This window comes from Pseudomonas sp. ok266, from assembly GCF_900110195.1.
In the GTDB taxonomy this organism is placed as follows: Bacteria; Pseudomonadota; Gammaproteobacteria; order Pseudomonadales; family Pseudomonadaceae; genus Aquipseudomonas; species Aquipseudomonas neuropathica.
This window is the reverse complement of the sequence record NZ_FOCU01000004.1, coordinates 57,672-115,342: the sequence shown is the minus strand read 5'-3', so window position 1 is coordinate 115,342 and position 57,671 is coordinate 57,672. Positions and strand designations below refer to the sequence as shown.

Genomic DNA, 57,671 nt, shown 5'->3' with positions numbered 1-57,671 from the left:
GCCGAAGGTTCGGCAGCGCCTGCATTGATCTTCAATGGTCACTTGATCAGGGTGAAGTGGCCTGCCGATACTCGCGTGGCGTAAACCCGGTCGACGCCTTGAACTGGCGCGTGAACGCGCTGTGATCGGTGTAGCCGCATTGCAGCGCCACGTCCGTTATCGGCAGGTCGGTGTGCAGCAATCGATGCGCATGCTCCAGGCGTACTTTCTGGATCATCTGCCGTGGCGTCAGGTGGAATACCCGTTTGCAGTAACGCTCCAGTTGCGCCACGGAAATACCGGCGATGCGGGTCAGTTCACCGAGGGTCACGCGGCGATTGAAATTCGCGCGAATATGCTCATCGACAGCCGCCAGCCGCTCGAATGCCGGGTGGGTTTCACTGGCCGATTGCAGGTCCACCGAAATCCCCGCCAGACCGATAATCACCCCGTCACGGTTATACAGTGGCTGCTTGTGCGTCAGGCACCACCCCGGTTCGCGGCTGCCGTACAGATGCAGTTCGAGCTGATCCTCCAGCACAAAACCCTCCTCCAGCACCTTGCGATCCTGCTCGGTGTAGCCCGGCCCGAGTTGCGCCGGAAACACCTGCGCGCTGGTCTTGCCCAGTAACGGACGCAAATCCTTCAAGCCACAGCGCTGCACCAGCGTGCGGTTGGCAAGCACGTATCGGGCCTGCACATCCTTGATGAAAATCGCCGCATTGGGGATCACATCAAGCATCGGCAACAACAGCGCTGCACCGGCCAAGAGTTCCTCCAGTGTCTGCGGACGCTGGCCATTCATGCCTTGAGCGAGGATCGAAAACGCCTGCTGCATCAAAGATTCCCCTCGTAACGTGGACAGACCAAATGCCCGCCATGCGCCGTTCGCACGCAGATTGCAGCATCGTTCGCGGCGTGTCGAGGGCCATGTTTTATCGGCGTCATTGTGCTGATTTCGTCATCGAAGCCAGCAAAAAACATCAATCGCCGCGAGGTCGATGAGTTCAAAGTCTGGCCGTCCCAGTGACACAACTGCCTATCCAATAACTCACAAGAAGGCGATGCCATGTCAGGCCAAGGCAAGTTCAAAAAACAGCTTTCACTGATCGACCTCACATTTATCGGGCTGGGGGCGATCTTCGGTTCCGGCTGGTTGTTCGCGGCCAGTCATGTGTCCGCCATTGCCGGCCCGGCGGGGATTTTTTCCTGGCTGCTGGGCGGCTTCGCCGTGTTGTTGCTGGGCATCGTCTATTGCGAACTCGGCGCTGCACTGCCGCGTGCCGGCGGCGTGGTGCGTTATCCGGTTTACTCCCACGGGCCGCTGCTCGGCTACTTGATGGGCTTCATCACCCTGATTGCGTTTTCCAGTCTGGTCGCCATCGAAGTGGTCGCTTCGCGCCAATACGCAGCGGCGTGGTTTCCCGGCCTGTCCAAAGCTGGCACCGGCGATCCGACGATTCTCGGCTGGCTGGTGCAGTTCGGGCTGTTGTGCGTGTTCTTCCTGCTCAACTACCGCAGCGTGAAAACCTTCGCCAAGGCCAACAATCTGGTCAGCGTGTTCAAATTCATCGTGCCGTTGCTGGTGATCGGGGTGCTGTTCACCTTCTTCAAACCGGCCAACTTCGAGGTGCAAGGCTTTGCCCCGTTTGGCCTGTCCGGCGTCGAGATGGCCGTGTCGGCGGGTGGCATCATTTTCGCATATCTGGGCCTGACGCCGATCATCTCGGTGGCCAGTGAAGTGAAGAATCCGCAGCGCACCATTCCCATTGCGTTGATCCTCTCGGTGCTGCTGTCGACACTGATTTACGTGCTGCTGCAAATGGCCTTTCTCGGCAGCATCCCGACGGAAATGCTCGCCAACGGCTGGGCCGGAATCAGCAAGGAATTTGCCCTACCGTACCGCGACATTGCGCTGGCGCTGGGCGTGGGCTGGCTGGCGTATCTGGTGGTCGCCGATGCGGTGATCTCGCCGAGCGGCTGCGGCAACATCTACATGAACGCGACCCCGCGAGTGATCTATGGCTGGGCGCAGACCGGGACCTTCTTCAAGGTCTTCACCCACATCGATGAAAAGTCCGGCATCCCGCGCCCGGCGCTGTGGCTGACCTTCGCCCTGTCGGTGTTCTGGACGTTGCCGTTCCCGTCGTGGGAGGCGCTGATCAACGTGGTCTCCGCTGCGCTGGTGTTGAGCTACGCCGTGGCGCCGGTGTCGGTGGCCGCGCTGCGCCGCAATGCGCCGGACATGCCACGGCCGTTCCGGGTCAAGTGCATGGGCGTGCTCGGGCCGGTGTCGTTCATCATCGCCGCGCTGATCGTCTACTGGTCGGGCTGGAGCACCGTGTCGTGGCTGCTCGGCCTGCAGATCCTGATGTTCGTGGTGTATCTGCTGTGCGGTCGATTTGTGCCAACCGCTCACCTGAATCTGGCCAGCCAAGTGCGTTCCTCGGCGTGGCTGATCGCCTTCTACGCGGTGACCATCGTGCTGTCGAAACTCGGCACCTTCGGCGGCCTCGGCATCCTCGCCCATCCATTCGACACCCTTGTCGTCGCGGCGTGTGCCACCGGCATTTACTACTGGGGTGCGGCGACCGGTGTACCGGCGCATCTGCTGCGCCTGGAAGAGGACGACGAGGACAGCGAAATCACTGCCCCCGCCTCGACCGTCTCTGCGCGCCCTGCCGGCGCCTACTGAAATCATCCAACGGGACATGTTCATGAAACGAGTACACGTGATTGATTCCCACACCGGCGGTGAACCGACACGCCTGGTAATGAACGGCTTCCCCGAGCTGCCCGGCAACAGCATGGTCGAGAAGCGCGATGCGCTGCGCACTCAACATGATCAATGGCGCCGTGCCTGCCTGCTGGAACCGCGCGGCAATGATGTGCTGGTCGGCGCGTTGTATTGCGAACCGGTCTCGGCGGACGCCACTTGCGGGGTGATCTTCTTCAACAACGCCGGCTACCTCGGCATGTGCGGCCACGGCACCATCGGCCTGATCAACTCGCTGCAGTACCTGGGGCAAATCGAACCGGGCGAGCACAAAATCGACACCCCGGTCGGCCCGGTCAGCGCCACGTTGCATGACGACGGAACCGTCACCCTGGGCAACGTCCCCGCTTATCGCCATCGCCAACAGGTGCCGGTGGATGTACCGGGTTACGGCCGCGTGTTGGGCGACATCGCCTACGGCGGCAACTGGTTCTTCCTCGTTTCCGAGCACGGCCAGACGCTGACCATGGACAACGTCGAACACCTCACGGCGTACACCTGGGCGATGCTCAAGGCCCTCGAAGACCAAGGCATTTACGGCGAGGACGGCGCGGTGATCGATCACATCGAACTGTTCGCCGATGACGATCAGGCCGACAGCCGCAACTTCGTCATGTGCCCCGGCAAAGCCTACGACCGCTCCCCGTGCGGCACCGGCACCAGCGCCAAACTCGCCTGTCTGGCCGCCGACGACAAGCTGCAACCCGGCGCGACCTGGGTGCAGGCGAGCATCACCGGCAGCCAGTTTGAAGGTCGCTTCGAATGGCAAGGCGAACGCATCCGCCCGTACATCACCGGCCGCGCCTACATGACCGCCGACAGCACCTTGCTGATCGACGAAGCAGACCCGTTCGCGTGGGGCATCTGAACCGCCACGCTGACTTTTCACCTCAATTTGAATGATGTGCCAAGGAGTTAAAACAATGAGCGACAACATCTTCACCGGTTGCATGCCGGCCCTGATGACCCCGTGCACCGCCCAGCGCAAACCGGACTTCGATGCCTTGGTGGCCAAGGGTCGCGAGCTGATCGATATCGGCATGAGCGCCGTGGTGTATTGCGGCTCGATGGGTGACTGGCCGCTGCTGACCGAGGCCGAGCGTCAGGAAGGCGTGGCGCGTCTGGTCGCGGCAGGCATTCCGACGATCGTCGGCACTGGCGCGGTGAACTCACGCGAAGCGGTTTCCCACGCGGCCCATGCGGCGAAAGTCGGTGCGCAGGGTTTGATGGTGATTCCCCGCGTGCTGTCTCGCGGCGCTTCGGTCACCGCGCAAAAGGCCCATTTCGCCGCGATTCTGCAAGCCGCGCCAAATTTGCCGGCGGTGATCTACAACAGCCCTTACTACGGCTTTGCCACCCGCGCTGACCTGTTCTTTGAACTGCGCCGCGAGTACCCGAACCTGATCGGCTTCAAGGAATTCGGCGGTGGCGCCGACCTGCGTTACGCCGCCGAAAACATCACCTCCAAGGACGATGACGTGACCTTGATGGTCGGTGTCGACACGCAAGTGGTACACGGTTTCGTCAACTGCAACGCCACCGGCGCCATCACCGGTATCGGCAACGCCCTGCCCCGCGAGGTGCTGCAACTGGTCGCGCTGAGCAAGCAAGCGGCCAAAGGTGACGCCAAGGCCCGGCGTCAGGCGCGGGAACTGGAATCGGCGCTGGCGGTGCTGTCGTCGTTCGATGAAGGCTGCGACCTGGTGCTGTATTACAAGCACCTGATGGTGCTCAACGGCGACAAGGAATACACCCTGCATTTCAATGAAACCGATGCGTTGAGCGACTCGCAGCGGCGGTATGCCGAGAAGCAGTATTCGCTGTTCTGTCACTGGTACGAGAACTGGTCGGCGGAACAGAACTTCGCCTGATCACGTCCCCCTCACCTGCCGCGAAGCCTTGTGATTCGCGGCAGGCCTCCCTCTTTTTATCAGGAAGACACCATGACTTTGACGGGCCACATGCTGATCGGGCAGCACATGATTGCCGGCAATCGCAGCGCCATTCGCGGGATCAATCCGGCTACGAATGAAACGCTGGAACCGGCGTACGCCGGTGGAGCGGCCGAGCATGTCGAACAGGCCTGTGCGCTGGCCTGGGCAGCGTTCGATGTTTATCGCGAGACAACCCTGAATGTCCGCGCTGAATTCCTGCAATCCATTGCCGAAGAAATCGAAGGCCTCGGCGATGAACTGATCGACCGTGCCCACGCCGAAACCGGCCTGCCGCACGCGCGTCTGCTAGGTGAACGCGGGCGTACTTGCCAACAATTGAGAATGTTCGCTCGCACGGTCCGCGCCGGTGAATGGCTGGATGTGCGTGTCGATAGCGCGCAACCGCAACGTCAGCCGTTGCCGCGCGCCGATCTGCGTCAACGGCAGATCGCGCTGGGGCCGGTCGCGGTGTTTGGCGCGAGCAATTTCCCGCTGGCGTTCTCCGTGGCCGGCGGTGACACCGCATCGGCGCTGGCCGCCGGTTGCCCAGTGATCGTCAAGGCGCACAGTGCGCATCCCGGCACCAGCGAACTGGTCGGCCGCGCCGTCGCTCGGGCGGTAAAAAACTGTGGTTTGCCGGAAGGCGTGTTCTCGTTGCTGTACGGTTCCGGCCGCGAAGTGGGCATTGCGCTGGTCACGGATCCACGGATTAACGCAGTGGGTTTCACCGGCTCGCGTAGCGGTGGTCTGGCGCTGATGCAAGCGGCGCAAGCGCGGCCCGAGCCGATTCCGGTGTACGCGGAAATGAGTTCGATCAATCCGGTGTTGCTGTTTCCGGCGGCGCTGGATAAACGCACGCAAGCATTGGCGGAAGGGTTTGTGGCTTCGCTGACATTAGGCGCGGGCCAGTTTTGCACCAATCCGGGCTTGGTGATTGCCTTGAAAGGACCGGCGTTGGACAAGTTCATCGCCGCCACCGCCGAGGTGATTCAACGCAGCCCCGCGCAGACGATGCTGACACCCGGCATCTTCAGCGCTTACGAGTCTGCCGTGAATGCACTGGCCGAAAATGCCGCTGCACGCATCACTGGCATCGGTCAGACCGGCAACGGCCCGAATCAATGCCAGGCCCATGTATTCGTGACCGAAGCCGCCGACTTTCTCGCCGATCAGCGCCTGCAAGCCGAAGCCTTCGGTGCGGCGGCGCTGATCGTGCAATGCAGCAATGAAGCGGAAATACGCCAGGTCGCCGAACACCTGGAAGGCCAGTTGACCGCGACGTTGCACCTGGATGAGCCAGACCTGCAACAGGCCCGCGCTCTGCTGCCGACGCTGGAACGCAAGGCCGGCCGGTTGCTGGTCAACGGCTGGCCAACCGGCGTCGAGGTGTGTGACGCGATGGTGCATGGCGGGCCTTTCCCGGCCACCTCCGACGCCCGCACGACTTCGGTCGGTACCGCGGCGATCCTGCGGTTCCTGCGCCCGGTGTGCTATCAGGACTTCCCGGACAGCTTGTTGCCTACCGCACTGAAACAGGCCAATCCGCTGCAATTGCGCCGTCTGCTCGATGGCCAAAGGGAAGCGCAGCACCATGGCGAATAACGGCTCCCACGACATCGCCGTGGTCGGCGCCGGCATCATCGGCGTCGCCTGCGCACTGCGTCTGGCTCGCCAAGGGTTGCGCGTGGTCGTGATCGATCAGCAGCAACCCGGCCACGGCGCCTCGTTCGGCAACGCCGGGCATCTGGCGACCGAGCAGGTATTTCCGATTGCCGACGTGTCCATCCTCAAGCGCCTGCCGGCCATGCTGATGGACCCGATGGGGCCGTTGCGACTGGACTGGAAATACCTGCCGCGCGCCCTGCCATGGTTCACCCGCCTGCTGCTGAATCTGCGCCCGGTGTCTTTTCAGAACACCGTGGCGGGTTTGCGCGCGCTCAATGAAAACAGCCTGGACGCCTGGCAGCGCTTGCTCGCCGACATCCAGAGGCCGGACTTGCTGAAGATCGATGGTTCGCTGCTGGTGTTCGAACGCCCCGAATCGCGTCAGGCCATCCAGGCATTACAGGCTCGCCTGCATCAGCAGCAGGTACCGGTCGATTACTGGCAGGCCGGCGCCATCCGCGAAACCGCGCCGCAACTCAGTGAACAGATCCAGGGCGGTTTGTTCTTTCCACGCACCGGGCACTTTATCGATCCCTACCGCGTGGTGTGCGAACTGGTCGAAGCGGCCAAGGCCAGCGGCGTGAGTTTTGTCCAGCAACAGGTTCAGGGCGGCTACGTGCAGGAGCACGGGGTTACGCTGACCACTGGCAATGGCGGCCTGACTGCCAGCCGCGTGCTGATTGCCTGCGGCGCACATTCAGCAAAACTCACCGCCGCCCTCACCGGCAAAAAAGTCCCACTGGACACCGAGCGCGGCTATCACCTGATGCTGCCGCAGGAACACAACCGACTGCCCTTCCCCGTGACCTCGCTGGAGCGCAAATTCATCATGACGCCAATGTCCGAAGGGTTGCGCCTGGCTGGCACGGTTGAATTCGCCGGACTGGAGAAACCACCGAGCATGGAGCGTGCGTGGCAATTGCACCGGTTGAGTCAGGGCTTGTTTCGCCAGGATCTGAATGCTGAAGCGGCGACGCCGTGGATGGGTTTTCGACCGTCATTGCCCGATTCATTACCGGTGATTGATCAGGTGTGCGGGGGCAAGGTGTTGCTTGCTTTTGGGCATCAGCATCTGGGGCTGACGCAGGCGGCGGTGACGGCGGAGATGGTGGTGCGGATGGCGGGCCTGTACGCCTTCCCGGCAACGGCATTGCCGAGTGGCGAGCCCTATAGGTTGGCGCGTTTCTGACGGCACTGATCTGCAAGTTCGACGGTGAGCGAGCGTAGCTGCGTTGCCGCCGTTTTTTTTCAACATCAAGAGCGCCCGATAGGAATAGGCAATGCTCGAAGATAAACCGGCATAGGTGCCCCGTTTGCTGATCGCTACCATGGACTCAGACCTGACCCAATGGGAGCTCGACATGACTCACGCTAAAACCCTGTTCATCACCGGCGTCAGCAGCGGTTTCGGCCATGCTTTGGCCAAAGAAGCTATCGCTACAGGCCACCGCGTCATCGGCACTGTGCGCAACGAAACCGATCTGGAAAACTTCCAGGCACTGTCCCCGGACAACGCTTACGGGGTGGTGCTGGACGTCACTGATTTCGAGCGGATCGACAGCGTCGTTATGCAGGTCGAAGCCACTCACGGTCCCGTCGACGTTTTGGTCAACAACGCCGGATATGGCCACGAAGGCATTTGCGAAGAATCACCGCTGCAAGACATGCGTCATCAATTCGACGTCAACGTGTTCGGCGCGGTGGCGGTGATCAAAGCGTTTCTGCCCTTCTTTCGCCAGCGTCGTGCGGGGCACATCCTCAATATCACCTCCATGGGTGGCACCATTACCATGCCGGGCATCGCTTACTACTGCGGTAGCAAATTTGCGCTCGAAGGGATCTCCGATACCCTGAGCAAGGAGCTGCAGCCGTTCAACATCTTCGTCACTGCCGTCGCACCGGGTTCGTTCCGCACGGATTGGGCGGGCCGTTCGATGCAACGCACCGCGCGCAGCATTGCCGACTATGACGCCAGTTTCGATCCGATCCGCAAAGCCCGCGAAGAGAAAAGCGGCAAGCAACTCGGCGACCCGCAAAAGGCTGCCCAAGCGATGCTGCAGATCATCGCCAGCCCGACACCACCGGCCCATTTGCTATTGGGCAGTGACGCCTTGCGTCTGGTCCGTGACAAACTGAAAAATGCTGCCAGCGAGATTGACCAATGGGAAGCGCTGAGCCGGTCCACCGATCATTGAGAGAGGATGTGATGACGCAGGTCGATGCAGGCACCGCGCGCATGGTGCAGCTCATGAAAGCCCTCGCACCGATCGAGGGCTACAACCTCAGCGCCCTCGAAGGCGTGCGCTTCCTGCGTTCGAATCGCCCCCTGACGCGCACCCCGGTGCTGTATGACCCCGGCATCGTGATTCTCTGCCAGGGCCGCAAACGCGGCTATCTGGGAGAGGACACCTACGTCTATGACGCCCAGCACTATCTGGTGGTCTCGGTGCCGATCCCTTTCACCATGGAGACCGATGCCACTGAGACCGAGCCGATGCTCGCGATCTACATGCACCTCGATTTCCAGTTGGCCAGCGATTTGATGCTGCAAGTGGATGACGTGCATGGCCCAAGCGATGCCCCGCCCAAAGGTATGTATGCCTCGCCGATGGACGCTTCACTGCGGGCAACCACCCTGCGTTTTCTGGAAGCGATGAGCGTTGCCGGCGAAGCGCAAATCCTCGGGCCGGCACTGTTGCGGGAAATCTATTACCGCATCCTTACCGGTGAGCAAGGTGGCTCCATGCGCGCCGCGCTCAACCGACAGGGACATTTCGGCAAAGTGACCCGTGCGATCCGCAAGATCCATAGTTGTTATCAGCAGCGACTCGACGTCGAGCAACTGGCCCATGAAGCGAGCATGAGCGTGCCGAACTTCCACCTGCACTTTCGCAGCGTGACCGACACCTCACCCATGCAGTATTTGAAGTCGACGCGTTTGCATCAGGCGCGCCTGTTGATGTTGCGCCAGGCCATGAGTGCCTCGGCAGCCGCCTTCAACGTTGGCTATGAAAGTGCTTCGCAATTCAGTCGTGAGTTCAAACGCTTCTTCGGCAGAACGCCACAGGCAGAGATCGAATGGATGAAGGCAACGTATGCACTGCCATTGCCAACCACACCGTCGGAGTATGTTTCGTCGCATTGACGGTCACGCCACAGACGAAAAGCCTGCTTTTCAGGGCAGGCTTTTTTCGTTGTGTGTAGCGGTGAGCGCTGAAGGTGCACTAGTCGTAAAACGCCTCAACCAACACCCGACTGCCGACAAAAAAACTGTCCGCCACCAAGCGCAACGGCTGCACATCCAGGTCACTGGCCTTGTCGCCAATCAACTGCTGAAAATGCCGATACACCGCTGCGTACTCACCCTCCTCCGACACCGCTTGGCGCACACCGTCAATGCTCAACAGCGCGCCGCCGTTATCCAGGCGCAACACGCCTTCAGCGCAACGCACCTCGATGCTCCACAGCTCATCATGCCCATGGTCAAAATCAAACTCTGCGCGCACATCGAGGCAGCGCGGGTCGGACATTTTGATCGACGCGGCAATTGGCGACTGGCAGTTGCTCGGTACGCGCAGTTCAGCCGATTCGACAAACAACGGCAGCGCCAGCAAATGAGTGACGATCGACAAGGCATTGATGCCCGGATCGAATACGCCGAGGCCGCCGGGTTGCCAGATCCAGGCCTGACCGGGGTGCCATTTGCGCACGTCTTCTTTCCAATCGATCTGCACGCTTTGCAAGGTGCGCGAGGCGAGCCAGTCGCGGGCGGCTTCGATGCCTGGCGCGTAGCGTGAGTGCCAGGCAAACAAGGCGCTGACGCCCTGCCCGGCAGCCTGATCGACCAGCGCCAGCGCCTCGCCCAAGGTGGCACACGGCGGTTTTTCCACCAGCACGTGTTTGCCGGCGGCCAGTGCTTGCTGCACCAGCGCAAAACGACCTTGCGGCGGCGTGCAGAAGGCAATCGCATCCACCGGCGGACCGTTTTCGAGCAACTCGCTCAAGGACTGGAAGTTCTCCACGCCCGCGCAGGGTTTGCCTTGAGTGGCGACGGAGACCAAGTGGAAAGCGGGATTGGCGTTGATCGCCGGGACGTGTTGATCCTGGGCGATCTTGCCGTAGCCCACCAGACCGAGACGGATTGGTTGCATCAATGACTCCTGTTTTGATTTTGTTGTCGTCAGTGAACCGGGAGATTACCTGCAAACGCCACGAGCGTCTGTCCGCGCAATGTCACAACGACGCACAGGATCAGGCAAGGATTGCACAGGAATGCACTACTGCCCGCAGCGCTGAACAAGCAACAATGCCTTACGACAAACCGATTGAGGATGTTCCCATGCTTGTTCAAGCCTACGGTGCCCACGCTGGCGACAAACCCCTTGAGCCGATGCAGATCAACCGCCGCGCGCCGGCCGCCCATGATGTGCAGATCGACATCGCGTTCTGTGGTATCTGCCATTCCGACCTGCACCAGGTACGGGCGGAATGGGCCGGTACGCAGTTCCCGTGCGTACCGGGGCACGAAATTGTCGGTCGCGTTTCGGCCGTCGGCGCGCATGTCGCGGATTTCAAGGTCGGTGATCTGGTCGGCGTCGGTTGCATCGTCGACAGCTGCAAACATTGCGATGACTGCGAAAGCGGGCTGGAAAACTACTGCGACGGCATGATCGGCACCTACAACTTCCCGACCCCGGATGCACCGGGCTGGACGCTGGGCGGCTACTCGCAAAACATCGTCGTGCATGAACGCTACGTGCTGCGCATCCGTCATCCCGAAGCGCAACTGGCCGCCGTCGCACCGCTGCTGTGTGCCGGCATCACCACCTACTCGCCGTTGCGCCACTGGAACGCTGGCCCGGGCAAAAAAGTCGGTGTGGTCGGCATCGGCGGCCTCGGCCACATGGGCATCAAACTGGCCCATGCCCTGGGCGCCCACGTTGTGGCGTTCACCACCTCCGAATCCAAACGCGAAGCGGCCAAAGCCTTGGGTGCCGATGAAGTAGTGGTATCGCGCAATGCCGAAGAAATGGCCGCCCACGCCAAGAGTTTCGACTTGATCCTCAACACCGTCGCCGCGCCGCACGATCTCGATGCATTCCTCGTGCTGCTCAAGCGAGATGGTGCGTTGACGCTGGTGGGTGCGCCGGCCACCTCGCACCCTTCGCCGAACGTGTTCAATCTGATCATGAAGCGCCGCACGATTGCCGGCTCGATGATCGGCGGCATTCCGGAAACCCAGGAGATGCTGGATTTCTGCGCCGAGCACGGCATCGTTTCCGACATCGAACTGATCCGCGCCGACCAGATCAACGACGCCTACGAGCGCATGCTCAAGGGTGATGTGAAGTATCGTTTCGTGATCGATAACGCCACGTTGGCCGGCTAAGCCTCAGCGCCCATTGGCCATTAAGTGCGGCCAATGGGCCATTGAATTCCGTCGCCGGGATTTGACAGGCCCGACGTTGCTCGCCAGAGTCGCACCCCTTTGCCTGCCATCAAGGGGTTGCCGTTGAACGAACAGACATTGTCCATGCGCCTTGAACGCGTGGCCGCCCACGTGCCGGCCGGTGCGCGACTGGCCGATATCGGCTCGGATCACGGCTATCTGCCGGTGGCGCTGATGCGTCGTGGTTTGATCAGCGCGGCCGTGGCTGGCGAGGTTGCGGCGACGCCGTTCCAAGCGGCGGAACGCACCGTGCGCGAGAACGATCTGCAACAGCACATCAGCGTACGCCGGGCCGATGGTTTGGCAGCAATCAAACCTGACGACGGCATCACCGCCGTCAGCGTCTGCGGCATGGGCGGCGAAACCATCCGCGACATCCTCGACAGCGGCAAGGCTCACCTCAGCGGCCAGGAACGTCTGATCCTGCAACCCAACGGCGGTGAACAACCCCTGCGCCAGTGGCTGATGGAAAACGGCTACCGCATCCTCAGTGAAGAAGTGCTGCGGGAAAACCGCTTCGACTACGAAATCATCGTCGCCGAACGCGCCGAACCGGTGAGCTATTCCGACCAGGAACTGTACTTCGGCCCCTTGCACCTGCAGACCCGCAGCCCCGCATTCCTGACCAAGTGGCAGCACAAACTCCGCCACAAGCAAAAGACCCTGAGCCATCTCGCTCGCGTGCAGCACAATCTGCCTGAGCAAAAGCTGCAGGACATCACCCGACAAGCGCGCTGGATTAAGGAACTGCTGGCCTAAGCGCCAGCGTTTCGCGCCAGGATCACCTGAGTCCTCACGCCCTCATTTGATACACCACATCACAAATGATGTACCTCAAGCCCCATTTATCAATTCCCGCCTACCTCTTAAAGTCCTCTCCAACAGCCGCCCATCACTCCGACGGGCCAGCGACTGGAGATACCCCAAATGCCTTTCATCAGCGTACGTATCACCCGTGACGGCGTGACCCGGGAGCAGAAAGCCCAGGTCATCAAGGAAATCACCGAAACGATGCAGCGGGTGCTGCACAAGGATCCGAAACTCACCCACATCGTGATCGAAGAAGTCGACACCGATAACTGGGGTTATGCCGGCATTACCACCACCGAATATCGCCAGCAGTTGGCGGACTCGCAGTCATGAGCCGGGCCGTGAAAATCGATTTCGTCTCGGATGTCGTTTGCCCCTGGTGTGCGTTGGGCGCCACCGCTCTGGAGCAAGCGATCCGCAACCTGGCAGGCGAAGTCGACGTGGATTTGACCTACAAACCGTTCGAACTGAATCCGGACATGTCCGCCGAAGGTGAACACGCCATCGAACACATGATGCGCAAATACGGACGCAGCGCCGAGCAAGTGGCGGACCGCAACGCGATGATCGTCGAGCGCGGCGAGCAGATCGGTTTTCACTTCGAGCTGGAAAAACGCAGCCATTTCCACAACACCTTCGACGCCCATCGACTGCTGTTCTGGGCCGCCTCACAAGGACGTCAGCGTGAGTTGAAGCAGGCCTTGCTCAAGGCCTACTTCACTGACGGCAAGAACCCGAATGACCACGCCACGCTGGTGACACTGGCAGAAGCAGTCGGACTCGATGGCCAGCGTGCGCAAGCGCTTCTGGCCACCGCTGAGTTCAGCCAGCCAGTGCGCGAACTCGAACGGTTTTATCAGCAACGCGGCATCGATTCGGTTCCGGCCATGGTCATCGATGACAAACAGGTCATCCCCGGTTCCCAGTCCGTCGCTTATTACGAGCAAGCGCTACGTCAGGCAGCACAGGTTGCGGCTCACGCCTGACCTTCGAAATCCGTTTATTCAAACCATCCAGATTGCATGAGGAAACATCATGAGCACGTCCAAGAAAGTTGTTGTGATTACCGGCGCCTCGCAAGGCATTGGCGCAGGCCTGGTCAAGGGATTCCGTGAGCGCGGCTATCAGGTTGTCGCGACCTCGCGCTCGATCAAGCCTTCCTCTGACCCGGACATTCTCGCCGTCGCCGGTGACATCGCCGACCCGCAGACCGCCGAGCGCGTGATCCGCGAAGCCGTTGCACGTTTCGGACGTATCGACACGTTGGTCAACAACGCCGGGATCTTCGTCGCCAAACCCTTCACTGAATACAGCCAGGAAGACTACGCACAAGTGGTGGCGACCAACATGAGCGGCTTCTTCCATATCTCGCAACTGGCGATTGCCGAAATGGAGAAAAACGCCAGCGGCCATATTGTCAGCGTCACCACTAGCTTGGTCGACCACGCGATTGACGGCGTACCGTCGGTGCTCGCTTCGCTGACCAAGGGTGGCATCAACGCGGCGACCAAGTCTCTGGCCATCGAGTACGCCAAGCGTGGTATTCGGGTCAACGCGGTATCGCCCGGCATCATCAAAACGCCGATGCACGGCGAAGAAACTCACGCCGCCCTCGGCAGCCTGCACCCGGTCGGGCATATGGGTGAGATCGATGACATCGTACAAGCGATCCTCTACCTGGACAGCGCGAACTTCGTTACTGGCGAAATCCTCCATGTCGACGGTGGTCAAAGCGCTGGCCATTGACTCCTCCCTGCTGCATCGTCGGTGTGTACCGGCGGTGCCGCTTCATGAGATAAGCCTGAAGATGAACCGTCAGTTGATCCTCAGGCTTATCTCATGAAGCGCCACTTTGAAGACTTGCAGTTAGGCAGCATCGAACTCTTTTGCCTCGCCGCTGAAGCCGGCAGTTTCACCGCCGCCGCCCAGCTTGCAGGCGTTACGCCGGCCGCTGTGAGCCGGTCGATTCTGCGTCTGGAAAAACGCTTGGGTTCACGCTTGTTTGCCCGCACTACCCGCAGCATTCGCTTGACCGAGGCCGGTAGAAACTTTTTCCTGCAGTGCAGCCAGGCCCTGACTCAACTGGTCGAAGCGCAACAAGAAGTCATGGGCGCACAGACCTCACCGTCCGGTCAGTTGCGCATCAGCCTTCCCACCACTTACGGCCATCACCGCATCCTGCCGCTGCTGCCGAAATTCCGTGCGCTCTATCCCGACGTCACCGTCGACATCCACTTGGGCAACCGTAATATCGACTTCGTCGGCGAAGGCTACGATCTGGCGATCCGCGTCCGCGCCCAACCGGACTCGACCATGGTCGCGCGCCTGTTGGAGGATGCAAAACTGGTGGTGGTCGCGTCTCCCGACTATCTGAAAAAGGCGGGAGCACCGAAGACGCTGGAGGATCTGCTGCAACATGAATGCATTCAGTTCGAACTGCCGAGCAGCGGACGGCGGATCTCCTGGCTGTTCCAGGAAAACGGCCACGACCGTGAAGTGTATTCCGACGGCGGCTACTCCTGTTCCGATGATGTGCTCGGTGGCGTGACCTTGGCCAAGCATGGCGCCGGGGTCTTTCAGACCTACAAATTCATTGTCGAAAGAGAGCTGGCCGATGGCAGCCTCGTCGAAGTTCTCCAGCCGTACGCCGGCCGCTCGCGTCCCTATACATTGTTGTACCCGCACGGCCGCTATGTGCCGCAACGGGTCAGGGCGTTTGTCGATTTTCTGCTGCAGTTTCGTGATGAGTGGGCCGGTTAACGCGGATTAAATCGGCGCAACAAATGACAAAAGCCTGCTTTTCAGGGCAGGCTTTTGTCCGGATCGCGCAGGCTTACTTCTGCTGAGCGGTCAGCGCCGAGTAGCTGTTCATCAGGTTGCGGTAGTTGGGGATGCGCTGCGACAGCAGATTGCCCAAGCCTTCAATATCGTTGCGCCAGTCGCGGTGCAGCTCACAGGCTACCGAGAACCAGTTCATCATCTGTGCGCCGGCCTGGGTCATGCGGCTCCATGCGGCTTGCTGCACGGTGGTGTTAAAGGTGCCGGAAGCGTCGGTCACCACAAACACGTCAAACCCTTCTGCCAGCGCCGACAAGGTCGGGAACGCTACGCAGACATCCGTTACCACACCGGCAATGATGATCTGCTTGCGACCGGTGGCTTTGATCGCTTTCACAAAATCTTCGTTGTCCCAGGCGTTGATCTGGCCTGGACGGGCGATGTACGGCGCGTCCGGGAACATCTCTTTCAGCTCTGGCACCAGCGGGCCGTTCGGGCCTTGTTCGAAACTGGTGGTGAGGATGGTTGGCAGTTCGAAGAACTTCGCCAGATCGGCCAGGGCCAGCACGTTGTTCTTGAACTCGTTTGGCGAGAAGTCCTGCACCAGAGAAATCAGACCGGTCTGGTGGTCGACCAGCAGCACAATGGCGTCATCTTTGTTGAGGCGGTTGTAGGTTGGAGTGGTCATGATTTGCTTCCCTTTTGAGTTTTTGAAGTTGTTGTTGCGTTCAAGTTGGGTACAGATTACTGACGCACAGGGACGGGATAAATCGGCTGAAAAGCGTTTATCCGTCAACTCAAAAAGGACAATCTCTAGCGACCACAATCGCGCCACTTCGCCCACGAGCGCGTGCTGTTGAGCAAAAAATTGCGCCCCGCGTGCATCCTGATTTCGAGCACTCGCTCACTAACGGGCATGTGCCGAAGCTGCTGCCCTCACCCTAGCCCTCTCCCTCAGGAGAGGGGACCGATTGGGGGAGATTGGCGATGAGCGCCGACGTGCAATAGCGCCGGTGAATCCAATACCGCCAAGCATTGCCGATGCCCGCGTAATCGACGCGACCTTTCAGGTCGATGCATAACGCAAGACACCTCGGTCGGCTCCCTCTCCCTCCGGGAGAGGGCTGGGGTGAGGGGCTGTGGTTGCAGCGTCGAGCTCGGCTTACAAGGTGTAGGAAATCCCCACCTGCACGGTTCTTGGTGCACCTGGATAGGCGTAGACGTTACCGAACGCGCCCTCTTCATAATCGCGGTCAAACAGGTTTTTCAGGTCAAGGTTGAGCCGCACTTTCTCGTTGACCTTGTAGAAGCCGAGCAGGTCGACAACGGTGTAACTGTCCATCGAGAACGCGGTATTGGCGGTTTGCCCGGCACGCTGGTCGACGTACTTGAGTCCGGTGCCCAGGCCCAGGCCTTTTAGCGCACCGTCCTGAAACTCGTAGACGTTGAGCAGACTGAAGCTATTCTGCGGAATGTTCATCAGGCGCGTGCCAGAGCGGATCACATTGTCCTTGGTCACCTCGGCATCGACGTAGGCGTAGCCGCCGATCACCCGCCATTCGGGTGTCAGGTTGCCGGCGACGTTCAGGTCAAAACCACGGCTGCGCACTTCCCCGGCGGCGACGCTGAAGGTCGAGTCCACCGGGTCGGTGGTCAGCACGTTGCGCTTTTCGATCTGATAGATCGCCGCATCTACGCTCAACTGATGGTCCAGCGCTTCCCACTTGATGCCCATTTCGTAAGACTTGCCTTTCTCCGGTGCGAAGCCTCCGCCCGTGCGGCTCGCGCCGGTGTTGGGCTTGAACGAGCGCGCCGTGTCGGCATAGATCGCCAGGGTCTCGGTCAGGTCGTAGGTCACGCCGAGGCGTGGAGTCACCGCGTTGTCACTGGCCTGCCAGTTTTTGCCGCCCGGCACATAGGTTTCATAGTCGTGCTCGAAACGCTCGAAACGTGCGCCGGCCAAGACCTTCAGACGCTCGATCAACGCGACCTGATCCTGCACAAACGCGGCGTAAGTCTTGAGATTTTCCTTGTCATGGGTCGGCGTGCGCGTCAGTGCCGGACGCGGCTGGCCGTAGACCGGATCGAAGATGTCGATCGGGTAGGCGCCGACCGCGCCGCTGGAGCGCTGAATGATCGACTTGTAGTCATAATCTTCATACTCAATGCCGGTCAACAAGGTGTGCTGCAAACCACCAGTGCTGAAATGCCCGGTCAGATTGAGCTGCGTGTCCTTGTCGGTCCACTCCAGTTTGCGGTAGTTGAAGTTGCGCCCCAGGGTTCGACCGTCAGCGGCAATGCCGTTGGCCTCGATTGCATTGCCCTGCAGCGAACCGTCGAGCCACTGGAAACCACCGCCCAGCGTCCAGTCATCATTGAGCAGATGTTCGAAGCGCAGTTGCGCCATGTTGTTGTCGTTGTGCAATTTGCCGGCGTCTTTCTCGCCGAAGAATGTATCGCGCGAGGCGGTGCCAATCTGCTTGGGGTAACGCGTCACGCCGCGATCCAGCGGATGATTGTTGCGCATGAAATCGCCTTCGAAGATCACCCGGGTGGCATCGCTGGCCTGCCAGGTCAGCACCGGGGTCACGCCGTAGCGCTCGGTCTCGACGTGATCGCGGAAGGTATCGCCGCCCTCACCTACCACGTTCAGTCGATAGGCCAGACGCCCGTCTTCATCCAGCGGGCCGGACGCGTCCAGGGTGCCGCGCTTCATGCCTTGATCATTCAACTGACTGCCCAACGTGACCGTGCGCTCGGCCAACGGCTGTTTGGACACGACATTGAAGGTGCCGCCGGGATCGCCACGGCCATAGAGCATCGTTGCCGGCCCGCGCAGCACTTCCAGACGCTCGATGGTGTTGGCGTCGGGCATGTTCGGGTAGCCGCGATTGATCGGGAAACCGTTGCGATAGAACTCGCCCGTGGTGAAGCCACGCACAGTGAACGTCGTCAGCCCCTGCCCGCCGAAATTGTTCGCCCGGCCCACACCACCGGCATAGTCCAGCGCATCTTGCAGACGCGTGGCGCCTAGGTCTTCGACAGCATCCTTGGTGACCACGCTGATCGATTGCGGGGTTTCATGAATAGAGGTGTCGGTACGGGTAGCACTGGCGGAACGTGTGGCGCGGTAACCCTGCACCGGGCCGTCGGCCCGTTCGTAATCCGCTGTACCGACCACGTCGGTCGCCTCCAGCTCTAGCGCTGCGGGTGTTGATTCGGCCTGTTCGGCCCATGAGGAAGGGGACAACGCCTGCAGCACGCAAATTGAAAGCAGAGTACGACGCATGAAATGAAAACCTTACGAATAGGCCAGAACGAAGGGTAAAACCGCCAGCAAAACGCGGCGATGGTATACCAAGCGTTCCGTTATTGAAACTTATTCCCATTCGTATATTTAACCGATCGAGTGCCGACAGGTAGGTCACCCATTGCGTCGCACAAAAACCTTGGTCAAACGTGTAATAGTTGTTTCGTCATCGCCATCGAGGTCTCCAGCGACTGCCCGGTACGCTGCAACTTGTTCAGCAAACTCGCGCCCAACCACAGCTGATACAAGGTTTCCGCCAGATGCCGGGCATCGCCTTTGGGCAGGCTGTCTTCGGCCTGACCCTGTTCGATGCATAGCGCAATGCGCGCCACCACTTGCTCGGCGCCATCGCGCAAGGTGAGGCGCATCGACTCCGACAGGTCGGCGACTTCGGCACTGAGCTTTACCACCAGACATTCATCGCCGTGGCCTTCGAGGGTGCAGCGGTTCTGCCAGCCCTGCCAGTAATCCATCAGCCGCTCGTACGCGCTCAGGCCTGGCAGCGTCAGGCGCCGTTCCATGTCAGCGAGGTAATCGACGAAGTAATCCGCCAGCAATGCCTGGCCGTACAGTTCTTTGGATTTGAAGTAGTGATAGAACGAACCCTTGGGCACACCGGCGGTTTGCAGGATCTCGTTGAGGCCGACACTGGTGAAGCCCTTTTCGGCCATCATCCGGTGGCCGGTGTCGAGCAAGTGTTGGCGGGTGTCGTCGTAGGTCGGTTTCATGGGGCGCGAATTACCAGGCAATAGACCAGTCGTATTTTCGGAGGAACGGAAGTTTGCCATACCTGTCGATGAAAAACCTTCGGATAAAAAATTACTAGACGACTGGTCTAATTGGAATCTATGCTGCGCCCCGACAAACGTTTTCTGACCGGTGTGGCCGATGCGCGAATGTTTCGCCCAATCGAAGACGCCCAACCTACGCAAGGTGCTCTATGAAAATCTTGATGGTTCTGACTTCCCACGATCAACTCGGCGACACCGGCAAGAAAACCGGCTTCTGGCTGGAAGAGTTCGCCGCGCCCTACTACGCGTTCAAGGACGCCGGCGCCGACGTCACCCTGGTTTCGCCAGCCGGTGGCCAGCCGCCGCTCGACCCGAAAAGCGATGAGCCTGATGCTCAAACCGCCGAGACCGATCGCTTCCGCCAGGATCCGGCCGCACAACAGGCACTGGCCAACACCGGCCGCTTGGCCGACGTCAACGCTGATGACTTTGATGCCGTGTTTTACCCGGGTGGCCATGGCCCGCTGTGGGATCTGGCCGAAGACAAGCAGTCGATCGCGTTGATCGAAGCGTTTGACCGCGCCAACAAACCCCACGGTTTCGTCTGCCATGCACCGGGTGTATTGCGTCATGTCCTTGCCGCTGACGGCAAACCGCTGGTGCAGCATCGCCAGGTCACCGGTTTCACCAACGCCGAAGAAGAAGCAGTCGGCCTGACAAAAGTGGTGCCGTTCCTGATCGAGGACGAATTCCAGCGTCTCGGTGGTTATTACTCGAAAGTCGCTGACTGGCAGGTTCATGTGGTCGCCGACGGGCAACTGGTCACTGGCCAGAATCCGGCCAGTTCCGCCGCCGTCGCCGAGAAACTGCTGAAGATGCTCGGCTAAAACCTCGAACAACCCTTCCAAACGCCGGGTGCGTCTTGCCCGGCGTTATTTTTTCGCCCGACCAATAGACGACTGGTCTAATAAGCCACAAACAAGGTCTTCCATGAACCACAGCAGTTTCTTCACCCCCGCCAAACTGGGTCATCACACCCTGAAAAACCGTATCGTCCTGCCGCCCCTCACCCGCCAGCGCAGCACGCAACCGGGCAATATCGCCAACGAGCTGATGGCCGAGTATTACCAACAGCGCGCCGGCGCCGGTCTGCTGGTCACCGAAGGCACACAAATCGAACCTCGTGGCCAGGGTTATGCGTGGACGCCGGGTATTCATACGCCTGAGCAAATCGCCGGTTGGCGCAAAGTCACCGACGCCGTGCATGCCGTGGACGGGGTGATTTTCGCCCAGTTGTGGCACGTTGGCCGTGTCTCGCACACCGCGTTGCAGCCCAACGGCGCAGCTCCGGTTTCAGCCTCCGCCGTGGCCACCGACCGCGTCAGCGTGTTTATCGAAACCGCGCCCGGCGCCGGTGAACTGGTTCCACCGTCAGCACCTCGCGCACTGAGCACTGATGAAGTTCAGGAACTGGTGCAGCTGTATATCCAGGCTGCGCGCAACGCGATGGATGCCGGTTTCGACGGCATCGAACTGCATTGCGCCAACGGCTATCTGGTCAACCAGTTCATCTCGGCCCACAGCAACCTGCGCACCGATCAGTACGGCGGCTCGCTGGACAATCGCCTGCGTTTTCTGCGCGAAGTGGTGGCCGGTGTTGCCGAATGCATCGGCAAGGAAAAAGTCGGCGTGCGCTTCGCCCCGCTGTTCACCACCACTGATGAAGCGCGGACCTATTTGGGCATGGTCGAGGAAGACCCACACACGACTTACATCGAAGCGATCAAAGTGCTGCAGGACGTGGGCATCGCCTATCTGTCGATCGCCGAAGCCGATTGGGACAACGCCCCGGCGATGCCATTGACGTTTCGTCAGGCCGTGCGCGCAACCTTCAGCGGCGCGATCATTTACGCCGGGCGCTACACCGCCGAATCCGGGGCGCAACTGCTCGACTCCGGGCTGGCGGATCTGGTCGCTTTCGGCCGCCCGTTCATGGCCAACCCCGACCTGCCGGCGCGCATTGCCAATGACTGGCCGTTGAATGCACTGAACCCGGCGACGGTGTATGGCGGCAACGCCGAGGGCTATGTGGATTACCCCGTTTATCCCGGCTAACCCTTTCCACGCGGCGTCTAGCGCTCCCGCAACAGCGGGAACGTTGATCCGAGTCGCAGTGCAAGTCCTTGTGGGAGCGAGCCTGCTCGCGAAAGCGGCACGTCAGTCAGCCAAAATGTTGAATGTGACGCCGCCTTCGCGAGCAGGCTCGCTCCCACAGGGGGGATCTGAATATCACGCAATTCATCGCACAAAAACCTATACACAAACTACAATCTGTACAACTATCTGGATTTAGCACTTAAACGTCCACGCGGCAGTCTGCTGCCCTTACGCTGAATTCGTGAAATGAACAAAACCCGTCGGTTGTGCCTGGTGCTGGGTGACCAGTTATCGTTTGATCTGGCGTCATTGGCCGGACTGGATAGCGAACACGACCGTGTGCTGATGGTCGAGGTCATGGAAGAAGCCACCCATGTCGCCCATCACCCGCAGAAGATCGCGCTGATTTTCAGTGCCATGCGTCACTTTGCCCAGGCGCTGGAGAACCAGGGCATCCACGTGCATTACGTGGCCCTCGACGACCCGCAGAACAGCGGCTCGGTGCCCGGCGAGCTGAAGCGCTGGCAGGCTTTGTTGCAGGCCAACGAGTTGCACGTGACGGAGTGCGGAGACTGGCGCCTGGAGCAATCGCTCAAAGCATGTGGTGTGCCGATCCACTGGCACGCGGACGGCCGCTTCCTGTGCAGCCGCGATGAGTTTCGCGCTTGGGCCGCAGGCAAAAAACAGTTGCGCATGGAATTCTTCTACCGCGAGATGCGCCGCAAAAGTCGCCTGTTGCTCAACGGTGACGGCACGCCGGTCGGCGGCGCGTGGAACTTTGACGCCGAGAATCGCAAAGCTTTGCCGAAAACCGTCAAGGCACCCTACCCGGCCGGTTTTGCCAACGATGCAATCACCGTCGAAGTCCTCGCCTTGGTAAAACACCGTTTCGCCAGTCATTACGGCAGTCTGGAGGACTTCAACTATCCGGTGACGCACGCCGATGCGCAGGCGCTCTGGGCGTACTTTCTCGACTACGCCTTGGCCGGCTTCGGCGACTATCAGGACGCCATGGCCAGCGGCGAGCCGTTTCTGTTCCATGCGCGCATCAGCGCGGCGCTGAACATTGGCTTGCTCGACCTGCGCCAGCTCTGCGCTGATGTGGAGTCGGCCTATTGGTCCGGCAGCATCGCGCTGAATGCTGCCGAAGGTTTCATCCGCCAACTGATCGGCTGGCGCGAATATGTCCGTGGCGTTTACTGGCTGCACATGCCCGAGTACGCCGGGGGCAATGCATTCGCCAACCAGCGGCCATTGCCGGAGTTCTACTGGACCGGTGCTACCAAAATGAATTGCATGCGCCAGGCCATCGGCCAAAGCCTCAAACACGCCTACGCCCATCACATCCAGCGCCTGATGGTCACCGGTAATTTCGCCCTGCTCGCCGGCATCGCGCCGAAGCAGATTTGCGAATGGTATCTGGCGATTTACATGGATGCGTTCGATTGGGTCGAACTGCCCAACACCCTCGGCATGGTCATGCACGCCGATGGCGGTTACCTCGGTTCCAAGCCTTATTGCGCCAGCGGCCAGTACATCAACCGGATGTCCGACTACTGTCGCAATTGTGCTTACTCGGTGCGCGAAACCACGGCCGACAACGCCTGCCCGTTCAACGCCCTGTACTGGCATTTCCTGATGCGCCACGCCGACCTTCTACGGGGCAATCAGCGCATGGCCATAATGTACAAAAACCTCGACCGCATGCCGCCAGCCAAACAACAGGCACTGTGGCAACGCGGCCAACAGTTGCTCGACACGCTGGATAACGGCGACTCGTTATGAAAACGCACGCACCCGTGCCCCGCGTGCAACTTAAACAGGGCGCCCCGGGTCAATGGCTCACAAAGCTTACGAAGCAACCTGGCTGTTCGCTTGAAACACGCCTATTGAACGCAGACCAATAATCAAGGCATGAGGGGTGGATATCCTGAAACAGCTTACTCGCGAGGAGCTTGAGTCCGAGGTCACGCGCCTGCGCCTGGCCGTCAAAGCGACCTGCGACGCCGTCTGGGACTGGGATCTGACAACCCATCAGATTGTCTGGAACGACGCGTTGGAACAGGCGTACGGCTATGCCCCCAGCGCCATCGAACCGACGTGTGACTGGCGCTTTGCGCAGATCCACCAGCAGGATCGCGCGCGGGTCGAGACTTCGATTCGGGCGGCGATGGCGGGCACAGGCACCACCTGGAGTGCCGAGTACCGCTTCCGCTGTCAGGACGGATCCTACGCCGAGGTGCTCGACCGCGGGCATTTGATCCGCAATGCCGATGGCAAAGCCGAACGCATGATCGGGGCCATGCTCGACCTGACCCGTTCGCGCAGTGCCGAAACCGCACTGCGCAAAAGTGAAGAGCGCTTCAGCACCATTCTGGAAACCATCGAAGCCGCGTTCGCCATCGTCAAAGTCAAATTCGACGCCGACGACTACCCCATCGATTATTGCTTCGTTGAGGCCAACCCGGCGTTCGAGCGTCAGGCCGGGGTCAACCTGCGGGGCAAGTGGGTCACCGAGTTTGCGCCCAACCTGGAGAAATTCTGGTTCGAGACCTACGGCCACGTCGCCAAGACCGGCGAGCCGGCAAACTTCGAGAACTACGCCAACACCTTCGAACGCTGGTTCGACGTGCGCGCCGTCCGTGTCGGTGACCCGGCCGATCGGCAGATTGCGATCTTCTTCAGCGACGTCACCGAGCGCCGCGACGCGCAGGAACGCTTGCGCGTCAGCGAGGCGATCGCTCGGGAAAATGTCGAACGGGTCCAACTGGCCTTGGCCGCCGGCGCCATTATCGGCACTTGGCACTGGCACTTGCCCACCGATCGTTTCTACGTCGACGAAGCTTTCGCCCGGGTCTTCAACCTTGACCCGGCACTGGGCCGCGACGGTCTGAGTCTGGAGCAAGTGGTAGTCACCGTGCACCCCGATGACCGCGAGGGGCTGACAGTGGCAATCAATGACGCCCTTGCCCGCGGTGGCGCCTATTCGCACCAGTACCGAGTGCGCGGTGCGGATGGCAAATACACCTGGATCGAAGCCAACGGACGCGTCGAATGCGCCGAGGACGGCACGCCTTTACGCTTTCCCGGCGTGCTGATCGATGTCGAAGATCGGCGCAATGTCGAAGACGAACGTGACCGGGTCACCGCCGCTTTAAAAGCGCTCAACGACACACTGGAACAACGGGTCTCGGCGCGCACCGCAGAGCTGATGCAGGCCGAAGAGAAGCTGCGCCAATCGCAGAAAATGGAAGCCGTCGGGCAACTCACCGGCGGTCTGGCCCATGACTTCAACAACCTGCTGGCGGGGATCTGTGCCTCTCTGGAGCTGATGGAAAAACGCATCGCCCAAGGTCGTCTGAAGGACATCGACAAATACATGCTGATCGCCCAGGACGCCGCCAAACGCGCGACCGCCCTGACCCATCGCCTGCTGGCGTTCTCCCGCCGGCAGACCCTCGATCCTCGGCCGACTGAAGTCAACGCGCTGATTGCCGGCATGACCGAACTGATCCAGCGCACCGTCGGCCCGAGCATTCGCCTGAAGACGGTCGTTGCCGCCGATCTGTGGCCGGCGCTGGTCGATGCCAGCCAACTGGAAAACGCTTTGCTCAACCTGTGCATCAACGCCCGTGATGCGATGCCCGATGGCGGCAGCATTACCGTTGAAACCGCCAATCGAACCTTCGATGCTGAATCGGCGCGCATCAGGGAGATGCCCGAAGGGCAATACCTGTGCCTGTCGGTTGCCGACACCGGTACCGGTATGAGTGCGGAGGTCATGGCCAAGGCGTTCGACCCGTTTTTCACCACCAAACCGCTGGGCCAGGGCACCGGGCTGGGGCTGTCGATGATCTACGGTTTCACCAAGCAATCCGGCGGCCAGGTGCGGGTGCAGTCGACTGTGGGGCAAGGCACCATCATCTGCATTTACCTGCCGCGCTACCGCGGCGAAACGCAGCGCAATCACGATGACACGCAAAACTCGGCAACCCTGCCGGCAAAGGCCGGTGAGACCATCCTGATTGTCGACGACGAACCCACCGTTCGAACGCTGCTCAAAGACGTGCTGAACGACCTCGGCTACAACCTGCTCGAAGCGGCCGACAGCGTTGAGGGACTGGAAGTATTGCGTTCCAGCGCGCACATCGATTTGCTCATCACCGATGTCGGCTTGCCGGGCGGCATGAACGGCCGGCAGATGGCCGATGCGGGCCGGGAAATCAGGCCGAGGCTGAAGACTTTGTTCATCACCGGGTACGCGGAAAACTCAGTGATCGGCAACGGTCAGCTCGGCCCGGGCATGCAGGTACTGACCAAACCGTTTGCCGTCGACACGCTGGTGTCACGAGTCGGTGGCCTGCTGTCCATCGACGTTGAGTGAGGGTTGCGCAGCGGATGTCATGAACCTGTTGCGCCCTGCCGTTTTCGCTTGATACAGCGCTTGGTCGGCGCACTCGATCAGAGCGCTCACCGGCTCCAGGTGCGCACCGCGCGCAGCGGCGATGCCGATGCTCAGGCTCACACGAGCCACCGGACTGGTGGGGTGGGCAATGTTGGCTTGCTGCAGGCGCTCGATAATCAGCTGCGCCACCACCGCAGCGCCGCCCATATCGGTGTCGGGCATGATCACGGCGAACTCTTCGCCGCCGTAGCGCGCCACCAGGTCCGACGGTCGCCGCACACACTCATCCAGCACGCTACCGACGGTTTGCAGACAAGCGTCGCCGGCAACATGCCCGAAGGCATCATTGAAGCGCTTGAAATAGTCGATATCGATCATCAGCAAGGCCAGTGAAGAACCGTCGCGCTTTGCCCGACGCGCCTCTGTGGCCAGGGTCTGGTCGAAGCAGCGTCGATTCGCCAGCCCGGTCAGCGCATCCTTCATGGCCAACAACTCGAGTTGCCGATTGGAGCCGAGCAACTGCTGCTGAGCGATGCGCAGTTCGCCTTCAACCTGGGTCCGACGGCGGATGTCGAGGATCAAGAACCAGCCGATCAGACCGGTGAGCCCCAACAGCCCCGCCACCACCACCGCCGACAGCAGTGCCTCGGTTCGCCACGCCTTGAGCGCTTCACGCTTGCCGATGGCGACCGTGGTGATCAGTGGCAATTTCTCACTTTTGCGGAAGGCGTAGAGGCGTTCGACGCCATCCAGGCTGGAGGTATAAGACGCGGTGCCGACCGATTGATCGACCAGGTACTTGGCGTAGATCGGCGATTTGGAAAAGTTGCGGCCCATGTCCTGCTCGCGGAAGGGATAGCGCACCAGCAACGTGCCGTCGGTATAGGACAAGCCGATGGCGCCGTCCTGGCCGATGTCGAGTTTGCCGAACAGGCGCAGAAAGTTTTCCACGCCCAGGGTCACGGCCACAACCCCGGCGAACTCGCCGCGATCATTATTGAAACGGCGGCTGACGGTGATCACCCACTCCTGATTGGAACGGCTGCGGATCGGTGGCCCGATAAAGGGTTCGCGGCTCGGATCGGCGCGATGATGAATGAAATAGGCTCGATCACTGCTGTTGGCACCGACCGGAATCGGCCGGTTCGACGACATCAGCCAATGGCCATGGCGGTCATAGATGGTGATACCGCTCAGTTGTGGCATCAGCGGTTGCTGGCGGTTGATCAGGGCACTCAGGCGCTGAATCTGCGCGGGGCCACTGCCTTCGGTTTCCAGGCGTTCGACCAGCCCGAGCAACAGCAGCGAACTTTGCCGGACAATGCCTTCGGAATAGGTCTCGAGTGCTTGGGTCAGGTTCAACCCGTGCACGTTGACTTCCTCCAGCGCGCGATCGCGCGAAGACAGCACTTTCCAGATGGTCAGCGACGCCAGGGAGCAGCCGATGACCAGCAGCAAGAGGATGACGAGGTGTGTATCACGCTTCACGAAAGTACCTAATGGAAAGTCCGGTTTCCGGTTCCGGCCGTTACTGATTCAAGGCAATAACAGCGGTCGTATGTCCTCGACCGGCGCAAGGATACAAGTAGCGCGTCGAACGTGCAGCAACCGTATGACGGAACGTCGTTTTCAGCCCCTTGGCGTTGTTTCGCAACGACACGGCAGCGGCCTGCAACTTATATTCACGGGCGCAGGTCATTAGGCTTGCTGAGGTTGAATCCATCCGCAAACCTCGAACATTGAAGACACCGCCGTGGCCGCTGACCTCGATCGCCGCAACAACCTGTCCCTGGACAGCCTGAACTTTTTCCTCGCCGACGTGCGCGACGGCCTCGGCCCCTATCTGGCCATTTACCTGTTGGCGGTGCATCACTGGGAGCCGGCCAGCATTGGTCTGGTGATGACCATCGCCGGGGTCGCTGCGCTGATCACCCAGACACCCGCCGGCGCCTGGGTCGACAACAGCCGGCGCAAACGTGCGTTGATTGCGATCGCCGCGCTGGTGGTGACCGGAAGCTGCCTGGTGCTGCCATTCGTGACGTCGTTCACTTGGGTGGCGCTGACGCAAACCTTGAGCGCAATGGCCGCCTCGATATTCGCCCCGGCCATTTGTGCGATTACCCTGGGCATGACCGGGCCACGGGCGTTCACTCGGCGAACCGGGCGCAACGAAACCTTCAATCATGCCGGCAATGCCTGCGCCGCACTGCTGGCCGGTATATTTGCCTACCTGTTCGGCCCGGTAGCGGTGTTCTATCTGATGGCGGCCATGGCCCTGGCCAGTGTCATTGCCATCGCCTGCGTTTCGCCAGCAGCCATCGACCATGATCTGGCGCGCGGACTGGATCCGGCCGACGCCAGCCACTGCCAGCCTTCCGGTTTGTCGGTGCTGCTGAGCAACCGGCCGCTGTTGCTGTTCGCCATTTGCTGTGCGCTGTTCCACCTCGCCAATGCGGCGATGTTGCCGTTGGTGAGTCAAAAACTCGCGCAAGCCAATTTGCAGATGGCCACCCCGTTGACTTCGGCCTGCATCGTCGCGGCGCAATTGGTGATGGTGCCGGCGGCATTGCTGGTCGGGGCAAAAGCCGATCTGTGGGGACGCAAGCCGCTGCTGCTGGCCGGATTCCTGATCCTGCCCTTGCGCGGCGTGCTCTACACGCTGTCGGACGATGCCTATTGGCTGGTCGCGGTGCAACTGCTCGACGGCGTCGGCGCCGGTCTGTTCGGCGCCTTGTTTCCGATCATGGTCAAAGACCTCACCCAGGGCACCGGTCACTTCAACATCAGCCTCGGCGCGCTGACGACAGCCTTCGGACTCGGCGCGGCACTGAGCAACGGCCTCGCCGGACTCGTGGTGCAAGAGGCCGGTTACAGCGCGGCGTTTCTGACCCTGGCCGCTATTGCGGCGGTGGCGGTTGTGTTGCTCGCGATGGGTGTTCCGGAAACTCAGCGCAGTGGCCGGCAAGCTGAAACCGGATTGGTCGAGGCCAGCACCGAATCCTCAGCGTAATCCATATTCCGTCCCTGCCCTCTCATCGCCGCCAAATCGTGTTTGCGCGGCATTAAAAATCCAGGATTCAGTGGATCAGGCAAGCAATCCAGAGGAATGCACTTCGGCGCTGAGGCGCTGATCGAGAGAATGTTCGTGCACAGGCTCAGACGAATAAACCCTCAATCGCAAGGACATTCCAGTGAAAGGTTTTTGCTTGGCCTTCGGGCTGCTCTTCAGTACTTTTTCAGCCATGGGAGCCGATATGTCGAACGGCGCAGACAACTTCTACACCAGCGATAAAGTGACCGTGGAAAAGGTCACCTTCAAGAATCAGTACGGGATGAAGGTCGCAGGCAATCTGTTCAGCCTGAAGAACCTCGACCCACAGTCAAAAAATGCCGCAATCATCGTCGGCCACCCGATGGGCGCAGTGAAGGAGCAAAGCGCCAATCTCTACGCGACCAAAATGGCGGAACAGGGTTTCGTCACGCTGTCGTTCGACTTGTCCTTCTGGGGCGAAAGCGAGGGCCTGCCACGCCAGTCGGTTGCGCCGGACATTTATGCCGAAGACTTCAGCGCAGCGGTGGACTTTCTCGGCACTCGCACACTGGTCGATCGCGAGCGTATCGGCGTCATCGGTATTTGCGGCAGCGGCAGCTTCGCCATCAGTGCCGCCAAGATCGACCCACGTTTGAAGGCGATTGCCACTGTCAGCATGTACGACATGGGCGCCGCCAACCGTAACGGCCTCAAGCATTCGCTCACGCCAGCACAACGCCAATCCATCATTGAACAGGCGGCGCAGCAGCGTAACGCGCAGTTCTGGGGCGGCCCAGTGCGCTACACCGGCGGCACACCGCTGAAACTCACCGGTAATGCCGTGGGGGACGAGTTCTACGATTTCTACCGCACCCCGCGTGGCCAGGTCACTCCGGCCAGTGCTTCGCCGCAGACCACCACCATGCCGACGCTGATCAGCAATGTGAAGTTCATGAACTTCTACCCGTTCAATGACATCGAGAGCATCTCCCCGCGCCCGCTGCTGTTCATCGCCGGTGCTCAGGCGCATTCCCGCGAGTTCAGTGAAGACGCGTACCAGCGCGCGGCCGAACCCAAAGAGCTGCTGATCATTCCAGGGGCCGGCCATGTCGACTTGTACGACCGGGTCAACCTGATTCCCTTCGCCAAATTGACCACGTTCTTCAGCCATAACCTGAAGTAACGCCATCGCAACGCAGCCAGCGCTTTAAAGTGCAGACACGACAAAGCCTGCTGTTCAGGGCAGGCTTTTCGTTTGCAGCACGTCGGCTTACTTCTGCTGAGCGGTCAGCGCCGAGTAGCTGTTCATCAGGTTGCGGTAGTTCGGGATCCGCTGCGACAGCAGATTGCCCAGCCCTTCGATGTCGTTGCGCCAGTCGCGGTGCAGCTCACACGCCACCGAGAACCAGTTCATCATCTGTGCGCCGGCCTGGGTCATGCGGCTCCACGCGGCTTGTTGCACTGTGGTGTTGAAGGTGCCGGACGCATCAGTCACCACAAACACATCAAACCCTTCCGCCAGCGCCGACAAGGTCGGGAACGCTACGCAGACATCCGTCACCACACCGGCAATGATGATCTGTTTACGGCCGGTAGCCTTGATCGCCTTCACAAAATCTTCGTTGTCCCACGCGTTGATCTGGCCTGGACGAGCGATGTACGGCGCGTCCGGGAACATCTCTTTCAACTCCGGTACCAGCGGGCCGTTCGGGCCTTGTTCGAAACTGGTGGTGAGGATGGTCGGCAGTTCGAAGAACTTCGCCAGATCCGCCAGGGCCAGAACGTTGTTCTTGAACTCGTTTGGCGAGAAGTCCTGCACCAGCGAAATCAGGCCGGTCTGGTGGTCGACCAGCAGCACGATGGCGTCGTCTTTGTTCAGGCGGTTGTAGGTTGGAGTGGTCATGGTGTGCGTCCCTTTTCAATGTTGGAAAGTTGTTGTTGCGTTCAAGTTGTGTACAGGTTACTGACGCATCGAAAAGGGATAAATCGGTTGAAATGGGTTTCACCGTCAACCTGAGCAGGACAATTCAACGGCGGTGTTCTCTTCGTTCCCACGTTGAAGCCAGCAAATTCAGGGTTATTAGCTAATAACACCTTCATTAAACCGTCGCTCAAACGTTGTACTAGGATAGGATCCAAGTCTGCGGTTTTTCGTCGACCAAGGAGATCGTCGACAGGACTGCAGACGTTTTTGAATTAACGCCTCTCAGGGATGACACGCATATGAATTCACACTTGTTCCCCCACATCGGCAAGGTCATCGCCAGCACCGGCAGCCGGCACTTTCCGCGCATGCTGCATGACCTGATCCTGACGCAACTGGCGGTCGACGCCACGCACATCCGGCAGATGCGTGTCGAACCGGTGAGCCGCGCGTCGAGCCGCAGTGAGCCGGAGCCGCTGAAAGAGCCGGCCCTGCTCGCCGAAACGGTGTTTTCCGAACACAGTGCGGCAGCTCACCATTTACAGAATCCGCCGGCCGCGACCAGTGCGGACGCCTCGCAACTGCACCTGACCCGGCGCAAGGACGGCTATCGCTACGTGATTTCGGTGTACCGCAACGGCGAGTCGCAGCGTTTCTCCGCGCAGGAGCGCAGCCTGTTGCAGGACATCTCCCCGGTGCTGCTGCCGATGGTGGAAAAACACATCAACGCCCTGCAACCGGCCACCCCTGATCCACAAATTCCGTCCGAAGCAGCCGAAGGCAGCGGCCTGGAAACCTTGCGCCTGCGCTTTGACGAGCGCCTGGAGCAACTGGGACTGAGCCTGTCGAACCGCGAAACCGAAGTGTGTGTCGGCCTGCTCGCCGGCCGCACGGCGCCGGAACTGGCGGAGCAATTGGCGTTGAAGGTCAACACCGTCGAGAGTTATCTGAAACGCGCGGCGATCAAGTTGGGCATCAGCGGGCGGCATTCGTTGATGCGCTGGATGTATTCGCCGTTGGAGGCGTTGGCGTCGAGTGCGGCTTGATACGCAGGGATTGCAACGCCTTCGGTATTTGGGTGGGTCAGTTGGATCTACCCCCTCACACCAGCCCTCTCCCCCAAGGGGGCGAGGGGGAAAGGGAGCCGATCTTTGTGGTTTTCAAAACCTGAGTTCGACTTGGGAGCCGATCATTGTGCTTTTCAAAACCTGAGTTCGGCTCGGTAGTTCACGTCGGTGCATCTTCAGCAAACACCGCGGTCAGTCCCCTCTCCGACTGGGAGAGGGTTAGGGTGAGGGCAATCCCGCGACGTGCTCCAATGCCTGATTCACCGCCAATTCCCCCAACATCACCACTTGCGCAATACCCAGCAAGGTATTGCGATGCGGCCCCTCCAGCATCCCGGCAAAATCAGACAACATGACCGAGGCGGATGCCAGCGATTCACAGGCGTTTGCCAGCAGGGATTCGGTATCAATTTGCGGGTTGACCCGGAACATAGCGTTGGGCGTATAGGGCGTGGCCATGATGTTGGCTGCAGTCACCGGCGGATCGGGTGTCTTGGACATCAGCTCAAACTCCTTCTGCGCAGCGAGGGAGCAGGCTCCCTCACGCGGCCGTTTCGCAATTAATTGGGCAAGCGCTGATTGTCGAGGACGCGACTCACCACCAATTCGCTCAACATGATCACCTGTTGCAGGATCAGCATCTTCTTGCGGTGCGGGCTGTCGATCGAGTCGGCAAGGTCGCGGGCCATGTCACTTGCCGATGACAGCGATTCGTAGGCTTCAACCAGCAGGGTTTCGTCGTCGACGGTGGGGTCGATCAGGTAGATCTTGCCGGTTTTGCGGGTGGGCTTTGAGGTTTTGTGCGCGGACGGATTGAGGTAGAAATTGATCGCCCGTTCTGTGGCCTCTTTGATGTTTTGAGGTTCCAGTGCGGCGTCGTAGGGGATCGTATCGGTGTCCGGAGGGTTCGGCGTAACTTTGAACATATTCATCTAATTCCTGAAATAGGGCCGCGACCGTCCTCTACTAAAAGAAGGGTGGCGGCTGTGCACAGGTTAGTAGACCGGTGGAATTAGCAAGACCGGCGCGCCCGAGGGCGCCCTGCGCACAACCACCATTGAGTGCAGGCAGAGACGCACCTGACTAAATGGAACTCATGCACTTACTAATACCAATCGGGCTACTAAACCCGACCACTGATAGGCAGTGGCAGGGAAACGATAGAGCCCATGGGATAAGCGCACAAGCCGGCGGATTCTGGCGTACGCGTAGGTAACGACGCAAGGTGTTGTAGGCGGTATGACGTAACGGGTCGTGTAATTTAAACGGGCAATCGGCGTTGTGTTTATTGATGGAAATTCTGGATGGCGGCGATTCGAGGTTTTGCGGTGTGTCAGTGGGATTCCCCCCTCACCCCAGCCCTCTCCCCCAGGGGGGCGAGGGGGAAAGGGAGCCGATTTTTGTGCTGTTCAAAACCTGAGTTCGACTCGGTATCCCACGTCGGTGTACCTCGAAAGAACACCGAGATCAGTCCCCTCTCCCTCTGGGAGAGGGTTAGGGTGAGGGCAATCCCGCGACGTGCTCCAATATGCCTGATTCACCGGCAATCCCCCCCAATGCCCAGCAGGTTTGATGAGGGCCGCTTTTAATCCCGCGCCAACGCCTCGATCGGATCAAGCCGCGAAGCATTCCGCGCCGGCACAAAGCCAAACACAATCCCGATCAACGTCGAGCACACCACCGCCGTCAACACCGACGCCAGCGAGAACACCATCTCCCACTCCTTGATAAACACCGAAAACAAATGCCCGATGGCATACGACAGGGAAATGCCGATCGCTCCGCCCAACAGACAAACCATCACCGCCTCCACCAGAAACTGCTGACGAATGTCCGACTGCCGCGCCCCCACTGCCATGCGAATGCCGATCTCGCGGGTCCGTTCGGTCACCGACACCAGCATGATGTTCATCACCCCAATACCACCGACCACCAGGGAAATCACCGCAATCAGCGACAGCAGCAACGCCAGCGAGCGGCTGGTTTTCTGCACGGTCTGCAAGACGCTGTCGAGGTTGTTGGTGAAAAAGTCCTTGGTGCCGTGGCGTTGCAGCAGCAGTTGGGTGACGTGCTCTTCCACCACTTTGCTCGGCTGGCCGTCCTTCATGCGCACGCTGATGCTGTCCAGATAACGCTGGCCCAACACCCGCCCGGCCGCCGTTTCGTAGGGCACCCAGACGTTGAGGGTCTTGCCCGAGGCAAACAGGCTTTTATCCTGCGCGGCCACGCCGATCACTGTGCATGGCAGGTTGCCAATCAGGATCACCTGGCCCAACGGGTCGACATCCTGGCCGAACAGGCGCTGCCGGGTGTTGTGATCGATGACCACCACCTGCGCCTGGCGCCGCGCATCGCTTTCGCTGAACGGGATGCCCGCGGCCATTTTGATCCCGCGCACCTTGAAGTACTGATCGCTGACGCCGTTGACCTGCGCATCCAGATCGATATTGCGATAACGCAACAACAGACTGCGGCCGATCATCGGCGTGGCGCTGTCGACGTAGTACAACTGATTCAGCGCGGTGACGTCGGCCGGCGTCAGGGTTTCAATGGCGGCGGCACGTTTGTCGCCATAACTGCTGCCGGGGTAGACATCGATGGTATTGCTGCCAATCGCCGCAATGTCCTTGAGCACGTAGTTTTTCGCGCCCTCCCCGACCGCCGATATCGACACCACCGAAGTGATGCCAATGACGATGCCGAGCATGGTCAGCAAGGTACGCATGCGGTGCGAGATCAACGCCACCCACGCCATGGCGAACGCCTCTTTGAACAACCCGAGACTGGCGACCAGGCGACGCGAAGCGGTGGCTTTCGGTGCCACCGGTTCTTCGCTGAGCAGGTGCGTGGTATCGCGTTCGTTGCTGCGGTCGCTGAGGATTTCGCCGTCGCTGACTTCGATGATGCGCTCGGCATTGGCCGCCACTTTCGGGTCGTGAGTGACCAGAATCACCGTGTGCCCCGCCGCGTGCAGCTCCAGCAGGATGCGCATGACCTCCTTGCCGCTGGCCGTGTCGAGGGCGCCGGTCGGTTCGTCGGCGAGGATCACTTCGCCGCCGTTCATCAAGGCGCGGGCGATACTCACGCGCTGTTGCTGACCGCCGGAGAGCTGGCTCGGCCGATGCGTCAAATGGCCTTCCAGACCCAGTCGCGCCAACAACTCACGGGCACGGGCATGGCGTTGAAGCTGCGGCGTACCAGCGTAAATCGCCGGCATCTCGACGTTGTGCATTGCGCTCAAATGCGGCAGCAAGTGGTAACGCTGGAAGATGAAACCAAAGTAGTCCCGGCGCAGCTCGGCCAGGGCCTGATTGTCCAGATCGCGGGTTTCCTGGCCGTTGATCCTGTAGCTGCCAGCGGTGGCGTAATCGAGGCAACCGAGAATGTTCATCAGCGTCGATTTACCGGAACCGGAGGCACCAATGATCGCCACCATTTCCCCGGCATTGATCGTCAGATTGATGTTGTTCAGCGCGAGAAACTCGCGGTCGCCAGCGGTGAAACTGCGGGTGATGCCGCTCAGCTGTAGCAGTGGCTCAGTCATGCTCAGGCCCCCGCCACATTGGTCAGCGGATCACCGATCACCACGCGGTCGCCTTCTGCCAGACCGGCGTTGATCTGCACTTTGACGTTGTTGTTGATCCCGGTCTGCACGTTGCGCGACTGCGCGTGGCCCTTGGCGTCGAGCACCCGTACCGGAAAACTGCCATCGGCATTGCGCGGGCCGAGCGCCGCCACCGGCACGGTCAGTACCGACTTGGCGGTGTCGAGGATAATGCGCACCTGCGCGGTCATCGAGATGCGCAGGCGATGATCGGGATTGGGCACCTCGAACAAAGCGTTGTAGAACACCGCGCTGCTTTGCTTCGGCGTACCGGCGGGCGGTGTTTCAAGAAAGTTCTGCGGCGCCGGGTCCGTGCCGCGCAGTTTCGCGTAGTAGCGTTTGTCCTCGCCGAGAATGGTGAAATACACCTCTTGCCCCGGGGCGATGTGAATCACGTCGGCTTCGGACACCTGCGCCTTGACCGTCATGGTGTCCAGATCTGCCAGTTTCAGCAGGACCGGCGCCAGTTGGCTGGCAATCACCGTTTGCCCTTCCTGCGTGACCACGCCGACCACGTCGCCATCAATCGGCGCAACAATCCGTGTGTAGGCCAGATTGACCTTGGCCGTGTCGATCTGGATGTGCGCGCTTTTGATCTGCGCATCCAGCGACATCAGATTGGCCTGCTGCACCTGATAATCCGACTCGGCGGTTTCGAAGTCCTGTCGCGAGATCGACGCGTCGTCCTGCAAGTTCTTGTAGCGCTCGTAAATCGCTTTGGTCTGCCTGAGCTGAGCCTGGGTCGCGCGTTTTTGCGCTTGCAGGTTTTCCTCATCAACCTGGGCCTGACGCAAAGTGTTCTGCAACACCAGCGGATCGATTTCCGCCAGCCACTGCCCTTTCTTCACCTTGTCGCCAACCTTGACCTTGAGCGACTTCAATTGCCCCGACACTTGCGCGCCGACGTCCACTTGCTTGATGCCTTCGAGCAACCCGGTGGCGAGCACCGCGTTTTCAATGTCACTGCGTTCCACCGGCGCGGTCAGGTACTGCGGCGCCTCGGCCGGTGCCTGCACCGCGTAGAACGCCAATCCCGCCACTGCCACCAACGCCAATCCCATACCGACTTTGCGCAACTTCGACTTTTCCATAAATAACCACAAGTCCGTTCAGGGGTGAGCCCGGCCAGCAGCCGGGCTCTGGTAGATAAACAACAATCAGGAAACCACTTGGCCGGCCGGCACTTTCAGGCCGTCATGCCACCACGCCGCGAGACTGAAAACGTTGGGCGTCTTGAGAATCGTGAAGTGGTTGCCCGGCCCGTACCACACCGCCAGATCCGTCACCTGGCGTTGCCAGCCTTCGACCATCGCCGCTTGCTCGCGCTGATTGCCCCACGCATCCAGCGTCGGGTCATCGACCAGCGCCAGCCGCACCGGCCCGGTGTAGGCCAACTGCGGTTGATAGACCGTGCGCAAGGCTGTGGCGAAGGTGCGGACCGGGCCGTGCATGGCCTGCGCTGACGAACGCGCAGACAACACACCGGCGCGCACCATGCCCTCGTGCAACAGGCGCATTTGCGTGGTGTCGTCAGCCTCGGCGAACGCCAGCGGGTCGATGCCCAACGACTTGCCGCTGGACAGTTGCAGCGTCTCGATCAAGCGTTCCAGTGCGGCAGTCGTGGTGTACGGCTTGCCCGCCGTACCGTTGCCGCCGGGAGATTCGCTGTCGATCAGGGTCAATGACGCCACCTCACGCCCCGCCGCCTGCAACTGCGCGGCCATGGCATGCGCGACCCAGCCGCCGAAGGAATGGCCGATCAGGTGCACCGCACCTTGCGGATACAACTGCTCGACCGCTTGCAGATAGCACTTCGCTGCCGCTTCAACCTGGCTGTGCGGCACGCCGCTGCCATCGAGCCCGCGCGGTTGCAGGCCGATGATCGGCCACTCCGGGCCCAAGGCCTCGGTCAGGTGAATGAACCCGGTGACACTGTCGCCCGCCCCCGGCACGCAGAAGATCGGCGCATGCCCGGCGTGCCCGCTCTGAATGGTCAACAGCGGCTGATAGGCCTCTGGCTCCGGAACCTGCGCAGCGGCCATAGCCTGACTCAAGGCCTGACCGAGCGCCTGAATATCCGGAGCTTTCATCATGCTGCGGTGATCACCCGGGACATCGATGCAGCGCAGCAAACCTGTACTGATCTTGTTTTCCCAACCGCGGATCGGACTCGGCTGCGCCTGCCCCGGCATCAGTGCCTGAGCGCGGAACAAGTGCACCGGCAGACTGGCCGGGCTGACCCGGTAATGCGCCAGCGCCAGGCCATGAGCGGCCTCACGATCAAAGTAACTCCAGGCATCCGCTGCACTCAGCGCGACCAGTTCCGGGTCAGGCAATTGCTGTTCGCAGCAGCGCTGGAACAGCTCATCGAACGCAATGCGTTCGACTTCAGCCTCAAGCCGCTCGACCTCAGCCAACGCTGGCAGCCCTTCTGCACCGCGCATCTGCGAACGCGCGCGGCAGTGCTCCAGCAACTGATGCTTGTCGCGATGCGCGCCGCTCCAGCGGGTTTTATCCTGACTGGCCGGATGCGGCGCGTAGGTATCGAGCAGGCCGACAAACGCCACCGCCTCATCGAGACCCAACAACTGCTGAGCGATTTCATACGCCAGCAAGCCACCAAACGACCACCCGGCCAGACGATACGGCCCATGCGGTTGTACCGCCCGGATAATCCCGACCATCCGCGTGGCCATGCACTCAAGCGTGCGCAGCTGCGGCTGCCCCAACGGCACACCGGGCAAACCGTAAATCGCAAACTGCCCCTCGATGTGCATCGCCAATGCCGGGAAATACACCTCCCTGCCGCTGAACTCATGGATCAGGAACAGCGCATCGCCGCCCTCGCCCGGCCGCACCACGACCAGTCCTTCCGGCTGTTCGGGCGCGGCATGGCGTTGACCGAGCAATGCGGCCAGCGACTCGACACTCGGACGCTGGAACAGCTCCGCCAGCGTCACCTGTTGCCCCGCACGCTGCAGCAGGTTGACCAGACGAATCGCCAGCAGCGAATGCCCGCCTAATTCGAAGAAGTTGTCGTGGCGTCCGACCTGCTCGACATTCAGCACCTCAGCCCAGACCCGCGCCAACACGGTTTCGACCTCGCCTTCAGGTGCTTCGTAATGTCGGCTGAGTACCGCGTCGAGGCCCGGCGCCGGCAACGCCTGACGGTCGATCTTGCCGTTGGGACTCAAGGGCAGGACGTCGAGCGCAACAAACGCACCCGGCACCATGTACTCGGGTAACTGCTCAAGAATGAACGCGCGCAGCATGTCGATAGCCGGAGCAGCGCTGCCCTCGCGCACTGTGAAATACGCGACCAGACGCTCGTCGCGCATCAGCACGACCACCTCGCGCACACCCGGGTGCTGGATCAACCGCGCTTCGATTTCACCGAGTTCCAGGCGCAAGCCGTGCAGCTTGACCTGGAAGTCATTGCGCCCGAGGAATTCGAGGTTACCGTCCGCGCGGTAACGCACCAGATCGCCGGTGCGGTACAAGCGGTCCCCGGGCACAAACGGACTGTCGATAAAGCGCTCGGCCTGCATCTGTGGCAGTCCCATATACCCTCGCGCCACGCCGATGCCGCCGATGTGCAACTGGCCAATAACACCGAGCGGTACCGCTTGGTCATGCGCATCGAGCACGTACAAACGGGTGTTACAGATCGCCTTGCCAATCGGCAATTCGGTGGATGGCACGGGCATGTGCGGTTCCAGTGTCCACGCGGTGCTGTCGACCGTGGCTTCGGTCGGGCCATACACGTTATGCAGGCGCACCCACGGCAGTTGCTGGCGCACTTCGCGGGCCAGGGCCGCCGTGAGTTCGCCGCCACCGCAGAACACATCGGTGAGGCTGGTGCATTCACTGACGTCTTGCAGCTCGAGAAATTGCTGCAACAGCGCCGGCACGAACTTGACCACCGTGACCCGCTGCTGACGAATCACTTGCGCCAGGTACGCCGGTTCCCGGTGACCTCCCGGCCGTGCCAGCACCAGACGCACACCGGCCGTCAGTGGCCAGAAGAATTCCCACACCGAACCATCGAAACTGAATGGGGCTTTCTGCAACAACGCGCCCTCTGGAGCTGGTGGGCAAATCTGCGAGCCCCAATGCACCAGATTGCACAAGCCACGATGTTCGAGCATCACGCCTTTGGGTGTGCCAGTCGAACCTGAGGTGTAGATCATGTACGCCAGATTCGAAGGACTCAGGCCTGGCACTTGCGGATCGTATTCTGACTGGTCGTGCCAGGTGCATTGGTCAAAGTCGATCAGCACTGCCCCGGCCTCGGCAAACAGCGATCGCGTGGCCGTCTGCACCAGCACCGCCACCGGCGCGCAATCCCTGAGCATAAAGTCCAGGCGCTCCGCCGGATAAGCCGGATCCAGCGGCACGTACGCGCCACCGGCCTTGAGAATGCCGAGCAGCCCCACCACCAGATCAAGCCCACGCTCGACGCACAGCGCCACCCGCGCATCCGGCCCGACGCCTTGCTCACGCAGGTGATGCGCGAGGCGGTTGGCACGGGCATTCAGCTCGCGATAGGTCAGGCTGTGTTCGCCCGACTGCACGGCGATGGCGTCCGGCTGACGCCGCACCTGTGCTTCAAACAGGCTCTGCACCGGTTGCTCGACCGGGCAATCAAGCGCCGTCGCGTTGAAGTCGCCGAGCAGGCGTTGCTGCTCATCCGCCGCAAGCAACTCGACTTGCGCCAACACCGCCTGATCATCACTGACCAGCGCCGCCAGCAAGCGCTGGAAGTAACCGACAAAACGCTGCACGGTCGACTCATCGAACAGCGCGGTGGCGTAGCGCAGCGAGCCACGCACCCCGTGCTGGCTTTCGCCCAGACTCAGCGACAGGTCGAACTTCACAAAGTGATTTTCCCCGGCCAGGCCTTCCAGCGTCAGCTCGCCGAGTGCCAGGGCTGGCGCCACGCTGCTGTCCCAGCTCAGCAAAGTCTGGAACAACGGTGTGTGGGACAGGCTGCGCAGCGGTCGGGTGACTTCCACCACGTGTTCGAACGGCAGATCCTGATGCGCCTGCGCGGCCAGAGTCTGGGCCTTGACCCGCGCCAACAACGCTGCCCCCGTCAGATCGCCCGAGGTATCGATGCGCAGCGCCAGGGTGTTGACGAACATGCCGATCAACCCTTCGATTTCGGCGCGGGTACGGTTGGCGACAGGCGAGCCGATAACCACATCGGACTGCCCGGACAGACGCGTAAGCAGCATCGCCCAGGCGCTCATGATCACCATGTACGGCGTCACGCTGTGGCGCTGACACAACGCCTTGAGACCGGCGCTGGTCTGCGCGTCCAGTACGATCTCGACACTGCCGCCGCGGTGATCCTGTTGCGCCGGTCGTGGACGATCAGTCGGCAGGCTCAGCAACGCCGGAGCGCCGGCCAGGGTCTGCTGCCAGTAATCACTCTGGCGCTGCAACACCTCGCCGCTCAGCCAGCGCCGTTGCCATACCGCGTAGTCGGTGTATTGCAAGGCCAGCGGTGGCAGCGGATCGGCCTCGCCGTGGCTGAACGCCTGATACAGCGCCATCAACTCATGGGTCAGCACGCCCATCGACCAACCGTCGGAGATGATGTGGTGCATCGTCAGCAACAGCACATGGTGCTCATCAGCCAGACGCACCAGCCGACCGCGAATCAACGGATCGTCCTGCAAGTTGAACGGCCCGCGCGCTTCCGTATCGAGCAATGTGCGCAAGGCCTCCTCGGTCTGCGGCTGTTGTCGCCAGTCTTCCACAATCAGCGGCAGACCACTGTCGACCGGGGCAATCAGCACCTGTGCTTCGTCGTTCAGTTGGGTGAACCGACTACGCAGGGTTTCGTGACGAGCGACGATTCGCGCCAATGCCCGTTGCAGTGCCACGGCGTCGAGTCGGCCACGCAGGTGCAAGCCCAGAGGAATGTTGTAGGCGGTGTTGCCGCCATCCATTTGCGCGAGGAACCACAAGCGTTGCTGGGCGAACGACAACGGCAGTGCCTGATCGCGCGGCGCCGGCAGAATCGGCGGCAAACTGCTGCGTTCGGCCTGACTCAACACTTCGGCGACCGTCGCCAGTTCCGGGTTGGCAAACAGATCGGCCAGCGCCAGCTCCACGCCCAATTGCTGGCGCACCTGGGAGAGCATGCGCATGGCCAGCAATGAATGGCCGCCGAGCTCGAAGAAGTTGTCATAGCGACCGACCTGCCCGACCTGCAACACCTCGGCCCAGACCTGCGCCAGGCTTGCTTCCAGAGGATTGGCCGGTGCCTCGTAGGCCCGACTGAGCAGTGCCTCCTGCGTCGGTGCCGGCAGCGCCTTGCGATCGACCTTGCCGTTGTTGTTCAACGGCAATACATCGAGTTGCACCCACGCGGTGGGCACCATGTATTCCGGCAGTCGCGCGTGCATTTGCGCGTGCAGCTCAGCGCTGTCCAAGTGTTCATCGTGCGCCGTGTAGTACGCCACCAGACGCGGGGAGTCCTGTCCGTCGCGGCGCGCCAGCACCACCGCTTCCTTGATCCCCGGGCAATTCAGCAGGCGGTTTTCGATTTCTCCCAGTTCGATGCGGAAACCGCGAATCTTCACCTGATCGTCGTTGCGCCCGATGCAATCGAGTTGCCCCGGCGCCAGCCAGCGCGCGAGGTCGCCGGTGCGATAAAGCAGCGCGCCCGGCATCTCGCTGAACGGATCGCAGAGGAATTTCTCGGCAGTCAGATCCGCCCGGTTCAGATACCCCAGCGCCACGCCCTGCCCGCCGATATACAGCTCGCCGGTGACGCCCATCGGCACCGGCTGCTGATACGCATCGAGCACGTAAACCTGCGTATTAGCGATCGGCCCGCCAATCGGCACGCTCTCGGCGTTTTCCGCAACTTCGCGCACTTCAAAGGTTGTGGCGTAGGTGGTGGTTTCGGTCGGGCCGTAGCAATGCACGATGCGCAGTGTTGGCGCCTCGGCCAACAGGCGACGAAACGCCGCCGGATCGCCACGCTCACCGCCGCACAGCAGAATCCGCAGGCCCTTGAGCGCCTGCGGAATCAGTTGCACGTATTGATTGAACAGCGCGGTGGTGACGAACAGGATCGTTGCGCCACTGCTGCTCAGTTCACGGCCGAAGGCATGCGGATCGAGCAAGGTTTGATGGTCGATGATCACCACGCGACCGCCATTGAGCAGCGGCCCCCAGATGTCCATGGTGCTCGCATCGAACGCCGGGTTCGAGGCGAAGACCACACGATCCTGCGCATTGAAATCGGCGTAACCGTTGTTGAGCACCAAGCGGCCGATGCCCCGGTGCGGCACCATCACTCCTTTCGGCGTGCCGGTGGAGCCGGAGGTATACATGATGTACGCCAACGACTCGGATGACTGCAGCAGGTTCGGGTTATGCGTCGGCTGGCCGTTGAGGGTCAGCTTGTCGAGGTCGATACGCGGCGCGGCGTAGTCGATGACTTCGTCGCTCAAGGTCAACAACGCCACCGCGCGGCAATCCTCGACCATGAACGCCTGGCGCTCGCTCGGTGCATTGATGTCCAGCGGCACATAAGCGGCCGCGCATTTGGCAATGGCCAGTTGCGCGACCAGCAACTCCAGCGAACGCGGCAGCAGGATCGCCACGTGATCGCCCGGCTGCACGCCGTGCGCGATCAGGTGATGGGCCAGGCGGTTGGCTTGCGCGTTGAGTTCAAAGTAGCTCAGCGAATGCGCACCATGCACGGCCGCCACAGCTTTGGGATGCGCGGCTGCCTGCTGTTGGAAAACCCCGTGTACGGTCAGTGTTTGCGGGTAGCCTCGCGCCGTGGCGTTGAAGTCGTACAGCAAGCGCTGGCGCTCATCATTTGCCAGCAATGGCACACGTTCCAGCACCGTTTGATCATCGGCAATCATCGCTTCGAGCAGACGTTCGAAGTAGCCGATGTACCGCTTGATCGTCAGCGCATCGAACAGCGCCGTGGCGTAGTTCAGCGTGCCGCGAAGCACTCCGTTGACCTCGCCCAGTGTCAGCGTCAGGTCAAACTTGGCGACATCGCCGGTCCCGGCAACACCCTCCAGCGACAGCTCGCCCAAGGCCAATTGCGGGCCAACGCTGCCGTCCCAGCTTAACGTGCTCTGGAACAACGGGCTGTGCGCCAGGCTGCGCACCGGGCGGGCGATTTCCACCACTTGCTCGAACGGCAGATCCTGATGCGCCTGCGCTTCCAGTGTCCGCGCCTTGACCTGTGCCAGCAGCGCTTCGACGCTGGGCGCGCCCGAGGTGTCGATGCGCACGGCGAGCGTATTGACGAACATACCGATCAGGCCTTCGGTTTCAGCGCGGCTGCGGTTGGCCACCGGCGCGCCGATCACCACATCGGATTGCCCGGACAGCCGACTCATCAGCAACGCCCAGGCACTCATCAGGGTCATGAACAGGGTCGCGCCATGACGCTGGCTCAACGCTTTGAGGCCAGTACTCAGGCGCTCGTCCAGCAACACCTCGACGTTGCCGCCGGTGTAATCCTGCTGCGCCGGTCGCGGGCGATCGGTGGGCAGCGTCAACAAGGCCGGCGCACCGTCGAGGATCTGCTGCCAATATTGGCTTTGCTGCTGCAGCACTTCACCGCTGAGCCAGCGCCGTTGCCACACGGCATAGTCGCCGTATTGCAACGTCAGGACTGGCAACGGGTCAGGCTGTCCCTGGCTGAACGCCTGATACAACGCCATCAACTCGCCGGTCAGCACACCCATCGACCAGCCATCGGCAACGATGTGATGCACGGTCAACAGCAGCACATGATGATCGTCAGCCAGACGCACCAACCGTCCACGAATCAACGAATCGTTCTGCAAATCAAACGTTGTCGCGGCTTCCTGCGCCAGCAATATTTGCAAGGTGTGCTCGGCCTGCGGCTGTTGGCGCAGATCTTCTACGCGCAGCAGCCAACCGTTATCGACCGGGGCAATCGACACCTGCGCGCTGTCGTCGAGGCGGATGAAACGGCTGCGCAGGGTTTCGTGGCGGGCGACGATCCGGGCCAGCGCCGATTGCAGGGCATCGACGTCGAGGTGACCGCGCAGGCGCAAGCCGAGAGGAATGTTGTACGCCGAGTTGCCACCCGCCATTTGCGCGAGAAACCACAGGCGCTGTTGGGCGAAGGACATCGGCAGCGCCTGATCACGCGGTGCCGGCAAGATCTCCGGTAACGCGCTGCGCCCGGCGCGGTTCAATACTGCAGCGATTGCGCTCAATTGCGCATCGGCAAACAGATCACTCAGCGCCAGTTCGACGCCGAGGCGCTGACGGATCAGCGAGACCATGCGCATCGCCAACAGCGAATGACCGCCCAGTTCAAAGAAGTGGTCGTGACGGCCGACCTGCCCGGCTTGCAGCACTTCGGTCCAGATCTGCGCCAGCGCGGTTTCCAGCTCGCCTTGCGGAGCCTCGTATTCGCGGGTCGGCAGCGCGGCCAGGTCTGGTTTCGGCAATGCCTTGCGGTCGACTTTGCCATTGGCGGTCAGCGGCAAAGCCTCGAGCCGGACAAACGCTGCCGGCACCATGTAGTCCGGCAACTGCGTCAGCAGATGCTCGCGCAACTCGCCCACTGCCAGTGCCTCGGCCCCCGCCTGTTCGGTGAAATAGGCCACCAGTCGCGGCTGGCCGGGTTGGTCCTCGCGGGCCAGCAACACCGCTTCGTTAATACCAGGGAGCTGATTGAGGCGAGTCTCGATTTCGCCCAATTCAATGCGCATGCCACGGATTTTCACCTGGTCGTCGTTACGCCCCAGGTAGTCGAGCGAGCCGTCTTCGCGCCAACGGGCAAGGTCACCGGTGCGGTACATGCGCGCATTCGGCAAGGGGCTGAACGGGTCGTGCAGAAAGCGCTCAGCGGTCAGATCGGCGCGGTTCAGATAACCCCGGGCCACGCCCGCGCCACCGACGTACAACTCGCCCATGACGCCCATTGGCACTGGCCGTTGCTGCTCGTCGAGCAAATAAACCGCCGCGTTCGCCACCGGTTTACCAATGTGCAACGCCGCGCCAACGTCGATACGCCCGGAAGTCGCGACCACGGTGGCCTCGGTCGGGCCGTAGTTGTTGATCACGGCGAAGCGCTGCTGACGGCTGAACTGGCGCAAGCGATCGCCACCGATCAGCAAGGTGCGCAAGGTCGGATGATCGAGGTTCTGACTGAACGCATATTCGGCGACCGGTGTTGGCAAAAAGCTCACGTCCAGCGGCTGCGCACGCCACCAGTCGAGCAACCCATCGATGTCTTCAGCGCCGTCATGGGTTGGGGCCAGGTGCAGGGTCGCGCCCGCGCACAGGGCCGGCCAGACTTCCCACGCCATCGCATCGAAACCGAATCCGGCAAGGCTTGAGGTGTGGCTGCCGGCGCGTAAATCGAACGCTTCACAGTGCCAGTCGACCAGATTGGACAACGTCTGATGTTCGACCATGACGCCTTTGGGCAGACCGGTCGAACCCGAGGTGTAGATCACGTACGCCAGATGCGCAGTGCTCAGGCCCGGCACCGCAGGATTGTGCTGCGCCTGCGCCGGCCATGCGCACAGATCGACATCAATCACTGGCACGTCCGGTTGTGGCAGTCTCTCGTGCAGATCGCTTTGAGTGAGCACCGCGACCGGTGCGCTGTCGCTCAGCAAATAACTGATCCGCTCGACGGGATGCGCCGGATCGATCGGCACATAGCCGGCGCCGGCCTTGAGGATGGCGACCAGCCCGACCAATGTATCCAGACCCCGGCGGGCGACGATGGCCACGCGGTCATCGGCTTTCACCCCGATGGCGATCAAGTGATGCGCCAAGGCATTGGCCTGGCGATTGAGCTGCAAGTAAGTCAGTGGCTGTCCGGCAAACACCGCTGCAATAGCCTGCGGACGCTCGGTGACCTGCGACTCGAAGCGCCGGGCAATCGTCAGCCCACGCGGGTAGTCAGCCTCGGTCGCATTGAAATCCACCAGCAACTGTTCGCGCTCAGCTGCCGGCAGGATCGACAACCGGTCAAAGCCCACGTGCGGCGTGTGCTCCAGTGCCTCCAGCAACGTCATCAACGCTCCCTGCATGTACCCGCAGATACGCTGCGCATCAATGCCGGCCCCGGCCAATACCTTCAGGCGGAAGTCTTCACCGAGATCATCAACGCTGAGAGTCAGGCGATAGTTGGTGTGTTCCTCGGCAGCGAGCAATTGCATGCCGTGCCACGCCGCTTGCACCTCAGCGGATATCGGCCCGACCGGCACGCTGTGACGATAGTTGAGCAGCGTACTGAACAACGGTGTGCCCGCCGGCATCGCGCTGTACTGTTGCACCTGCGCCAGTTGCGCGTGCTCATGAGCGAGCAACTGACTCAGGCGTTCGTGGGTCGCCAGTGCCGCACCTTTAACGCTGTGCGCATTCAGTTCGATGCACAGCGGTAAGGTATTGATGAACACACCGAGTGCGCGCTCCGATCCTTCACCGCCCTGCAATCGCCCGAGCAACACCGTGCCGAACACCACGGCGTCGCGGCCGGACAATTGCCCCAGCACCTGTGCCCAGGCGAGGTGCATCAGGCTGGCAGCGCTGACCCCCAAACGCCGGGCCTGCTGACGGATGCTGTGGCTCAGCGCGTTTTCCAGGTCCAGTTGCGCCTCTTGTGCAGGGCCGTCGCTGGCCAGATTCTGCCCGTAAGGCAAGGTCGGCTCATCAACAGCGCCGAGCATCTCGCCGAAGAAACTGGCGTGCGCTTGCGCGGTCAGGCCGGAACGGGTGTGCGCCACGTAATTGCGGTACGGCACCGGTTCGCTCAGCAGCCCGTCGTTGCCCAGCAGAAACGCCTGCATCTCGTGCTGCAACACCTCCAGCGCCACGTGATCCATCACCAGGTGATGGAACAGCAGCAACGCCACCACGCGTTGATTGGCCTCATCGCGGCCGTGCACCACGCGCATCAGCGGCGCCTCGGTGACGGGCATGCGGTAGTTATCGATGGTGAAGCGTCTGCGCAACTGGCTTAGCGCATCGCCCGCTTCGGCGTCTAGCGGCAAGGCCTCGCAGCCTAGCGAAGCCTCACGCCAGACCACTTGCACCGGCTCTTCCAGCCCCTCCCAGAACAGCGACGTGCGCAGAATGTCATGGCGTTCGATTACCCGTTGCAGGGCATCAGTGAACACTTGCAAACGCTGTTCATCGGCGAAGGCAAACTGCGCCTGCAGCACATATGGATCGCCGTGCGCGGCCGACAGATGATGGAACAGGATGCCGGTCTGCAATGGTGCCAGCGGGTAGATGTCCTGAACATTGCGCACACCGCCGGGGACGCTTGCAACGATACGGTCGATCGTCGCTTGGTCCAGCGCTACCAGCGGCAACAATTCGGGGGTGATGCGCGGGCAATCGGCTGGAATCAGGTTTGCCGGCACCGGCGCTTCGGGCTCCCCGCCTACTGCCGCCGCCAGTGCGGCCAGCGTCGGTTGGCCGAACAGCACACGAATGTCCGCCGACAGGCCGGCCCGACGCATGCGCGCAACCAGATTGACTGCCAGCAACGAGTGGCCGCCCAGTTCGAAGAAATGATCGAAGCGCCCTACCCGCTCGACCTTCAGCAACTCGGCCCAAATCCCGGCAATCACGGTTTCGACTTCACCGATCGGAGCTTCGTATTCCCGGCTCAGCAGCGCAGTCTGGTCAGGAGCCGGCAAGGCCTGGCGATCCAGTTTGCCGTTGGGGCTCAGTGGCAACGCCGGCAGATTCACAAACACGGCAGGCACCATGTAGGCCGGCAGATGCTTGAGCAATTGGCTGCGTAGCTGATCTGTTTCGACGAGTTCGCCGCTGTAGTACGCGACCAGACGCTGATCGCCCGACACGTCTTCACGGGCCAGCACGGCCGCTTCGCGGACACCGTCGACCTGCGCCAGATGCGCCTGAATCTCGCCCAGTTCGATGCGTAAACCACGGATTTTGACCTGATCGTCATTACGCCCCAGGTACTCGATGTTGCCATCGGCCAGATACCGTGCGACGTCACCCGTGCGGTACAAACGTGCGCCGGGCTGATCACTGAACGGATCGTCGAGGAAACGTTCGGCGCTCAGCTCAGGCCGATTCAGATAACCCCGCGCCACCTGCACGCCGCCGAGATACATCTCGCCGACCACCCCCAATGGCGTCGGTTGTTGGTGAGCATCAAGGATGTACACGCGGGTGTTGCACAGCGGTTTGCCAATCGGTGGCGCGCCTTGCGGTACCGGCGAATTCGCCTCCAGCGTCCATACGGTGCTGTCGACGGTGGCTTCGGTCGGGCCATAAACGTTGTGCAGGCGTACCTGCGGCAGATGTTCGCGCACGCTGCGCACCAACGCGGCCGTCAGCGCACCGCCACCACAGAACACATCGGTAAGGCTGCTGCACTCGCCCACCTCTGCCACTTCAAGGAATTGCTGCAACAGCGCCGGTACAAACTGAACGACGTTGACCTGTTGCTCACGAATCAGTTGCACCAGCGCGGCTGGATCGCGGTGGTCGTCCGGGCCAGCGAGGATCAGACGCATACCGCAGCTCAACGGCCAGAACAGCTCCCACACCGAGGCGTCGAAACTCAGCGGGGTTTTCTGCAACAGCGCGGCGCCGGTAGAAAGCGGACACAGGCTGGCGCTCCAGTGCAGCAGATTGCCCAGATTGCGGTGTTCGACCATCACGCCCTTCGGCATGCCGGTGGAGCCGGAGGTGTAAATCACATAGGCCAGGTTCGCGGCGCTCAGGCCTGGCACCTGCGGATTGCTTTGCGCAAGGTCTTGCCAGGTGCACTGGTCGAAATCGACCAACACGCCGGCCCACTCGCCGATCAGCGCACGCGTCGGCGCATGCACCAGCACCGCCACTGGCGCGCTGTCCTCAAGCATGTAGGCCAGACGCTCAGCAGGATACCCCGGGTCCAGCGGCACATAAGCACCGCCGGCCTTGAGAATCGCCAACAGACCAACCAGCAATTGCGGCCCGCGCTCGACGCAGATCGCCACCCGCGAATCGCGGCCCACGCCGCACTGGCGCAGGTGATGGGCGAGCTGGTTGGCGCGACGGTTCAACTCGGCGTAACTCAAACGCAATTCACCGGCCACCAAGGCATCCGCGTCTGGCGTGCGCAACACCTGCGTCTCGAAGCGAGCATGAACAGTCTGCTCAAGATCGTGGGTGACAGTGGTTGCGTTCAGATCGACCAGCAGATGCTGACGCTCATCGTCCGTCAACAACGTCACCTGCTCCAACATCGCTTGATCGTTGCTGACCATGGCCTGCAACAGGCGCTGGAAGTAGCCGACGTAACGTTGAATAGTCGACTCATCGAACAAGGCAACGGCGTACTCCAGCACACCGCGAATGCCGTCCGGCGCATCTGCCAGCGTCAGCGACACATCGAATTTGGCAAAGTGGCTCGGTTCGGCAACGCTTTCCAGCGTCAGCTCGCCGAGACTCAGGCTGGCACCGTGGCCACTGTCCCAACTGAACATCGCTTGAAACAACGGGCTGTGCGCCATGCTGCGTGCAGGCCTGGTGATTTCCACCACTTGTTCGAACGGCAGGTCCTGATGCGTCTGCGCATCCAGCGTCCGCGCCTTGACCCGCGCCAGCAGCGCCTCGGTGCTCAAAGCGCCCGAGGTATCGATACGCAGGGCCAGGGTATTGACGAACATGCCGATCAGGCCTTCGATTTCGGCCCTTGTGCGGTTGGCCACCGGCGAACCGACGACCACTTCCGATTGCCCGGACAACCGACTCAACAGGCTCGCCCATGCGCCGAGCATGAGCATGTACATCGTCACGCCGTGACGCTGGGCCAAAGCCTTGAGCCCGGCGCTCAGGCGTTCGTCGAGCACCACCTCGACGGTGTTGCCGGCGTAATCCTGCTGCGCCGGGCGCACGCGATCAGTCGGCAGCGTCAACAGTGCCGGAGCGCCCGCCAACGTTTGTTGCCAATACTCGCTTTGACGCTCCAGAACCTCGCCACTGAGCCAGCGCCGCTGCCACACCGCGTAATCGGTGTATTGCAACGCCAGCGGCGGCAGTGGGTCAGGCTGGCCATGGCTGAAGGCCTGATACAACGCCATCAGTTCGCGGGTCAAAACCCCCATCGACCAGCCATCGGAGATGATGTGGTGCAGGGTCAGCAACAGCACATGATGATCGTCGGCCAGCCGCACCAGGCGTCCGCGAATCAGTGCATCATCCTGCAAGTCAAACGGTCCCGAGGCCTCGCCCTGAATCAGCGCCGCCAAGGTCTGGTCGGCTTGCGGATGCTGGCGCAGGTCTTCAACGCGCAGCAGCAGACCGCTGTCGACCGGGGCGATCAGCACTTGCGCCTGGTCATTGAACTGGGCGAAACGGCTGCGCAGGGTTTCGTGACGCGCAACGATACGCGCCAAGGCTTGTTGCAGCGCATGCTCATTCAGTTGCCCACGCAGGCGCAGGCCGATGGGAATGTTGTACGCGGTGTTGGCGCCTTCCATTTGTGCGAGAAACCACAAGCGTTGCTGGGCGAACGACAGCGGCAAAGCGCCGTCACGAGCCACCGCGACAATCTCCGGTTGCGTGCTGCGCCCGGCTTGCGCCACCGCCTCGGCAACCGCTGCCAGTTCGGCATTGGCGAACAGATCGCCCAGCGCCAGCTCGACACCAAGACGCTGGCGAACCTGGGACACCATGCGCATGGCCAACAGCGAGTGACCACCGAGTTCGAAAAAATGATCCTGACGCCCGACTCGCTCGACTTGCAGCACCTGCGCCCAGATCTGCGCCAAGGCGCTTTCCAGTTCGTTGTGCGGCGCCTCGTATTCGCGGGTGAACAGCGCCGCTCGCTCGGGTTTCGGCAGGGCCTTGCGGTCGACCTTGCCATTGGCGGTCAACGGCAGCGCGTCGAGTCTGACGAAGGCCACCGGCACCATGTACTCCGGTAACTGGGTCAGCAGGTGCGCGCGCAACTCGGCCACGGCCAACGGTTCGACCTGGCTCTGCTCGGTGAAATACGCCACCAGTCGCGGCTGGCCGGGCTCATCTTCACGCGCCAGCAGTACGGCTTCCTGAATGCCGGGCAACTGATTGAGGCGGGTTTCGATTTCACCGAGTTCGATGCGCACGCCACGGATTTTCACCTGATCGTCGTTACGCCCCAGGTACTCGATCGTGCCGTCCGCGCGCCAGCGGGCGAGATCGCCGGTGCGATACATGCGCGGGTTCGGCAAAGGGCTGAACGGGTCATGAAGGAAGCGCTCGGCGCTCAGGTCGGCACGGTTCAAATAGCCGCGAGCGACCCCGGCACCGCCAACATACAACTCGCCCATAACGCCAATCGGCACTGGGCGCTGCTGTTCATCGAGCAGATACACCGTGGCGTTGGTCACCGGTTTGCCGATGTGCAAGGCATCGCCGGCCTCGATTCGCCCAGAGGTCGCGACCACGGTGGCTTCGGTCGGGCCGTAGTTGTTGATCACGTCGAATTGCTGGTTGCGGCTGAACTGGCGCAAGCGGTCGCCACCGATCAGCAGTGTGCGCAGCGTCGGGTGTTCAAGGTTCTGGCTGAAGGCGTATTCGGCGACGGGCGTCGGCAGGAAACTCACGTCCAGTGGCTGCGCGCGCCACCACTCGAGCATCGCATCGATGTCCTCGGTGCCCTCGTGAGTCGGTGCCAGATGCAGGGTCGCGCCGGCACACAGCGCCGGCCAGACTTCCCAGGCCATGGCGTCGAAACCGAACCCGGCAAGGCTTGAAGTGTGACGACCGGCGCACAGATCAAACGTTGAGCAATGCCAATCGACCAGATTCGACAAGGTGCGGTGTTCGACCATCACGCCTTTGGGCAGGCCGGTGGAGCCGGAGGTGTAGATCACGTAGGCCAGATGCGCGGCGGTCAGGCCCGGCACCTGCGGATCAAGGGTCTCGCTCAGCGGCCAGGTGCGCGGGTCAAGATCGATCACCGGCACCGCCAGCGTCGGCAAGCGCTCCCGCAGATTATTTTGGGCCAGCACAGCAACGGGGCCGCTGTCGCTGAGCAAGTAGTGCAGACGTTCGGCCGGGTGCGCCGGGTCGACCGGTACATAACCGGCACCGGCCTTGAGAATCGCCACTAGCCCGACCAGCGTATCGAGGCCACGGCGAGCGACGATGGCGACGCGATCATCGGGTTTCACACCCAGTGCGATCAGATGATGAGCCAAGGCGTTGGCATGCCGGTTGAGCTCGGCGTAACTCAATTGCTCACCGAGGTATTGCGCGGCAACGGCTTCGGGCCGCTGCGCCACTTGCGCCTCGAAACGCTGGGCGATGGTCAACATTGCCGGGAATTCGGCGTGGTTGTCATTGAACGCCAACAGCACCTGCTCGCGCTCGGCCGTCGGCAGAATCGGCAACTGGTTGAGCGCGGTGTCGGGTGCCTGCTCCAGTGCCAGCACCAGACTCTCCATGGCGCAGTGCAGGTAATCGCAGATGCGCTGTGGATCGACCTCGGTGGTGGCCAGCAACGTCAGGCTGAAGGCATCGCCGAAATCGTCGATGCTCAGGGTCAGCGGGTAGTTGGTGCGTTCTTCGGAGCTGATCGTGCTGATGCCTTCCCACGCCGCCAGGGTCTCGGCACTCGCCGTCGCCGCCGTGTGGCTGTGGCGGTAATTGAGCAAGGCACTGAACAACGGTGTCGGTGCGACCACGCCACTGCAACGCTGGGCCAGCGCCAGTGGTGCGTGTTCATGGCGCATCAGCGTGGTCAGGCGTTTGTGCGTCGCCTCCACCGCCGCACGCACGCCTTGTGCATCGACATCGACCCGCAGCGGCAAGGTGTTGATGAAAATCCCCAGCGCCCGCTCGGTGGCTTCGGCACCTTGCATACGGCCCATCAGCACCGTACCGAACACTACGTTTTGTTTGCCGGTGAGCACCGCCAGTACCTGCGCCCAGCCCAGATGAAACAGGCTCGCGACACTCACGCCGAGCTGCCGCGCCTGTGCGCGCAAACGCTGGCCGAGCAATGGGTTGACCGGCAGGCTCAGCTCGGCGATACCGAGGCCGTCACCCTGCACGTCCTGCAAACCGTAGGGCAGGGTCGGCTCGGCTATGTCAGCGAGCATGTCGCGAAAAAAAACCTCGTGTTCGGCTTCGCTGATGCCCAGTCGCGCTTGCGCCACGTAATTGCGAAACGGCACCGGCCGCCCGAGCGATTGAGCCTGGCCAGTGAGGCAGGCGAGCAGTTCGTGACGCACCACGTCGAGCGCCGAGTGGTCCAGCGCCATGTGATGGAACAACAACGTCGCGACCACCCGCTGACCACCCTCATCCCACGCGTAGGCCAGACGCATCATCGGCGCGCACCGGACGTCCAAACGGAAATGCCGCGCATCGAAACGTTCGTGCAGTTGCTGCAGCGCATCACTTGCGCCGTCTGCCAGCACGATCTCTTCCATCGGCAACGGTGCCTGACGCCAGACCACTTGCAGCGGCACGTCCAGCCCTTCCCAATGCACCGCAGTACGCAAGATGTCGTGGCGATCGATGACCTTTTGCAAAGCTTGAGCGAAGTCCTGCAGACGCTCACGGCTGCTGAACGCAAAGTACGATTGCATGACGTAGGGATCGCCCTGCTCGTTGCTCGCGTGGTGATAGAGAATGCCTTCCTGCAACGGCGCCAGTGGGTAGATGTCCTGAACATTGGCGGCGCCGCCCGGTACCTCGGCGAGCAAGCGGTCGAGGGTCGCCTGATCCACGTCAGCCAGGGTCACCATCGCTGGCGTGATGCGCGTGGTGCCGGGGAGGATGCCGTTATCCGGAACGTCAATCTGGCCGACGCGGCTGGCCGAGTATTGGCCGGCCTTGATCAGTTCGATCAGCGCCGGTTTGTGCTCGCGCAGCGCGGCCAGCAGCGCCGGATCGCTCAACGCCTGTTTGTTGCCGTTGACGCGCAATTGCTCATCGGTCACCGCCAACTGAATGTCTTTTGTCTTCAGGGTTGCCAACAGTTCGAGCACATTCACAGGACGATCTCCATTCTTTCCGTAATTGCGGCGTAGCCGGCCAGGGTCGGTTGTTCGAACAACGCCCTGACATCGGCTTCCATGCCTTCCTGACGTAACCGGCCGATCAGACTGACCGCCAGTAATGAGTGACCACCCAGTTCAAAGAAATGGTCGTGACGCCCTACCCGTTCGACGTTAAGCAGCTCGGCCCAGAGCCGTGCCAGGGTGATTTCGACGTCGCCGACCGGGGCTTCGTATTCGCGGGTTTGCAGCGATTGCTGATCCGGCGCCGGCAGCGCCTTGCGGTCGAGCTTGCCGTTGGGGCTCAGCGGCAAACTATCGAGATGCACAAACACCGTAGGCACCATGTAATCCGGCAAGTGCTCGAGCAAGTGACTGCGCAGCAGGTCGATTTCCAAACGCTCACCGGTGTAATAGGCGACCAGACGTTTGTCGCCGGGCACGTCTTCGCGGGCGACCACCACCGCCTCCTGCACAGCTTCGATCCGGGCAATGCCGGCCTGAATTTCGCCCAGTTCGATACGCAAGCCACGGATCTTCACCTGATCGTCGTTACGCCCCAGGTATTCGATGTTGCCGTCCGCCAGATAGCGGGCGACGTCACCGGTGCGATACATCCGCCCATGCGGATGAAACGGATCTTCGAGGAAGCGTTCGGCCGTCAGTTGCGGCCGATTGAGATAACCACGCGCCACCTGCACGCCAGCGATGTACAGCTCGCCGATCACGCCTTGCGGCACGGGCTGCTGTTGCGCATCGAGGATGTACATACGGGTGTTGGCGATCGGCTTGCCGATTGGTGTGTTGTCCGGGGTTTGCTCGATCGTTCCCGCGCAGTCCCACGCGGTGACATCGACGGCGGCTTCGGTCGGGCCGTACAGGTTATGCAACGCGCTGCCCGGCAATTGCAGTTTGAAACGCCGCACCACACGGCCCGGCAACGCCTCACCGCTGCACATCACCTGCCGCAAGCTGTCGCAGCGTGTGGTGTCGCTATTGGCGAGGAACACATCGAGCATCGACGGCACAAAGTGCAGCGTGGTGATGTGTTCGCGCTCGATCACTTCGCTCAGGTACTGCGGATCCTTGTGCCCGCCGGGCTGCGCCATGACCAGGCGCGCGCCGGTCATCAGCGGCCAGAAGAACTCCCATACCGAGACGTCAAAACTGAATGGGGTTTTCTGCAACACCGAATCGGCAGCGGTCAGGCGATAGGCGTCCTGCATCCACAACAAGCGGTTGACCACCCCGGCATGCTCGTTGACCACGCCTTTGGGTTGGCCGGTCGAGCCGGAGGTGTAGATCACGTAGGCGCTGTGCTGTGGTGTCAACGTCGGGATTTGCGGATTTTCGGCGGACAAGGATTGCCAGCTGTTCTGGTCAAGATCGACCACTGCCGCCGTGATATCTCCCGGCAACTCGCTGGTAGCCCCGTGCACCAGCACCACGGCCGGCGCGCTGTCCTCGAGCATGTAGGCCAGACGCTCCGGCGGATAGGCCGGATCGAGCGGCACATAACCAGCGCCGGCCTTGTTGATTGCCAGCAGGCCGATGACCATTTCCAGGCTGCGCTCGACGCAGATCGCCACCCGCGAATCCACTTGCACGCCAAGGCTGAGCAGGTGCCGGGCCAAGCGATTGGCGCGCTCGTTCAGCTGCGTGTAGCTCAATGCCTGTTCGCCGGCAACGACGGCCACTGCCTCCGGCGTACGCTGCACCTGCGCTTCAAACAAGCCGTGCAGCGTCTGCTGCAAGTCGTAATCGACGGCGGTATCGTTGAGGCCGAACAGCAACGCCCGGCGCTCTTCGTCCGGCAACACCGTCAGGCCGTTCAACGGTTGCTGCGGTGTGTGCTCCAACGCTTCAACCAGCACGATCAGCGCGTTGTGCATGTACTGGCCGAGACGTGCCGCGCCAATGCGCGACGGCGTCATCACCGTCAGTTCAAAACCGCTGCCCAGATCGTCGACATTGAGGGTCAACGGGTAGTTGGTGCGCTCCTCGCCGGCCAGGGATTCGATGCCCTGCCAGGCCTCGCGCTTGGTATTTTGCTGAGCTTCGCTGTCGCTATGGCGATAATTGAGCATCGCGCTAAACAGTGGTGACGGCGCCGCGACACCGCTGCAACGCTGGGCCAATGCCAGCGAAGCATGTTCGTGTGCCAACAGCGCACTGAGCCGCGCATGCGTTGCCTTGACCCCGGCGCGCACGGCGGTTTCGTCGACATCCACGCGCAATGGCAAAGTGTTGATGAACATGCCCAGCCCGCGATCTGCGCCCGCGCCGCCCTGCATGCGGCCCAGCAGCACCGTGCCGAAGACAACGCGCTCCTGAGCCGACGTTGCCGCCAGCACCTGCGCCCAAGCGAGATGAAACAGACTGGCGACGCTGACGCCGAGCAACCGCGCCTGACTGCGCAAACGCTGCGCCACCGCGGCAGGCAGTGGCTGGCAGACTTCCTCGATGTCATTCCCGTCGCCATGCACATCCTGCAAACCGAACGGCAGTGTCGGCTCGTCGATGTCGCCGAGCATCTCGCGGAAGAACGCTTCGTGCTCTTGTTCGCTGACGCCGAGGCGGGTTTGCGCGACATAATTGCGGTATGGCACGGCGGATACAGGCAGTCGCTCATCACCGTGCAAAATCGCCTGCATTTCTGCGCTGACCACCGCCAGCGCGGTGTGGTCCATGGCAATGTGATGGAACAACAGCATGGCGACGACACGCTGATTGTCCGGATCGAGGGCATACACCAAACGCAGCAACGGTGCCTGATCAAGTTCCAGACGCCAGTGCCGCGCATCGAAGCGTGCACGTAGTTGATCGATGGCTTCGCCCTGCGCGGGTTCCAGCGCCACCACTTGGACCGGCAACTCCGCACGGCGCCAGACCACTTGTACCGGCGCCGCCAAGCCTTGCCAGACAATCGATGTGCGCAGGATATCGTGGCGCGTCATGACCTGACGCAACGCCGCCGCGAACCCTTGAAACCGTCCAATACTGTCGAACGCCAGACACGATTGCAGCAGGTACGGATCGCCCTGAAC

Annotated in this window: 33 protein-coding genes (1 of these 33 only partly in view); 20 read left to right on the top strand and 13 right to left on the bottom strand. The window is 61.4% G+C overall.

What is annotated here, in order from left to right; genetic code table 11:
- Positions 1-46: 46 nt before the first annotated feature.
- Positions 47-817, bottom strand: a complete 771-nt coding sequence (locus tag BMY54_RS08405) for an AraC family transcriptional regulator (RefSeq protein ID WP_093430807.1) — start codon at positions 815-817, stop codon at positions 47-49.
- A 231-nt stretch (positions 818-1,048) separates the two neighbouring features.
- Here BMY54_RS08405 and BMY54_RS08400 point away from each other — a divergent pair, with 231 nt between their 5' ends.
- The 7 genes from BMY54_RS08400 to BMY54_RS08370 all read left to right on the top strand — a co-directional run bounded on the left by BMY54_RS08400 (position 1,049) and on the right by BMY54_RS08370 (position 9,499).
- Positions 1,049-2,674: an APC family permease gene (locus BMY54_RS08400; RefSeq protein ID WP_093430804.1), complete on the top strand. Its 1,626-nt coding sequence runs from the start codon at positions 1,049-1,051 to the stop codon at positions 2,672-2,674.
- A 22-nt stretch (positions 2,675-2,696) separates the two neighbouring features.
- Positions 2,697-3,623, top strand: coding sequence for a 4-hydroxyproline epimerase (locus BMY54_RS08395; protein WP_093431672.1), 927 nt, complete (start codon positions 2,697-2,699; stop codon positions 3,621-3,623).
- 55 nt (positions 3,624-3,678) lie between these two features.
- Positions 3,679-4,626 carry a dihydrodipicolinate synthase family protein gene (locus tag BMY54_RS08390; protein ID WP_093430801.1) on the top strand — a complete coding sequence of 316 codons (948 nt, stop codon included), beginning with the start codon at positions 3,679-3,681 and terminating at the stop codon, positions 4,624-4,626.
- 72 nt (positions 4,627-4,698) lie between these two features.
- Positions 4,699-6,291: an aldehyde dehydrogenase (NADP(+)) gene (locus BMY54_RS08385; protein WP_093430798.1), complete on the top strand. Its 1,593-nt coding sequence runs from the start codon at positions 4,699-4,701 to the stop codon at positions 6,289-6,291.
- Positions 6,281-7,543, top strand: coding sequence for an NAD(P)/FAD-dependent oxidoreductase (locus tag BMY54_RS08380; protein WP_093430795.1), 1,263 nt, complete (start codon positions 6,281-6,283; stop codon positions 7,541-7,543). The genes BMY54_RS08385 and BMY54_RS08380 overlap by 11 nt, the downstream gene beginning before the upstream one ends.
- Before the next feature lie 172 nt (positions 7,544-7,715).
- A complete protein-coding gene (locus tag BMY54_RS08375) occupies positions 7,716-8,549 on the top strand; it encodes an oxidoreductase (RefSeq protein WP_093431669.1) in 834 nt (277 codons plus the stop codon).
- Between the two features lie 11 nt (positions 8,550-8,560).
- Positions 8,561-9,499 carry an AraC family transcriptional regulator gene (locus tag BMY54_RS08370; protein ID WP_093430792.1) on the top strand — a complete coding sequence of 313 codons (939 nt, stop codon included), beginning with the start codon at positions 8,561-8,563 and terminating at the stop codon, positions 9,497-9,499.
- Positions 9,500-9,578: 79 nt separating this feature from the next.
- Here BMY54_RS08370 and BMY54_RS08365 read toward each other — a convergent pair whose 3' ends face one another.
- Complete coding sequence (locus tag BMY54_RS08365; RefSeq protein ID WP_093430789.1) at positions 9,579-10,505, bottom strand: Gfo/Idh/MocA family protein; 927 nt, start codon at positions 10,503-10,505, stop codon at positions 9,579-9,581.
- A 188-nt stretch (positions 10,506-10,693) separates the two neighbouring features.
- On the opposite strand from BMY54_RS08365, the gene BMY54_RS08360 reads away from it, so the two are divergent.
- The 6 genes from BMY54_RS08360 (at position 10,694) to BMY54_RS08335 (ending at position 15,373) form a co-directional block, all read left to right on the top strand.
- On the top strand, positions 10,694-11,743 hold the full coding sequence (locus BMY54_RS08360; RefSeq protein WP_093431666.1) for an NAD(P)-dependent alcohol dehydrogenase: 1,050 nt from the start codon (positions 10,694-10,696) through the stop codon (positions 11,741-11,743).
- A 123-nt stretch (positions 11,744-11,866) separates the two neighbouring features.
- A complete protein-coding gene (locus BMY54_RS08355) occupies positions 11,867-12,562 on the top strand; it encodes a tRNA (adenine(22)-N(1))-methyltransferase (protein ID WP_305881820.1) in 696 nt (231 codons plus the stop codon).
- Between the two features lie 168 nt (positions 12,563-12,730).
- Positions 12,731-12,946, top strand: coding sequence for a tautomerase family protein (locus BMY54_RS08350; RefSeq protein WP_016987787.1), 216 nt, complete (start codon positions 12,731-12,733; stop codon positions 12,944-12,946).
- A complete protein-coding gene (locus BMY54_RS08345) occupies positions 12,943-13,599 on the top strand; it encodes a DsbA family oxidoreductase (RefSeq protein ID WP_093430783.1) in 657 nt (218 codons plus the stop codon). Before BMY54_RS08350 ends, BMY54_RS08345 begins: the two co-directional genes overlap by 4 nt.
- A gap of 49 nt (positions 13,600-13,648) precedes the next feature.
- Positions 13,649-14,359 (top strand): SDR family NAD(P)-dependent oxidoreductase, encoded by a 711-nt coding sequence (locus BMY54_RS08340; RefSeq protein WP_093430780.1) that lies wholly within the window; start codon positions 13,649-13,651, stop codon positions 14,357-14,359.
- Positions 14,360-14,452: 93 nt separating this feature from the next.
- A complete protein-coding gene (locus BMY54_RS08335; protein ID WP_093430777.1) occupies positions 14,453-15,373 on the top strand; it encodes a LysR family transcriptional regulator in 921 nt (306 codons plus the stop codon).
- Positions 15,374-15,446: 73 nt separating this feature from the next.
- Here BMY54_RS08335 and ycaC (BMY54_RS08330) read toward each other — a convergent pair whose 3' ends face one another.
- The 3 genes from ycaC (BMY54_RS08330) to BMY54_RS08320 form a co-directional block, all read right to left on the bottom strand.
- Complete coding sequence (ycaC, locus tag BMY54_RS08330; protein ID WP_007916011.1) at positions 15,447-16,079, bottom strand: isochorismate family cysteine hydrolase YcaC; 633 nt, start codon at positions 16,077-16,079, stop codon at positions 15,447-15,449.
- A 474-nt stretch (positions 16,080-16,553) separates the two neighbouring features.
- On the bottom strand, positions 16,554-18,680 hold the full coding sequence (locus BMY54_RS08325; protein ID WP_093430775.1) for a TonB-dependent siderophore receptor: 2,127 nt from the start codon (positions 18,678-18,680) through the stop codon (positions 16,554-16,556).
- A gap of 164 nt (positions 18,681-18,844) precedes the next feature.
- The gene (locus tag BMY54_RS08320; RefSeq protein WP_093430772.1) at positions 18,845-19,429 is read right to left on the bottom strand and encodes a TetR/AcrR family transcriptional regulator; all 585 of its coding nucleotides are present in this window, start codon (positions 19,427-19,429) and stop codon (positions 18,845-18,847) included.
- A 212-nt stretch (positions 19,430-19,641) separates the two neighbouring features.
- On the opposite strand from BMY54_RS08320, the gene BMY54_RS08315 reads away from it, so the two are divergent.
- The 4 genes from BMY54_RS08315 (at position 19,642) to BMY54_RS08300 (ending at position 25,973) form a co-directional block, all read left to right on the top strand.
- Positions 19,642-20,319, top strand: a complete 678-nt coding sequence (locus tag BMY54_RS08315) for a type 1 glutamine amidotransferase domain-containing protein (protein WP_093430769.1) — start codon at positions 19,642-19,644, stop codon at positions 20,317-20,319.
- 103 nt (positions 20,320-20,422) lie between these two features.
- Entirely contained in the window at positions 20,423-21,547 is a 1,125-nt protein-coding gene (locus BMY54_RS08310; protein ID WP_093430766.1) for an alkene reductase, read from the top strand.
- Positions 21,548-21,835: 288 nt separating this feature from the next.
- A complete protein-coding gene (locus BMY54_RS08305; protein ID WP_093430763.1) occupies positions 21,836-23,374 on the top strand; it encodes a cryptochrome/photolyase family protein in 1,539 nt (512 codons plus the stop codon).
- Positions 23,375-23,510: 136 nt separating this feature from the next.
- Complete coding sequence (locus BMY54_RS08300) at positions 23,511-25,973, top strand: hybrid sensor histidine kinase/response regulator (RefSeq protein WP_093430757.1); 2,463 nt, start codon at positions 23,511-23,513, stop codon at positions 25,971-25,973.
- Here BMY54_RS08300 and BMY54_RS08295 read toward each other — a convergent pair.
- Positions 25,935-27,482, bottom strand: a complete 1,548-nt coding sequence (locus tag BMY54_RS08295; protein WP_093430754.1) for a sensor domain-containing diguanylate cyclase — start codon at positions 27,480-27,482, stop codon at positions 25,935-25,937. The two genes, BMY54_RS08300 and BMY54_RS08295, sit on opposite strands and share 39 nt — an antisense overlap.
- 265 nt (positions 27,483-27,747) lie before the next feature.
- Here BMY54_RS08295 and BMY54_RS08290 point away from each other — a divergent pair, with 265 nt between their 5' ends.
- Positions 27,748-29,004: an MFS transporter gene (locus BMY54_RS08290; protein WP_093430751.1), complete on the top strand. Its 1,257-nt coding sequence runs from the start codon at positions 27,748-27,750 to the stop codon at positions 29,002-29,004.
- A gap of 181 nt (positions 29,005-29,185) precedes the next feature.
- The gene (locus BMY54_RS08285) at positions 29,186-30,208 is read left to right on the top strand and encodes an alpha/beta hydrolase (protein WP_093430748.1); all 1,023 of its coding nucleotides are present in this window, start codon (positions 29,186-29,188) and stop codon (positions 30,206-30,208) included.
- Positions 30,209-30,295: 87 nt separating this feature from the next.
- Here the strand turns inward: BMY54_RS08285 and ycaC (BMY54_RS08280) are convergent, their stop codons facing one another.
- A complete protein-coding gene (gene ycaC, locus BMY54_RS08280; protein WP_007916011.1) occupies positions 30,296-30,928 on the bottom strand; it encodes an isochorismate family cysteine hydrolase YcaC in 633 nt (210 codons plus the stop codon).
- Positions 30,929-31,248: 320 nt separating this feature from the next.
- Between ycaC (BMY54_RS08280) and BMY54_RS08275 the strand changes: the two genes are divergently transcribed.
- The gene (locus BMY54_RS08275; protein WP_093430747.1) at positions 31,249-31,995 is read left to right on the top strand and encodes a response regulator transcription factor; all 747 of its coding nucleotides are present in this window, start codon (positions 31,249-31,251) and stop codon (positions 31,993-31,995) included.
- A 240-nt stretch (positions 31,996-32,235) separates the two neighbouring features.
- Here BMY54_RS08275 and BMY54_RS08270 read toward each other — a convergent pair whose 3' ends face one another.
- The 6 genes from BMY54_RS08270 to BMY54_RS08245 form a co-directional block, all read right to left on the bottom strand.
- On the bottom strand, positions 32,236-32,517 hold the full coding sequence (locus BMY54_RS08270; protein ID WP_093430746.1) for a DUF6124 family protein: 282 nt from the start codon (positions 32,515-32,517) through the stop codon (positions 32,236-32,238).
- A gap of 59 nt (positions 32,518-32,576) precedes the next feature.
- Entirely contained in the window at positions 32,577-32,942 is a 366-nt protein-coding gene (locus BMY54_RS08265; RefSeq protein WP_093430745.1) for a DUF6124 family protein, read from the bottom strand.
- Positions 32,943-33,601: 659 nt separating this feature from the next.
- Positions 33,602-35,560, bottom strand: coding sequence for a MacB family efflux pump subunit (locus BMY54_RS08260; RefSeq protein ID WP_093430744.1), 1,959 nt, complete (start codon positions 35,558-35,560; stop codon positions 33,602-33,604).
- A 2-nt stretch (positions 35,561-35,562) separates the two neighbouring features.
- Positions 35,563-36,711: a macrolide transporter subunit MacA gene (gene macA, locus BMY54_RS08255; RefSeq protein WP_093430743.1), complete on the bottom strand. Its 1,149-nt coding sequence runs from the start codon at positions 36,709-36,711 to the stop codon at positions 35,563-35,565.
- 66 nt (positions 36,712-36,777) lie between these two features.
- On the bottom strand, positions 36,778-54,621 hold the full coding sequence (locus BMY54_RS08250) for a non-ribosomal peptide synthase/polyketide synthase (RefSeq protein WP_093430742.1): 17,844 nt from the start codon (positions 54,619-54,621) through the stop codon (positions 36,778-36,780).
- A protein-coding gene (locus BMY54_RS08245; RefSeq protein WP_093430741.1) for a non-ribosomal peptide synthetase crosses the window boundary here: on the bottom strand, positions 54,618-57,671 show its final stretch. 9,963 nt of this gene lie beyond the right edge of the window; only the last 3,054 of its 13,017 coding nucleotides appear in the window; its start codon lies off the right edge, out of view; the stop codon is at positions 54,618-54,620. The genes BMY54_RS08250 and BMY54_RS08245 overlap by 4 nt, the downstream gene beginning before the upstream one ends.

Bases quoted from the DNA above. Each gene is read 5' to 3' on its own strand.
- BMY54_RS08315 (WP_093430769.1), top strand. From the start codon at position 19,642: ATGAAAATCTTGATGGTTCTGACTTCCCACGATCAACTCGGCGACACC.
- BMY54_RS08360 (WP_093431666.1), top strand. From the start codon at position 10,694: ATGCTTGTTCAAGCCTACGGTGCCCACGCTGGCGACAAACCCCTTGAG.
- BMY54_RS08260 (WP_093430744.1), bottom strand. From the start codon at position 35,560: ATGACTGAGCCACTGCTACAGCTGAGCGGCATCACCCGCAGTTTCACC.
- BMY54_RS08395 (WP_093431672.1), top strand. From the start codon at position 2,697: ATGAAACGAGTACACGTGATTGATTCCCACACCGGCGGTGAACCGACA.
- BMY54_RS08345 (WP_093430783.1), top strand. From the start codon at position 12,943: ATGAGCCGGGCCGTGAAAATCGATTTCGTCTCGGATGTCGTTTGCCCC.
- BMY54_RS08335 (WP_093430777.1), top strand. From the start codon at position 14,453: ATGAAGCGCCACTTTGAAGACTTGCAGTTAGGCAGCATCGAACTCTTT.
- BMY54_RS08310 (WP_093430766.1), top strand. From the start codon at position 20,423: ATGAACCACAGCAGTTTCTTCACCCCCGCCAAACTGGGTCATCACACC.
- BMY54_RS08325 (WP_093430775.1), bottom strand. From the start codon at position 18,680: ATGCGTCGTACTCTGCTTTCAATTTGCGTGCTGCAGGCGTTGTCCCCT.
- BMY54_RS08405 (WP_093430807.1), bottom strand. From the start codon at position 817: ATGCAGCAGGCGTTTTCGATCCTCGCTCAAGGCATGAATGGCCAGCGT.
- BMY54_RS08265 (WP_093430745.1), bottom strand. From the start codon at position 32,942: ATGTTCAAAGTTACGCCGAACCCTCCGGACACCGATACGATCCCCTAC.
- BMY54_RS08370 (WP_093430792.1), top strand. From the start codon at position 8,561: ATGACGCAGGTCGATGCAGGCACCGCGCGCATGGTGCAGCTCATGAAA.
- BMY54_RS08320 (WP_093430772.1), bottom strand. From the start codon at position 19,429: ATGAAACCGACCTACGACGACACCCGCCAACACTTGCTCGACACCGGC.
- BMY54_RS08375 (WP_093431669.1), top strand. From the start codon at position 7,716: ATGACTCACGCTAAAACCCTGTTCATCACCGGCGTCAGCAGCGGTTTC.
- BMY54_RS08380 (WP_093430795.1), top strand. From the start codon at position 6,281: ATGGCGAATAACGGCTCCCACGACATCGCCGTGGTCGGCGCCGGCATC.
- BMY54_RS08270 (WP_093430746.1), bottom strand. From the start codon at position 32,517: ATGTCCAAGACACCCGATCCGCCGGTGACTGCAGCCAACATCATGGCC.
- ycaC (WP_007916011.1), bottom strand. From the start codon at position 30,928: ATGACCACTCCAACCTACAACCGCCTGAACAAAGACGACGCCATCGTG.
- BMY54_RS08385 (WP_093430798.1), top strand. From the start codon at position 4,699: ATGACTTTGACGGGCCACATGCTGATCGGGCAGCACATGATTGCCGGC.
- BMY54_RS08350 (WP_016987787.1), top strand. From the start codon at position 12,731: ATGCCTTTCATCAGCGTACGTATCACCCGTGACGGCGTGACCCGGGAG.
- macA (WP_093430743.1), bottom strand. From the start codon at position 36,711: ATGGAAAAGTCGAAGTTGCGCAAAGTCGGTATGGGATTGGCGTTGGTG.
- BMY54_RS08400 (WP_093430804.1), top strand. From the start codon at position 1,049: ATGTCAGGCCAAGGCAAGTTCAAAAAACAGCTTTCACTGATCGACCTC.
- BMY54_RS08390 (WP_093430801.1), top strand. From the start codon at position 3,679: ATGAGCGACAACATCTTCACCGGTTGCATGCCGGCCCTGATGACCCCG.
- BMY54_RS08365 (WP_093430789.1), bottom strand. From the start codon at position 10,505: ATGCAACCAATCCGTCTCGGTCTGGTGGGCTACGGCAAGATCGCCCAG.
- BMY54_RS08340 (WP_093430780.1), top strand. From the start codon at position 13,649: ATGAGCACGTCCAAGAAAGTTGTTGTGATTACCGGCGCCTCGCAAGGC.
- BMY54_RS08305 (WP_093430763.1), top strand. From the start codon at position 21,836: ATGAACAAAACCCGTCGGTTGTGCCTGGTGCTGGGTGACCAGTTATCG.
- BMY54_RS08275 (WP_093430747.1), top strand. From the start codon at position 31,249: ATGAATTCACACTTGTTCCCCCACATCGGCAAGGTCATCGCCAGCACC.
- ycaC (WP_007916011.1), bottom strand. From the start codon at position 16,079: ATGACCACTCCAACCTACAACCGCCTCAACAAAGATGACGCCATTGTG.